The organism is Pigmentiphaga sp. YJ18, from assembly GCF_038066655.1.
Taxonomy (GTDB): Bacteria; Pseudomonadota; Gammaproteobacteria; order Burkholderiales; family Burkholderiaceae_B; genus Pigmentiphaga.
The window spans coordinates 724572-779948 of the sequence record NZ_JBBUKU010000002.1 but is presented as its reverse complement, the minus strand read 5'-3'; the positions used below and the strand labels follow the sequence as shown (position 1 = coordinate 779948).

Below are 55377 nucleotides of genomic sequence, written 5' to 3'. Positions count from 1 at the left end.
CGCTGGTGATCGCGCACGCCTGCTACGGCCACAATTCCTTCTTCAAGGGCAACTACCTGTTCAAGCAGTGGACCGAGGCCGACGGCGTGCTGGACTACCTGGTGTTCGCCCGCAAGTACGTCATGGACTGCGAGGAAAAGTACGGCATCGGCCCGGTCGAGGCCACGCTGGACTCCTGCCACGCGCTGATGGCCCATGGCGTGGACCGCTACCGCCGCCCGCATCCGATTTCCTATCGCGAGGAAATGCAGCGCCAGGCCGAACGCGAGGAGTACGCGCGCCAGCAATACAACGATCTGTGGCGCACGGTGCCCACGCGCGACCATGTCGAGCGCGAGGGCAAGCCTTCGGTGTTCCCGCCGGAGCCGGAAGAGAACATCCTGTATTTCATCGAGAAATATTCGCCTTCGCTGGAGCCATGGCAGAAGGAACTGGTGCGGATCGTCCGCAAGCTGTCCCAGTACTTCTATCCGCAGACCCAGACCAAGGTCATGAACGAAGGATGGGCGACCTTCTGGCACTACACGCTGCTGAACCGCATGCACGAGAAGGGGCTGGTCAACGACGGCTTCATGATCGAGTTCCTGCAAAGCCACACCAACGTGGTGGCCCAGCGGGGCTTCGACCAGCGCGGCTATGGCGGCATCAATCCGTATGCGCTGGGCTTCGCGATGATGCAGGACATCCGCCGCATCTGCGAGAACCCCACGCCCGAGGACAGGAAGTGGTTCCCCGACATCGTCGGCAGCGATTGGCTGAAGACGCTGGACTTCGCGATGCGCAACTTCAAGGACGAGTCCTTCATCGCGCAGTTCCTGTCGCCGCGCCTGATCCGCGAGTTCCGCTTCTTCGCGATCGCCGACCACGAGTCCAATCCCAAGCTGGAAGTCGAGGCCATCCACGACGACGACGGCTACCGGCGCGTGCGCCGGCTGCTGGCGGACCAGCACAACCGCGACATGCAGGTGCCGGACATCCAGGTCGTGCGCTACAACCGGGATTCCGACCGGTCCCTGGTCCTGCGACACGTGACGATGCGGGGAAGGCCCTTGCAGGCCGAGGATGCCGACCAGGTGATGAAGCACCTGGCCCGGCTATGGGGATTCAAGGTCCGCCTGGAAGAGGTCGACGCGGAAGGCAGCGTAAAAACCTTCCGCGAGCGGTCGGGGTAGAGCCCCCCCCTACGCCCTTCGGGCGCCCCCCCGGGGGCGATGCGGGTGGACCGGCGGAGCCGGATCCACCGCATCCTGGGGTACCAACGGGCTGGAGAGGAACTGGCGTTCTTGCCTCTTGTCAGCGCAAACGAGAACGGCCTCGCATCTGATGCAAGGCCGTTCTTGTATTCGCGGTCGTTCCAGACCCAGGGCACAGCGGATCCGGCTTTGCCGGTCCGCCAGTGCCGCCCCCTGGGGGGCGCCCGAAGGGCGTAGGGGGGCTCTACCTCTACCCCTACGGTTTGAAGAAGGGGGTGGGTACCATCAGGTGGTTTTCTTGCGAGACCAGGTTGCCCATCTCCACGCTTTTCTTCAGGTAGACCTGCCAGTCCGGATCCTTTTGCAGCGCGGCGCGGCGCGCCATGCGGTCGGCGGCGTCCTGGTAGGCCCAGATATGGGTGAAGCTGTTGACGTTGCCGGTCTCGGTCTGCAGGTACAGCACCGGGTCGCCCAGGTGCTTGCGCTGCGCCTCGAAACCCAGTTCCTGGTACAGCTCGAGCTGTTTCTTGATCGTGCCGGGCCGGCACGTGTAGGTGCGAACGTCGTACAGCATGGAGCCCCCGCGGTCAGAACGAATCGGTGGAAGTGAACAGGCCCACGCGCAGGCCTTCGGCGGTGTAGATCTCGCGGCCGTCGACGCTCATGGTGCCATCGGCGATGCCCAGTACCAGCGTGCGGTTGATGGTGCGCTTGATGTCGATGGTGTAGGTGACCTTCTTGGCCGTGGGCAGCACCTGCCCGACGAACTTGACCTCGCCCGATCCCAGCGCGCGGCCCCGGCCGGGGTTGCCCTGCCAGCCCAGGAAGAAACCCACCAGCTGCCACATGGCGTCCAGGCCCAGGCAGCCCGGCATGACCGGATCGCCCTCGAAGTGGCAAGCGAAGAACCACAGGTCGGGGTGGATGTCCAGCTCGGCGATCACCTGGCCCTTGCCGTACTTGCCGCCCTGGTCCGAGATGTGCGTGATGCGGTCCATCATCAGCATGTTGGGGGCCGGCAACTGCGCATTGCCTTTCCCGAACAATTCGCCGCGCGCGCAGCGCAGCAGGTCTTCACGGGAGAAGGCGTTCTGTTCAAGCATTAGGAAGTCCTCGTTGGAAACCGGGATTATATCGTCGCCTCGCGGTCAGCTTCGCCCGGGCGCGGCGCCCAGCAGCCGCTTGAGCCCCAGCCATTGCTGGGCCAGGAAGCCCCGGCCGTAGTCGCGGCCCCCCCGCTCGGGAAGCTGGTCGCTGATGCCGGTCGGTCCGTAGTTGCCATCGAAGCGCGCGGTGCGCAGCAGGATGTCCCAGATCGGGAACAGGACGCCGAAGTTATAGTTGGCTTCGGGCCGGCCAGGCACGGACGGCGGTTCGATCGCGTGGTGGTGCCGGTGGAATTTCGGCCCTACCACCAGGTATTGGCCGATGCGGCCGAAGCCCGTCCGCAGGTTGGCGTGCGAGAGGCTTTCCACCAGCCGGGTGATGATCACGACCATCACGAACTGTCCCGGCGGCACGCCCACCAGGTGCGAGACCAGCACGACCACCGCGTCGCGCAGCAGATCGCTGAGCAGGTGGTTGCGGTTGTCGGACCACATCGTCATCTGGCGCTGGCTGTGATGGACCGCGTGCAGCGCCCACAGCCACTGGTAGCGATGCTCGGCGCGGTGGAAGGCGTAGTCGACGAAATCGAAGATCAGCAGGTACAGGATCAGGCTGACCCAGGCACGGTCGGTCACCCCGGGCCAGATCTCGTCGAGATGGAAGGGCGAGAACCCCAGCACATGCAACTGCCCGAACAGATGATCGGCCAGCGGCTGGGTGGTGAAGAACAGCACCAGCCGGAACAGGCCCAGCGAATGGATGGCGGTGTAGAGGACGTCCAGCCGCACCGAGGTCCGGTCCACGATCTTCTCGACCGGGCGCCAGCGTTGCAGGGGGCCGAACACGGCCAGCATGATGATCAGTTGCAGCACGCCGAGCAGCAGCCACATGGTGCCGTCGTAGGCGTCCTCGAGGATGCTGCCGAGACCCAGGTGGAACAGCAGGGGCTGGACGAGGGTCTCGAACAGCCACTGCTGCATGCCGGAAAAAAGATCGCTAAGGATTTCCATGGACGTGATGCGTGGCCAGCCAGGCCCGGTATTGCGGATGGTCGGCCAGCGTGGCGAAGCAATAACCCTTTTGCTTGAGCCCGGTGATGAGCGGTTCCAGCACGGCCGGCGCCCAGGGGTCCTGACGGGACCAGATGCCCAGGTGCGCCATCAAGATATCGCCCGGACGGATGTTGCGCAAGGCGCGCGCCAGCAGCGCGGCGTTGGGGTATTTGTCGCTGGGTAGTTCGTCGCCCAGGAAGCCGGCATCGGCCCAGCCCACGTGCCGGTAGCCGCAGCGGTTCTCGGCCGCCTGGAGCAGCGCGGGCGAGGTCTTGCCGCCGGGCGCGCGGAACAGCGGCAGCATGGTCTGCCCGGTCATTTCCTTGAACCGCGCGGCGCTGCGGTCCAGCTCGGCGCAATAGGCCTCGGCGCTCATGGCCTGGACCCGTCCGGCCTGCGGGCCGAAGGCGGGCTTGGCGCGGAAAGCGCCATCCGGCCGGTCGGCCAGCCAGTACACATGGTCGTAGGTGTGCGAACCGAAGACGTGTCCGCGCGCGGCCATGGCCTTCCACCAGGGCGCCCAATGGTCGTCCAGGCTGGTGCCGCCGTCGCGGGTCTTTTCGTTGGCCAGGAAGAAGCTTGCCTTGACCTGCTGGCGGTCCAGCACCTCGGCCACCAGCGGGGCAACGCCCATGTGGCCGGTGTCGAAGGTGAGGTAGACCGGGCGGGTGCACTCCGCCGCCTGTGCGCCGGCCGTGGCCAGCAGCAGGGCGGCCGCGCCCGCGCGTGCCAGGCTACTGGCGCGGGGCATGGGACAGGGTCCAGACGCCGTGGGGCGAGCGGCCCACCTTGGTCTGGTGCACGACCTTGCGGGTGGCCGTGTCGATGACGGTGAGCTTCTTGGCCCAGCGCGAGGTGACCAGCAGGGTCTTGCCGTCGGCCAGCACTTCCATGCAGTCCGGGCCGCCGGGAGCGGGATAGGCGTCGACCACCGCCAGGGTTTGCAGGTCGATGCGGCTGATGGTGTTGGCCACGCGGTTGCTGACGAACAGATGCCGCCCGTCGCCCTGGGCCCTGAAGGCATGGGCGCCGGCGGCCGTGGGGATGCGCTTGACGAGCTGGGCGGGCGAGGCCGTCAGGTCATAGACCTCGACGTAGCTGTCGCCGGTCAGGGCGACCAGCAGGTAGCGGTCGTCGTGGGTGATGTAGACGTCGGCGGGCGTCTTGCCCACCGGGATGGTCCATAGCGGCGTCTGCGTCGCCAGGTCGATGGCGATCAACTGGTCGCTGTCCTGCAGCGACACGTACAGGCGGCGGCTCTTGCTGTCTATCGTCAGGTGGCTGGGCGTGCGGCCGGCGGAGATGCGCTTGACCAGCTTGGGGTCGGCCGAGCCGGCCTGGCCGTTCCACTGGTAGATGTCGATGTGGTCCAGCCGGTTCGCCGCGGTCACGAACCACTTCATGTCGGGCGAGAAACGCAGCTGATAGGGATCGACGATGCCGGTCAGCGTGCGCTGGACGTCGCCCGTGGCGGGGTCGAAGAAAGTAAGCGAATCGCTGCCGGCATTGGCCACCAGCAGCGATTTTTCATCCGGCGTCAGGTACAGGTGATGAGGTTCCTTGCCGGTGGGAACGCGTCGCAGTTCCGCGTAGGTCGAAGGGTCGAGGATGCTGACCGAGGCGTCCAGCGAATTCAGGACGATGACGGGGGGTGGCGCCGCCGAGGCGGCAAACACCGCGCACAGGCCGAGAGCGCCGGCCAGGCGGGCAAAAAGCTGAGATTTCAAGGTCGGATCCCGCAGGGTCTACAACGCCGCCGGACGCCGATGCGGGCCCGCGGGCAGCCCGCGGCCGGGGGACGGCCGCCAGAGTTCGCATAGTCTAGGCGGCCGGGCTTGCCGTTGCTGTCGTTTTTGGGTGAATGTTGGTTTGCCGCGACAGCCCGGCGCGCGGGCTGTCGGCGGTCAGGATAGCGGGCACTGCCGGTGATAGGCGTCGGGCTGCTTGTGGAAGGGCGTGGCCAGGGTCTTGAGGGTCATGCGTCCCTGTTCGTCCTTGACCGCCTGCAGCACGTGCATGTCCTGCAGCGGGAAGTGATTGTTGTTGAAGCGGAACTCGCCCCGCACCGAGCGGAAGTCCGCCTGCTTCAAGGCCGCCATGAAGGCCGGCTTGTCGGCCACGCGTCCCTGGACCCTGGCGATGGCGGCATCCAGCAGCAGCGCCGCGTCATAGCTCTGGGCCGCGTAGTTCGAGGGGATGCGCTTGTAGCGCTGCTCGAAGGCCTGGACGAAACGGCGGCTCGAGGCATTGTCGAAATCGGGCGCCCAGAAGCCGCCGCTGATCATGCCTTGCGCCGACTCGCCCAGCACCGGCAGCGAGATGGCGTCGATGGTGAAGGTCGACAGCAGCGGCGTCTTCTGCAGGCCCGACTGGGCGTATTGCTTGGCGAAGCTGACGCCCAGGCCGCCGGGGAAGAACGCGAACACCGCATCAGGCTGGCGGGCGGCGGCCTGCGCCAGTTCGGTCGAGAAGTCGAGTTGCTGCAACGAGGTGTAGACCTCGTCGGCCAGCGGGGCCTTGTAGTAGCGCTTGAAGCCGGCCACCGTGTCCTTGCCGGCCTGGTAGTTGGGAGCCAGGACGACGACGCGCTTGTAGCCCTTGTCGGCGGCGTACTGGCCGACCGCCTCGGACGCCTGGTCGCCTTGCCAGGACGTGATGAACTGATAGGGCGAGCACCGCGGCCCGGCGATCTGCGAAGGACCCGCGTTCGACCCGATCACGAAGACTTCGCGGTCGGTCAGGTATTTGTGCACGGCCAGCATGATGTTCGAGAACGAGATGCCGGTGACGATGGACACCTTCTCGCGTTCCACCAGGCGCCGCGCGGCCTGGTTGGCCACGTCGGGCTTGAGCTGGGTGTCCTCGCGCAGGATCTCGACCGGATGGCCGCCCAGCTTGCCGCCGTTGCGTTCGACCAGCAGCATGAAGCCGTCGAGCTGGTCCTGGCCCACGGCGGCCTGCGGGCCGGTCAGTTCTCCCATGAAGCCGATCTTGATCGGCGCCTGGGCGAGGGCGGCGCCACAGGCGGTGATCAGGGCGGCCGCGGCCGCCACGCTGCGCAAGCGGTGGTGCATGATGTCTGTCTCCTGGAAGTGGGGCAGGGCGGGCCTGCCGGGACGGCGGCCGCGATACGTTGCCGCGGCCGGCCGGAAAACGGCTCAGCGCGCCTGGTCGGCCGCGGCTTCGGACTTGCGCAGGCGTTCGAGCGTATGGCGCATGCGCACCGGCCCGAGGTCCACGTTCAGCAGCACGGGCTTCATGTCCCAGAAATCGTTGTCGCCCAGGGCTTCCTGCTGCGCGTCGATGATGGGCTTGTCCTGGTCCTCGAACGCGATGCGGCGCATTTCCGCCAGCCGGGCGTTGGTCTCGGGATCCAGTTCGGGGCCGGGCGGGCGCGCGGCGGCGAAGTGATAGTGGGTGGTGCGGGCGGTCTCGGGCGTCAGGATGTGGATGCCGTAGTACCAGGCGCCGCGTTCGCGCGATTCCCCCGGCGCCTGGACGCCGGTGTCCAGCAGGAAGCAGCCGGGCGGGTCCCAGCGCATGTTGGTCCACATGTCCACCGGCCGGCCGTCGCGGCGGAACAGCATGTCGAACACGCCGGGCACCGAGACGTTGGGCATCCAGCGATTGCACTGCAGGCGGTCGCCGTCCTGCACGACTTCCTGCTTGGCATGGACCTGCTCGGGGCTGCCCAGCAGCCCTTCGTGCAGGAAGCTGATGTGGCTCAGGTCGAGCAGGTTCTCGCCCATCAGTTCGTAGTTGGCGTTGATGTGCAACTGGCCGCGGCTGGTGCGATAGCCCGAGCCTTCGTCCAGCATGCCGTAGTCGGGGATCAGCGCGGGATCGGCGGCGGCGTCCCCCATCCAGATCCACAGCATGCCGTGGCGGTCGTGCGCCGTGTAGGCCTGTACGCGGGCCGCGGCGGGGATCCTGCCATCGCCGTGCGGATTCCTGACGCAGGCGCCGCTGCTGTCGAATTGCAGGCCGTGGTAGCCGCATTCGACCACGTCGTCCCTGAGCTTGCCCATGCTGAGCGGGATGAAGCGGTGGGGGCAGCGGTCGCGCAGCGCCACCGGCGTGCCGTCCGCGCGGCGGTAGAACACGACCCGCTCGTCCAGCAGGGTGCGGGTGAACAGTTCACCGACCTTGACCTCGTCGCTCCAACAGGCGACGTACCAGGCGTTCTTCACGAAGGACATGGGGATCTCCTTTTTCGTTGTCTTGAATGGCTGTCTGGGACGATTTATACAAACAGAGTGTTCGGTTTGTAAGTTACGGAAAACCCTAAGGCCGTCGCTTGCCCGGCAGGGAAGGCTAAGATGCGGCCTTGGCCGTATTGAGGAAACCCGGGAGCGATGCCACCTACCCGCCCAGAGACGATGTCCCCCCCGCCCGAGACCGGGCCGGCGCGCGCCCGCCCGCGGCGCACGCAGGCCAACCGCAGCCGCGACGCGCGCGAGCGCCTGCTGGCGGCGACGATAGAGGTGCTGATGCGTTCGGGCTACAACGGCCTGACCACCAAGGAAGTGGCGCGCTGCGCCGGCATGTCCAACGGCGCCTTGATGCACCACTACGCGACCAAGGCAGAACTGGTGGTGGGCGCGACGGCCGAGATCTACGAGGAATCCATCCGCCGCGGCCAGCGCGAGGCGCATACGCCCGAGGCGATCGAGCGGCCCATCGAGGGCTTCATCAAGGACTGCTGGAGCGTCTACTTCGACTGGCCCTTCATCGCCGCGATCGAGGTCATCATGGTGGCCCGCACCGATCCGGACCTGATGAGCAAGATCCTGCCCGTCATGGAGCGCTACCGGTCCTCGACCAACACCCTGTGGCTGGAGGTGTTCGAGAAGGCGGGTTTTTCTGGCGAGCAGGCGCAACTGGCGCTGAACCTGTCCTTGAACCTGGTGCGCGGCATGGCCCTGAACAACCTCTGGCAGCACGACGCGGCGCACTACGAGCGCTACATCCAGGACTGGGTGCGCATGGTCTACCAGCAGCTTCCCAGGGCCGGCGCGGCTTGAGCTTTGGGGGCCTAGGGTTGTCCCTAGGGCCAGCCTGGGCTAAAATCGAAAGATTCCAATCTTTCTTGAGGCAAGTCGTGGATAACGACGGCAGTAGTTCAGCCGTTTCGGCAAACGCCGCTTAGCAGGTCCGCAGATTTGTCTGCCGCGTCCTGCCAAGCCAGGGTGCGGTCGTCCCTTCACCGGGACTCCCCCATTTTTTCTGCCTGAAGGCAGTTCTCCCCGCGTATGCCGGGCGGCATGGTCCGTCTTCCTGTCTGCCAGGAGGTCAACATGCGTTTCGCCCATATCCTGAGCGCATGGGGCGGCAAGGCCGCGCGCGCCCCCCGCAAGCCGCTCCAGTCCTATCGCCTGACGGTGTTCAGCGCCAGCCCGCGGCTGGACCGGTTGCGCCAGCACCTGCACGCCGAGTTGTCGGCCCGGGACCTGCGCATCTCGCAGATGCGCGTGGCCAGCGCCGAGCCCGGCGGCGACATCCACCGGATGTCCGTCACGCTGCAGTGCGCGCCGCACCTGCGCGGCGCCCTGAACTCGGTGGCGCTGGGCCTGGGGCGCCATCCCGACATCCAGCGCGTGCATTACGAGCAGCTGCAATAAAAGCGTCGGCAACGCCGCGCTATCCTGCGGACGGCGCCCGGCGCCGTCCCAATCGATCGACGACAAGAACAACGAGGTTCCATGAAGGCAATCGCCAACATCCAGACGCTGGATCTGCTCGACACGCTCGTCAGCCTGACGAGCGCGTTCATCCTGGGCGCCCTGGTCGGGCTGGAGCGGCAGTACCGGCAGCGCACGGCGGGCCTGCGGACCAACGTGCTGGTGGCGCTGGGCGCCGCCATCTTCGTCGACATGGCCATGCGCATCGCGGGTTCGGATGGCGCGGCGCGGGTCGCGTCCTACGTGGTCTCGGGCGTCGGCTTCCTGGGGGCCGGGGTCATCATGCGGGAAGAGGGCAACGTGCGCGGCCTGAACACCGCCGCCACGCTGTGGGGATCGGCCGCGATCGGCGCCTGCGCGGGCGCGGACCTCATCGCCGAGGCCGTGCTGGCCACGATCTTCGTGCTGGCCGCCAACACGCTGCTGCGGCCGGTGGTCAACACCTTCAATCGCCAGCCCGTGGATGTGCTGTCGTCCGAGGTGACGAGCATCATCCACGTGATCACCGGCACGGCCCATCGCGGCGCCGCGCTGATGGCGCTGGAAGCCGAGCTGGAAGAGGCGAACTATCCGCTGGCGGACCTGGAGGTCGTGCCCTTCGGCGACGAGGAAATCGAGATCAAGGCCACGCTCATGGCCACCTCCATCCACGGCAGCGACCTGGACCGCGTTACTGGGAAGCTGGGCCGCAATCCCGCCATCGCCCAGGTCTTCTGGGCGCCCAGTATTTCCGACTGAGGCCGCTCAGCGGCCGCGCTTGAGTTCCAGGCTGGTCACGAGTTCTGCGCGGGCGGCCGCATAGTGAATCGCGTCCAGGCGGTCGTGCATGCGTTCGCTGGCCGCGGCGCGTGCCTGTTCGGCCCGGACGTCGTCCAGGCCGGTGGTGCGCACGGCGGTGTCGGCCAGGACCGTGATGCCGCGAGGCATGACTTCGGCCAGGCCGCCCGACACATAGACGTATTCGTCGCCTTCGGCCCGCCGGATGGTGATCATGCCTTCCTTGAGCAGCGTCAGCAGGGGGATGTGGCCGGGCAGTATTCCCAGCGATCCGTCCTTGCCCGGGAGCTGCACGTAGCTGCCTTCGCCCGAGAAGATCGTGGCCTCCGCATTGACGATGTCGATCTGCATGATGTCCTTTGGGCCGGGCGAGCGTCCGCTGCTCGCCTTTTGGGCCATTTGTTTCAAAGCCTGCTGCCGCGCGGCGCGGGCTGCGCTCCCTTCATGCTATCCCCAAGCTTGTCCACAGAAGTGGTGGATAAGCCGACAAACCTTTTTTCACGGCTTGGCATTCACTTTTTTATATCTTAAGATATGTCGTAAGATATGTTTTTAGATATTCTAACGCCCTGAAAAGGCGGGAGGCCACCATGCAACGCAACGACATTTCTTCCGGCGGGCGCGGCGTGGGCATGCGCATGGGGCGCAAGCTCGCCGCCGAGGACCTGCAACTCGTGCTTCTGGCGCTGCTGGAAGCGCAGCCCAGCCATGGCTACGAACTGATCAAGCAATTGGCCGAACGTTCGTCGGGGTTCTACAACCCCAGTTCGGGCATGGTGTATCCCGCGCTGGCCTACCTGGAAGACGTGGGCCATGCCGTCGTTTCCGTGGAAGGCACGAAAAAGCGCTATCGGCTGACAGACGAAGGCAGCGCCCACCTGGCGCGCCACCGCGGGCAGGCCGAGCGCATCCTGGCCGACCTGGCCAAGGTGGGTGCCCGTATGGCGCAGGTGCGCCGCGTGTTCGAAGGCGAAGACGGCCTGGACACCATTGCGCCGGGCACGCCCGAGGACCTCATGCTGGCGCGCTATGGCCTGAAGCAGGCGCTGCACCAGGCAGGCCCCTGTGAGGGCGGCGAGGCCATCCGCATCGCCGCCATCCTGAGACGCGCCACCGCCGAGATCCTGGGCAAGTAGGCGCTCCTCCCAACCTCATTCTGGAAAGATCCATCATGGAAAAAACCGAACGCGCGGTGCGCCGCGTCCGCCACGAACTGAAGTTCCGCCTGCTGCGCGTGCGCGCGGTGCGCAAGGTCACGCCTCGCCTGCTGCGGGTGACGCTGGAGGGCGGCGACCTGGCCGGCTTCTCCAGCGCCGCGCACGACGACCACGTCAAGCTGTTCTTCCCGGCGCCGGGCCAGGAGCGGCCGGTGGTGCCCACGCCCGGCCCCAACGGCATGGTGTTCCCCGAGGACCAGCCGCGTCCGGCGGCGCGCGACTATACGCCGCGCCGCTACGACGCCGAGGCGGGCGAACTCGACATCGAGTTCGCGCTGCATGGCGATGGCCCCGCCGCCGAGTGGGCGCTGCGCGCCGAAGCCGGACAGTATCTGGGCGTGGGCGGCCCGCGCGGCTCCTTCGTGATGGAAGGGGACTTCGACGGCTATCTGCTGGTGGGCGACGAAACCGCGCTGCCGGCCATTGCCCGCCGCCTGGAAGAACTGCCCGCGGGCGCTCGCGCCGTGGTCGTGGCCGAGGTGGCCGACGCGGCCGAGGAACAGTCGTTCGACACGCGGGCCGACGTGGAGGTCCGCTGGGTCCATCGCGACGGCGTGGCGCCCGGCCGTCCGGAACTGCTGGCGCAGGCGGTGGCCGCGCTGGGCAGGCCGCAGGGCGACTGGTATGCCTGGGTCGCGGCCGAATCGGGCGTGGCCAAGCGCGTGCGCCAGGTCCTGGTCGAGAACTGGCAACTGCCCAAGGAGTGGATCAAGGCGGCCGGCTACTGGAAGCTGGGCGCCGCGGCCACCCACGACAAGCACGAGGATTGAAGGCATGAGCGCACACCGCTCCGTGGCCGTCGTGGCCACGACCGTGAAAGAGCTGCCGTGCTGGCGCCTGATCTCAAGGCATGGCGAGGCGCTGGTGGCGCGCCAGGGCGCGCAGGTCCTGTACTACGCGCCCAACGGGCAGCCGCCGGTGGTATGGCTGAGCGACCAGGCCGAGTTCCGCAAGGGCTCGTCGCTGCGCGGCGGGATCCCCGTCTGCTGGCCGTGGTTCGGCCAGTTCGACCGCAACCCTGAAGCGGTTCGGGCCATGCTGGCGGCTGGCGCCGATGCGCCGGCCCATGGCTTCGCGCGGGCGCTGGACTGGCAGGAGGGCGGCGCGCGGGTCGATGGCGACGCCGCGTGTCTGCGATTGCAACTGGACCTGCCCGCCGGCCATGGCGGCTGGAGCCACGCGGCCGCCGTGACGCTGGATATCCGCCTGGACGATGCGCTCACGCTAACCCTGTCCACCCGCAACGCGGGCACGGACACGCTGGTGCTGAGCCAGGCGCTGCATACCTATTTCGCCGTGAGCGACGCGCGCGACGTGACGATCGAGGGCCTGGACGGCGCGGCCTATGTCGATACGCTAAGGGACTGGACGTCGCAGGTTCAGGACGGCCCGTTGTCCATCCAGGGGGAAACCGACCGCATCTACACCGGCCTGTCCGCGCCGGTGCAGATCCGCGATCCCGGCTGGCGTCGAACCATCGCGATCGAGGCAACGGGCTCGCGATCGGCCGTGGTGTGGAACCCCTGGGTGGACAAGTCGCTGCGCCTGTCGCAGTTCCGTCCCGATGCATGGCGCGACATGCTGTGCATCGAGACCGCCCGGGTCTGGGACGATGTGCTGGAACTGGCGCCCGGCGCCGCCGCGGACATGCGCGTGACGATGCGCGCGATGCGCTGGGACGCCTAGCGCGGCCGTCAGTCGACCGTCGCGCCGGACTTCTTCACCACGGCCTCCCACTTGGGGATTTCGGTCCTGACCAGATCGGCGAATTCGGCCGGCGTGCTGGAGGTGGCTTCTATCCCCATGCCCGCCAGCCGGCGCCGCGCGGACTCGTCCGCCATGCCTCGGACGACGGCGCCGTGCAGTCTATCCACCACGGCCGCCGGCGTCCCCCGCGGGGCCAGCAGCCCGAGCCAGTTCGAGACGTCGTAGCCGGGCAGGCCGGCTTCGGCGATCGCCGGCACGTCCGGCAGCGCGCTCATGCGCTTGAGGCTGGTGACGCCCAGCGCGCGCACCTTGCCGCTGCGTATGTGCTCGGCATATACCGCGTACGAGTCGAAGGTCATGGACACGCGTCCCGCCAGCACGTCGTTCAACAGCGGCGCGCTGCCCTTGTAAGGGACGTGCAGCAGCCGCACGTCCGCCATCGCAGAGAACAGCGCGCCCGACAGATGGCTGGAACTGCCGTTGCCGGCCGAGCCGTAGGTCAGCGCGCCGGGCTGCGCCTTCGCCAGCGCGATCAGTTCTTCCACGGTCTTTGCTGGCACCGAGGGATGGACGACCAGCACGCGCGGCGTGGTGTGGGTCAGGCTGACGTACTCGAAGTCCTTGATGGGGTCGTAGCGCAGCTTGGGGTACAGCGAGGGATTGATGGCTTGCGTGCCCATGGTGGCGAAGAACAGGGTATAGCCGTCCGGCGTCGCGTGGGCGACCGCCTCGGCGGCCGTCGTGCCGCCCGCGCCGCCCCGGTTCTCGATCACCACCTGCTGGCCCAGTTGTTCCGTCAGTTGCTGGGCCAGCCCGCGCGCCATGATGTCGGCGGCGCCGCCGGCCGGAAAGGGCACGATCAGCCGCAGCGCCCGGTCGGGAAACCCGGCGGCCCCCGCGCCGCCGGCCACGGCCAGCAGAAGCGCCGCCTGTGTCAGCGCCAGGCCGGCGCGTCGTCGATGAAAACCCATGGACATCTCCTCCGTTGTGGTTCTTTTCAGGTGGTCGGCCACACTTTAGGAGGAGGATCCGGACCCGCCTATCGCCGGGCCATCAAAGCTGTTATGCGTCCCGAGCCTAGGCCAGTTGGCGGTGCCGCCCGGCGTACAGGCCGAACACGGCCTGGGCGCAGGCGAAGGCCAGGCAGATCAGCAGGGCGACCGTCCATCCGCCCGTCAGGTCGTGCACCGCGCCAATGGCGGTGGGGCCGCCCGCGGCCAGCAGATAGCCCACGGCCTGGGCCATGCCGGACAGCGCGGCCGCCTGCTGCGCATTGCTCACTCGCAGACTGACGAAAGCCAGTCCCAGGATGATGGAGGCGCCGCCGCCGCAGCCATACAGGATGGCCCACGCCGCGGCCCAGGACGGCGCGACCAGCAGGCCCAGCAGGGCCACGATGGACAGGCTCGAGCAGCCGACCGCCAGCCAGCGCTGGTCGCGCGCGCGGCGCACCAGCGCCAGCAGCGGCAGGCCGACGACGGCCGAGGCGATCTGCAGCATGCCATGGACCGAGCCGGTCGAACCGGGCGGGTAGCCGGCGTCGTGCAGCATGGAGGGCAACCAGCTGGAAACGATGTAATAGACCAGCGAGTTCAGGCCGAGGAAAAGGGTGATCTGCCACGCCAGCGCCGATTTCCAGACCGGCCGGGGGCGGGCGTGGATCGGACCGGCCGGCGCCGTGGCCGGAGCGGGGGCGCGCAGTTGCGGCAGCCAGACGAGGACGCTGGCGACGGCGATCACGATGGGGGCGAACAGGGCCAGTGGCCATCCGGGGCCGGCGGACCAGAGCGCCAGCGGTACGGCGATCATCGAGGCGAGGCCCGAGGCCACGCCCATCGTCAACGCATACGCGGAAGTCAGGCTGGCGATGCGTCCGGGGAAATCGCGCTTGAGCAGGCTGGGCAGCAGCACGTTGCCGAAGGCGATCGCGCCGCCGATCAGCACGGTGCCGGCGAACAGGGCCCAGACCGAGCCCGAGGACCGCAGGCACAGGCCCGCCACCAGGGTCAGCAGCGCCGCCATCAGCGTGCGTTCCAGGCCATGGCGGCGGGCGGCCAGCGCGGCGACGGGAGAGCCGGCGGCAAAGGCCAGCAGGGGCAGGGTGGTCAGCAGGCCGGCCTGGGCGGCCGTCAGGTCCAGGCTGGTTCGGATCATGTCCAGCACGGGCGCCACGCCGGTGACCGGGCCGCGAAGGTTGGAAGCGATCAGCAGAATGCCGGCGATGAGCCAGGCCTGGCGGGGCAGGGAGCTTGAAGCGGAAAGCGGGGCCATGGGCGAAGCAATCGGAAAGGATACCCATGGACTGTAGGCATTTCGCGGGTGTCTGTCTTTGGATAAAATGACAATAAATTGCCAAAACCAGCCAAGCATTCGCCATGCCCGCCTTCGAAGCCGCCTTCGCCGAATTCGATCCGGACGCCACGGTCGCCCCGGTAGTGGCCGTGCACCTGACGGCCCGGCAGCGCCGCAGCGAACAACCGGTACACCGGCATCGCAAGGGCCAGTTGATCCTGGCGCTGCGGGGTTCGGTCACCTGCCATGTGCCCACCGGGCTGTGGATGGTGCCGCCGCAATGCGCGGTGTGGATCCCACCGGGCATGGCGCACAGCAATCGGGTGTCGCAGCACGGCCAGGTCTGTCTGCTGTTCGTCGAGCCGGACACGGCCCCGTTGCCCGAGGTGTGTTGCACGCTGTCGATCTCGCCGCTGCTGCGCGAACTGATCCTGTACCTGGCGGCCGAATCCACCGACTATCCCCCGGACGGGCCGACCCACCGCCTGGTGGGCGTGCTGCTGGAACAGCTGGAACGCATGCCCACCGAGCATCTGCACCTGCCCGTGCCCGCTCACAGCCGCCTGCGCCGCATCGCCGACGCGCTGGCCTCCGATCCCGCCAACCGCAGCACCGTGGCCGAATGGGCGCAGCTGGTGGCGATGAGCGAGCGCAGCCTGGCCCGGCTGATCAAGGCCGAAACGGGCATGAGTTTCGGCCGCTGGCGCCAGCAGCTGCACGTCATCGTCGCGCTGCAGCGCCTGTCCGCCGGCATGACGGTGCAGCGCGTGGCGATGGACCTGGGCTACGAATCGGTCAGCGCCTTCATCACCATGTTCAGGAAGGCCATGGGCAAGCCGCCCGGCCGCTATCTGGCGGAGCGCAACCGGGGCGAAGGGTAGGGCGGCGCGGTATCATCGCCGGCTGATCGATCGCAGGCCACGCCCTTGGACATCTCGCTGCTCTGGATTCCCGCCACGCTCCTCGCCGCCGCCGCCCAAACGGCGCGCAACACCATGCAGCACCGGCTGACGGAAACGCTGGGCACGCTGGGCGCGGCCCAGGTCCGCTTCCTGTACGGCCTGCCGTTCGCACTGATCTTCCTGGCGCTGGTGCTGGCGGTGGGGGGCGATCCGCTGCCGCGGGTCGATGCCCGCTTCCTGCTGTATTCGGCGGCGGCCGCCGCGGCGCAGATTCTGGCGACCGTGCTGATGCTGGCCACCATGCAGTTGCGCAATTTCGCGCTCAGCACGGTCTACGTGAAGACCGAACCGGTGCTGGTGGCCATCTTCGCCGTGGTGGTGCTGGGCGATCCGCTGTCGCTCATGGGCGCCTGCGCCGTGCTGGTGGCGACGGCGGGCGTGGTGGCCATGTCCTGGAAGCCCGGCGCGGGAGCAGGCAGCAACTGGCGGCCGGCGCTGCTGGGCATCGCCTCGGGCGCCTTCTTCGCCTTGTCCGCGGTGGCCTTTCGCGGCGCCATCGTGTCGCTGGACAGCGGATCGTTCGCCACGCGCGCCAGCGTGACGCTGGTGGTGGGCCTGATCATGCAGACGGGAGCGCTGGTGCTGTGGCAGGGGCTGTTCCGGCGCGACGTGCTGCGCGGCGTGCTGGCGCAATGGCGCGCATCGCTGCCGGCGGGCTTCATGGGCGCCTTCGCGTCCCAGTGCTGGTACATCGGCTTCGCGCTGACCTCGGCGGCCAACGTCCGCACGCTGGGCCTGGTGGAGGTCCTGTTCGCGCAATTCGCCTCGCGGCGGATCTTCGCCCAGCATGCCAGCGGCCGCGAACGCGGCGGCATGGTGCTGGTCGTGCTGGGACTGGTGTTGCTGCTGTACGGCACGCGAGGCGGATCCTAGCGCCAGCGGCCAGGTCCGCCCGCATCGAAGCCTCAGGCCGCGGCGGCCAGTTCCTCGGCCAGCAGGCCGGCCTGTTCCAGCGCCTGGTTGACGGCCGTTTCGCGCGCCTCGCCGCCCAGCGCGATACCTTCGGCGCGCAGCACGCTCACGTCGGTCACGCCGAAGAAGCCGAGCACCGCGCGCAGGTAGGACTCCTGGTGATCCAGCAGGGTCTCGACCGGCGTGCCGGCGTACTTGCCGCCGCGAGAAGAAACGATCACGACCTTCTTGTCGCCGGCCAGTCCCTCGGGGCCGTTGGCGGTGTAGCGGAAGGTCTTGCCGGCTTGCGCGACGCGGTCGATCCAGGCCTTCAACTGGGAAGGAATCGAAAAGTTGTACATCGGGGCGCCGATCACGACGACGTCGGCGGCCAGGAATTCGGCCAGCAGTTCGTCGGTGTAGGCGACCTCCTTGCGGAATCCCTCGTCATCCGGAAACACGGCGCCGGGCTGGGGGCGCAGCGACTGCAGCAGGGCGCCGTCCAGGTGGGCCGGCGGCTGGGCCACCAGGTCGCGGAGCTTGACCGTCGATCGCGGTTCGTTCTGGCGCAGGGCCTTCACGACGGCGGCGGTCAATTCGCGGGAAACGGAGGCGGCGCCGGTGGAGCTCGAGTCGATGTGCAGGATTTTCATGAGGATTCCTAGTATGCGTCGAATTCTTAGGGTTAATGCGGATGACTTCCGCCACCTCGACAAGATATAGCGTCAATAATTCTTTTTAAACTGGCACTACTGGGAATAACTTTTCCATATTTAGAATAATGCTACGTCCTGGGGGGACCATGCAGGACCTCAACGACATGTACCTGTTCGCCAAGGTGGTCGAACACGGCGGCTATACCGCCACCGCCCAGGCCCTGGGCATTCCCGTCTCGCGCATCAGCCGCCGCATCGCCGCGCTGGAGGACGAGCTGGGCGTGCGGCTGCTACACCGCACCACGCGCAAGATCTCGGTGACCGAAATCGGGCAGACCTATTACCAGCACTGCGCGGCGCTGGCCGCGGAGGCCTCCGCCGCCCGTGAAGCCGTGGACCGGACGACGTCGCAGCCGCAGGGGCTGATTCGCTTCAGCTGCCCCGTTACGTTGTTGCATAGCGACATCGGGGCCATCGTGGCGGACTACCTGGCGCAATATCCGCAGGTGCGCGTGCAGATCGATGCCACGTCCCGGCGCGTGGACGTGGTGGAAGAGGGTTTCGACCTCGCGCTGCGGGTGCGCACGCCGCCGCTGGAGGACTCCGAGCTGGTCGTGCGTCCGCTGGCCACCAGCCGCCTGGTGCTGGTGGCCACGCCGGATTTCTTTGCGCGCCATGGCGAGCCGCAGGAAATCCAGGACCTGGGCCGGCTGCCCACGCTCAGCATGATGCAGGCGGCGGAACGGCACGTCTGGCGCTTCGTCGGGCCGGATGGCGCCGAGATATCGGTGGCGCACGTGCCGCGCCTGTCGGTCGACGATCTGAACACCCTGCGCAGCACGGCGCTTCAGGGATTGGGCATCGCGTGCCTGCCGTGGCCGCTGGTGGCGGCCGACGTCGAGGCAGGCCTGCTGCGCGTCACGTTGGCCCAGTATTCTCCGCCGGAGGGAATCGTGCAGGCGGTGTTCCCGTCGCGGCGGGGCCTGGTGCCGGCGGTGCGAGGTTTCCTGGATGCGCTGGTGGCGGCGTACGACCGGCAGTCGCCCGCGCCGGGCTAGGGCGCTTCCCAGGGGAAAGCACTACGGCGGGCAGGGGGCTCATGTACAATCCGAGGGCACTCGGCGGGCCGGAAACGGGCGCGGGACCGGAGCCGGAACCGTCAAGCAACCGGGTGGCTGCCCGGCTTTCCGGACGACACTAGCCCGCAGGGAGGCCGTGCGGGCTTTTTTCATCCCGCGGTAACGCCAACGGGAGATCGCATTGCGTAAGAGGTCTGGGCGATAGATGTTGATACTGATTTCCAACGACGACGGTTATTTCGCGCCCGGACTGGCTGCCCTGGTCGAGGCGCTGCGGCCGCTGGCCGAACTGATCGTGGTCGCGCCCGAGACCAATCGCAGCGGATCGTCGAATTCGCTCACGCTCGATCGCCCCTTGTCGGTACGCACCGCCGCCAACGGCTTCCTGTATGTCAACGGCACGCCGTCCGATTGCGTCCACGTCGCCCTGACCGGACTCCTGGACCGGCGCCCCGACCTGGTGGTGTCCGGCATCAACGACGGGCAGAACATGGGCGAGGACACGCTGTACTCCGGCACGGTCGCCGCGGCTACCGAGGGCTATCTGTTCGGCCTGCCGTCGATCGCCTTTTCCCAGGTGTCCAAGGGCTGGACGCAGCTGGACGCGGCGGCCGCCGCCGCGCGCAGCTTCGTCGAGCGTTTCATCGCCAGCCCGCTGGCGGCGCCCAGCCTGTTGAACGTGAATATTCCGAACCTGCCGCTGTCCGAACTCAAGCCGCCTCGCGTGACCCGGCTCGGCCGGCGTCATCCCTCCGAGCCGGTGGTGCGTTCGTCCACCCCGTACGGCGAGCCGGTCTACTGGATCGGCCCCGCCGGCAAGGCGGCCGACGCCACGCCCGGCACGGACTTTCATGCCTGCGCCGACGGCGCGGTGTCGGTCACGCCGCTGCGGTTCGATCTGACGCACAACGCACAGCTCGAACCCATGCGCGAATGGATTCCCACGGAATGGATAGGCGCAAACCGCTGACCCCGGCGCAGGCGTCGCGGCAAGAGGGGGCCCAGGCCTCCACCGCCGCCCGCCGGCCCGCCGCGCCCTTGCCTCCGGTCACGGCGGCGAACAGCAACACGCGCGTCACCACCGGACGTCCGCAAGCCGTTCGCGCCGGAGCGCCCGCGCGGCCGGTGCGTCCCGACGAGGCCAGGCCCACGAACAGCAACACCCGGGTGGCGCCGGCACGGCTGGTGGTCCCGGCCCCCATCCAGGCCAGGGTCCCGGCGCGCGAAATCAACCACGGCCTCAATTCCGAGCGCATGCGCGCGGCGCTGGTGGCGCGCTTGCGCGCGCAGGGAATCACGGATGAACGCGTGCTCGAAGCCGTGCATGCCATCCCGCGCCATCGCTTCATCGACGAGGCGCTGGCCAGCCGCGCCTACGAGGACGCGGCGCTGCCCATCGGCCATGGGCAGACCATCTCGCAGCCCTGGATCGTCGCGCGCATGATCGCCGCGGCGCGCAACGGGCGCGAACTCGGCAAGGTGCTGGAGGTCGGAACAGGGTGCGGCTACCAGGCCGCCGTGCTGGCGGGCGTGGCGCGCGAGGTGTATTCCATAGAACGCATCAAGGCCTTGCACGAACTGGCCCGCACCCAACTGCGGCCGTTGCGGCTGCCCCATGTGCGCCTCGTCTTCGGCGACGGCATGCTGGGCGTGCCGAGCGCCGCGCCGTTCGACGCCATCGTCGTCGCGGCCGCGGGGCTGAAGATACCCGATGCGCTGCTGGCGCAGTTGGCGGTCGGCGGCCGCCTGGTGGCCCCGGAAGGGGGCGCCAGGCAGCGACTGGTCATGATAGAGCGCACCGGAGCCCAGAGCTGGGTGCGAACCGAACTGGAGGCGGTGCGCTTCGTGCCCCTGCAGTCCGGTGTGTTGTTGTAATGAATAGGAGATCTGGGATGCAGAATTGGCGCAAGCCGAGCCGCGAGGAATCCAATCGACCCCGCCCGGATGCGGGGATGCTCGGACGGACCGCACGGCAGGTGCTGCTCTGGACGGGCTGCGCATTGGTGCTCGCGGCCTGCGGCACGGCCCCCAGGACGGTTCCGGTCGTCGACCGGACCACGCCGGCCAAGCAACCGGGCGGCCCCGCGGCCACCGCGGGCCGTGAATCCTCGCGCCTGATCGATGCCGATACCTACATCGTCAAGCGCGGCGATACGCTGATCCGCATCGCCCTGGACCATGGCGAGGACTGGCGGGACATCGCGCAGTGGAACAGCCTGGAGGATCCCAACCAGATCCGGCCGGGACAGGTCCTGCGCGTGACGCGTCCGGGATCCACCGCGGCCAAGCCGGCCGACAACGGCGTGGCGCAGGTCACGCCGGTACCCGCGCCGTCGCAATCGGCATCGCGGCCGCTGGGTACGCCGGCGCCCGCGCCCACGACACCCCCGGCCACGCCCGAGCCCGTCGCGCCGCCGGCGACTCCTGTCACGCCGCCCGCCGCGCGCAACGACCCGGCCAGCGAGCGGGTGGAGTGGGGCTGGCCCGCCAGCGGCAAGATCATCGAGAACTTCCACGAGACCCGCAACAAGGGCCTGGACATCGCCGGCGCGCCGGGCGATCCGGTGCTGGCCGCGGGCGACGGCAAGGTGGTCTACAGCGGCAGCGGCCTGCGCGGCTATGGGCAGTTGATCATCATCAAGCACAACAACACCTTCCTGTCCGCCTACGCGCACAACCGCGCCATGCTGGTCAAGGAAGGGCAGGCGGTGCGGCGCGGGCAGAAGATCGCCGAACTGGGCAGCACCGACGCCGAGTCGCCGCGCGTGCATTTCGAGATCCGGCGCCAGGGCCGTCCGGTCGACCCCGCCGGCTACCTGCCGCCACGCTGAGGCCCCGCCATGACACCGATGCTGGTCTTCGACCTGGAAACCATTCCCGATGTGGAAGGCCTGCGCGCGCTGAACGGGTGGGGCGAGGACGTCTCCGATGCCGAGGTGGTCGAACGCGCCACCGCCGCCCGGCGCGAAGCCGTGGGGCACGACTTCCTGCCGCTGCACCTGCAGAAGATCGCCGTGGTGGGGTGCGTGTTCCGCGATGACGACGGGTTTCGCGTCAAGTGCATAGGCAAGGCCGACGACCCCGAGGCCACGCTGATCTCCGGCTTCTTCAAGACCATCGATCGCTACACGCCGCAGCTCATCAGCTGGAACGGCTCGGGCTTCGACCTGCCGGTCCTGCACTATCGCGGACTGATCCACGGCATCCAGGCCTCGCGCTACTGGGACATGGGCGAGGACGATCGCGACTTCCGCTACAGCAACTACATCAGCCGCTACCACAACCGGCACTGCGACCTGATGGACCTGCTGGCGAAATACAACGGACGCGCCAACGCGCCGCTGGACGAACTGGCCAAGCTGTGCGGCTTTCCCGGCAAGATGGGCATGGACGGCAGCCAGGTCTGGCCCGCCTGGAGCTCCGGACGCCAGGAGGAAGTGCGCGCGTATTGCGAAACCGATGTCGTCAATACCTGGCTGGTCTTTTGCCGCTTCCGGCTGATGCGGGGCATGCTGTCCCGCGCCCAGTACGACGCCGAAGTGGACCTGGTGCGCAGCACGCTGGAATCCCTGGACCTGCCCCATTGGCGCGAATACCTGGCGAACTGGCCCGCCTCGCGCTAGGCCGGCCACGCGGGAAAACTGATATTCCGAACATGAGTCAAGAAGCAGACATTGCGGCCGCGGACGGCCTGGAAGGGACGGCTGCTGCCGTCGAATTCGACGACGGTTCCGTGGCCATCGAATCGGTGGATCTGGAAGGGCGCGGCATCGCGCGCCGCCAGGGCAAGGTGGTGTTCGTCGACGGCGCGCTGCCCGGCGAACGCGTGATGCTGAAGATAACCAAGCGCAAGCCCTCCTACGAGCTGGCCGAAGTCGAGAGCGTGGTGCAGGCGTCGTCGCAGCGCGTGGCGCCGCGCTGCGCGCATTTCGGCGTCTGCGGCGGTTGTGCCATGCAGCACGTGGATCCGGCCGCGCAGGTGGCGATCAAGCAGCGCGTGCTGGAAGACACGCTCTGGCACATCGGCAAGCTGGTGCCGCAGCGCGTCCTGCCGCCCATCCACGGCCCCGCCTGGGGATACCGCTACCGCGCCCGGTTGTCGGTCCGGGTGGTGGTCAAGAAGGGCGGGGTGCTGGTGGGCTTTCGCGAGCGCAAGAGCAGCTACGTGGCCGACATGCGCGAATGCCACGTCCTGCATCCGCACGTGGCCTCGCTGCTGGTGCCCCTGCGCGAGATGGTCGCGGCCATGCCCGCGCGCGACCGCGTGCCGCAGATCGAAGTCGCCGTGGGCGACAACCAGATCGTGCTGGTGCTGCGCCACCTGATCCCGCTGGTGGACGAGGACCTGGAGGTGCTGCGCGAGTTCGCGGCGCGCCATGGCATTCATTGGTGGCTGCAGCCCAAGGGACCGGATACGGTGCACCCGCTGGAGCCCGAGGACATCGACGGACTGGCCTATACGCTGCCGGAGTTCGGGCTGCGCATGCCGTTCAAGCCGACCGACTTCACCCAGGTCAACCACGCGATCAACCGGATGCTGGTGTCGCGCGCCATCGCGCTGCTCGACCCGCAGCCCGAGGACCGGGTAGCCGACCTGTTCTGCGGGCTGGGCAATTTCACCCTGGCGCTGGCGACCCGCTGCCGCGAGGTCGTGGGCGTGGAGGGCAGCCAGGCCCTGACCGACCGGGCGCTGGAAGCCGCCCGCAGGCATGGCGTGGATGCGCACACGGCGTTCTCGACCCTGAACCTGTTCGAAGTGGACGAGACCTGGCTGCGCAGCCTGGGCCGCTTCGACCGCATGCTGATCGACCCCCCGCGCGAAGGCGCCCTGGCCGTGGCCAAGGCCCTGACGACATTAGGGACCGACCGCCCCCGGCGCATCGTCTACGTCTCCTGTAACCCCGCCACGCTGGCCCGCGACGCCGCCATCCTCGTCCACGAGGGCGGCTATACCCTGAGAGCGGCGGGCGTGGTCAACATGTTCCCCCATACGGCCCATGTGGAGTCCATAGCCGTGTTGGAATAGCCCCCCCTACGCCCTTCGGGCGCCCCCCCAGGGGGCGGCACTGGCGGACCGGCAAAGCCGGATCCGCGGTGCCCTGAGTCTGGGGTACCTGGGATATGAAAACGGCCTTGCTTGAGAGCAAGGCCGTTGTTCTTTAGATGCCAGGTAGTATCGCCAGTCCCCGCCAGCCCGTTGGTACCCCAGGATGCGGTGGATCCGGCTTTGCCGGTCCACCCGCATCGCCCCCTTGAGGGGGCGCCCGAAGGGCGTAGGGGGGGTTATTCCCTCTCTCCGCCGAAGATGCCCAGGAGCATCAGCAGGTTCACGAAGACGTTGTAGATGTCCAGGTAGATGGCAAGGGTGGCCGAGACATAGTTGGTCTCGCCGCCGTTGACGACGCGTTGCAGGTCGACCAGCATGAAGGCCGAGAAGATGCCGATGGCCAGGACCGAGATGGTCAGCATCAGCGCCGGCAGCTGCAGGAAGATGTTGGCCAGGGCCGCCACGAGGATCAGGATGGCGCCGACGAACAGCCACTTGCCCAGGCCGGACAGGTCGCGCTTGATCGTGGTGGACAGCAGGGCCATGGTGCCGAACACCACGGCGGTGCCGCCGAAGGCCGTCATGATGAGCGTGGAGCCGTTGGCCATGCCCATGACGAAGCCGATCATGCGGGACAGCATCAGTCCCATGAAGAAGGTGAAGACCAGCAGCAGGGCGACGCCCAGTCCGTTGTCCTTGTTCTTCTGGATGGCGAACATCAGGCCGAAGGCGCCGATCAGGAACACCATGGTGGTCAGGCCGGGGCTGCCGCCCATGACCTGGGCCAGGCCGGTGCCGACGCCGATCGCCGCGCCCAGCACGGTGGGGATCAGCGACAGCGCCAGCAGCCAGTAGGTGTTGCGCAACACGCGATTGCGCGCGACCTCGCCGGGCGCAGCCCCGGTCCGGTTGAAGGGAGAAGTGCGTAGATCGTTCATGGTCGAGCGACTCCTTGTGGTCTTTTTGCTCTGTTTCGCCCCGCGAGGGCATGGTGTGTCTGACACCAAGTATGCCGCAGGGTTCCGCCTGGTTCCAGTAGGGCCGGCACGGTGCGTCCGGGGTGGGCAGGGGTAGCGGTCCTGTCAAGGAGCCGTGATACAATTTAACGTTTAAGTTCCCCTCAAAGTATTTGTTTTTATTGGAGTTTTTGATGGCTATCGAGCGCACCCTTTCGATCATCAAGCCGGACGCCGTTTCCAAGAACGTCATCGGCCAGATCGTTTCCCGTTTCGAGGCTGCCGGCCTCAAGGTCATCGCCGCGCGCATGATGCAGCTCTCGCGCAGCGACGCCGAGCGCTTCTACGCCGTGCACGCCGCGCGCCCGTTCTTCAAGGACCTGGTCGACTTCATGGTCTCCGGTCCCGTGTTCGTGCAGGTCCTGGAAGGCGAGAGCGCCATCCAGAAGAACCGCGACCTGATGGGCGCGACCGATCCCAAGAAGGCCGAGAAGGGCACGATCCGCGCCGATTTCGCCGACAGCATCGACGCCAACGCCGTGCACGGCTCGGACGCCGTCGAGACCGCCAAGGTCGAAGTCGCCTTCTTTTTCCCCGAACTGAACATCCACAGCCGCTGAGCCTGGATGTCCGTTTTTCCCAGGAGGCCGGGATGAATCCGATCTCGCCGCTCGCCGAAGCCGCCCAGGCCGAGGCTACACGTTCCGAATCCCCGCGCATCAACCTGCTGGGGCTGGACGGGGCCGAGCTCGCCTCGCTGGTGGAAAACTGGGGGGACAAGCCGTTTCGCGCCAAGCAGCTTCAGCGCTGGCTGCACCAGCGCGGCGTGGACGATTTCGAGCAGATGTCGGATCTGGCCAAGTCCTTCCGCGAGAAGCTCGCGCGGCAGTGCGAGATACGGCTGCCCGAGGTCGTCACCGCCCACAAGTCGGCCGACGGCACGCGCAAGTGGCTGCTCGACGTCGGCAACGGCAACGCGATCGAAACCGTCTTCATTCCCGAGGACGACCGCGGCACGCTGTGCATCTCGACGCAGGCGGGCTGCACCGTGGCCTGCCGGTTCTGCTCCACCGGCCACCAGGGCTTCAACCGCAACCTGGGGGTGGACGAGATCATCGGCCAGCTGTGGCTGGCGCGCCGCACGGTCGAGGCCGACCGCGAGGGCGCGCGGCTGTCGGGCGGCATGCCCGCGCCGCTGGGTACCCAGGACGACCGGGTCATCAGCAACGTCGTCATGATGGGCATGGGCGAGCCCCTGCTCAACTACGACAACACGGTCTCGGCGCTGCGCCTGATGCTGGACGACAATGCCTATGGCCTGTCGCGCCGCCGGGTCACGGTGTCGACCTCGGGCGTGGTGCCCATGATGGACCGCCTCGCGCGCGACTGTCCGGTCGCGCTGGCGGTGTCGCTGCACGCGCCCAACGACGCGCTGCGCGACGACCTGGTGCCGCTGAACCGCAAGTATCCGCTGCGCGAACTGATCGCGGCGTGCCAGCGCTACCTGGAGTTCGCCCCGCGCGACTTCATCACGTTCGAATACGTCATGCTCGACGGCATCAACGATGGCGACGAGCATGCCAAGCAATTGATAGACATTGCGCGGCAGGTGTCGTGCAAGTTCAACCTCATTCCGTTCAATCCCTTCCCGCAGTCCGGGCTCAAGCGTTCGCCCATGGCCCGGGTCCGGCTGTTCGCGCAGCGCCTGATGGACGCCGGCATCGTCACCACCGTGCGCAAGACGCGCGGCGACGACATCGACGCGGCCTGCGGGCAGTTGGCCGGCGAGGTCAAGGATCGTACCCGCCTGAAGGAACGCCTGGCGGGCGAGACCCGGTTTGGCCGTATCGTGGAGGTGCGCGAATGATGCAACCGCGGTGCCGGGCCGGCCGTTGCGGCAGGGCCGGACAAGGAGTCGTCGATGTCTGAACCCCACGAAACCGGTGCCGCCGGCAGGCAGGAGGGCCCGGCGCCCGCTGCCGGCTCGCCGTCTTCGTCGTCGGTCGGCCGGGAACTGGCGCGCCTGCGCGAGGCACGCGGCTGGTCGCAGGAATACGTGTCCGACCGCCTGAAGTTCGCCGTGCGCCAGATCCGCGCGCTCGAGAACGAACAGTGGAACGAGCTGCCGCAGGGCATGCCGCTGCGCGGCTTCGTGCGCAACTACGCGCGGTTGCTGGACCAGGATCCGGCGCCGATGCTGCAGGCGCTGTCGCCCCAGTTGCAGGTGGCCGATCCGGTATCGCTGGAACAGGCCTCGTCGCTGTCCAGCCCGCTGGCGCATTCGTCGGGTCGGACCTGGCCGGTGGCCGCCAGCCGCAGGCGGCTGGCCCCCTGGCTGGTCGGCGGCGTGATGGCGGTGCTGGCGCTGGTGCTGCTGGGCTACGCGCTCAGCCAGCAAGGCAAGCTGTCGTTCGGGCAGGCTTCCACGGCCAGCCTGGATACGCCCGCGGCCGGCACGACCTCGGGTCAGACCGAGGCGCCGCTGGCCCCGGCCGAGCCGCCGCCCGCCGTGCCGCAGGAAGTCGTGCCCGCGGCGGCTGTGCCCGTCGCGCCCGAACCAGCGCCGGCGCCCGAGCCGCCGGCGGCGGCCCCTGCCCCGGCGCCCGGCCTGTCGATGACGATGCGGCAGGCAAGCTGGGTCGAAGTGCGGCGCGCCGACGGCACCGTGGCCGTGTCGCGGATCATCGCCGCTGGCGAGCCCTACGAGCTGGATGTGGCGGGAGCGCCGTACCGTGTCGTGATCGGCAACGTCAACGGGGTAGACTTGACCTGGCGCGGCACGCCCGTCGACCTCGCGCCGTATCGCCGGGACAACGTCGCCCGGCTCACCCTCCAGTAGCCGCATCATGAATCCTAGCCCGTCCACGATCGCCAACGCTTCCGAGGCGGAGCCGTTTCCCGCCGGCCCGGCGGTCCGCCGGCCCACGCGCCAGGTGCGCATCGCCTGGGGCGGCAAGTCGGTCGCCGTCGGCGGCGAGGCCCCGGTCATGGTGCAGTCCATGACCAACACGGACACGGCCGACGCCATCGCCACCGCGATCCAGGTCAAGGAGCTGGCCCTGGCCGGCTCCGAGGTCGTGCGGATCACCGTGAATACCGCCGAGGCCGCCCGCGAGGTGCCCGCGATACGCGAGCAACTCGACCGCATGGGCGTGGACGCCCCGCTGGTGGGTGATTTCCACTACAACGGCCACAAGCTGCTGAGCCAGTATCCGGAGTGCGCGCAGGCGCTGTCCAAGTACCGCATCAACCCCGGCAACATGGGGGCGGGGAAGAAGCGCGACGACAACTTCGCGCAGATGATCGAGGTGGCCTGCCGCCACGAGAAGCCGGTGCGCATAGGCGTGAACTGGGGCAGCCTGGACCAGGACCTGCTGGCCCGCATGATGGACGAGAACGGCCGGCGGGCCCGGCCCTGGGACGCCCAGTCCGTGATGCGCGACGCGCTGGTGGTGTCCGCGATCGACAATGCCCGGCGTGCCGAGGAATTGGGTCTGCCGGGCGACCGCATCATCCTGTCGTGCAAGGTCAGCAACGCCCAGGACCTGATCGCGGTCTACCGCGACATCTCCCGCCGCTGCGACTACCCGCTGCACCTGGGGTTGACCGAGGCGGGCATGGGCAGCAAGGGCATCGTGGCCTCGACCGCGGCAATGGGCATCCTGCTGCAGGAAGGCATAGGCGACACGATCCGCGTGTCCCTCACGCCCGAGCCCAACGGCGACCGCGCCCGCGAGGTCGTGGTGGCCCAGGAGATCCTGCAAAGCCTGGGCCTGCGCGCGTTCGCGCCGGTGGTCGTCGCCTGTCCGGGCTGCGGCCGTACCAGCAGCACGGTGTTCCAGGAACTGGCGGCCGACATCCAGAGCTACCTGCGCGCGCAGATGCCCGTCTGGCGCCTGAAGTACCCCGGTGCCGAGAGCCTGCACGTCGCGGTCATGGGCTGCGTGGTCAACGGCCCGGGCGAAAGCAAGTTCGCGGACATCGGCATCAGCCTGCCCGGCACGGGCGAGCAGCCGGTCGCACCGGTCTTCATCGACGGCCAGCGCTCGGTCACGCTCAAGGGCGAACACATCGCCCGTGAATTCCAGGCATTGGTGGAAAGCTACGTCGAGAACCGCTACAGCAAGAGATAACCTTATACACCCCTAGCAGCCCCTGGACGCCACTCCAGGGCACCGCGGATCCGGCTCCGCCGGTCCGCCAGTGCCGCCCCCTGGGGGGGCGCGCGAAGCGCGTAGGGGGGGGACCCCATATGAGTGATAGTTTCAAGAAAGTGACCGCGATCCGCGGCATGAACGACATCCTGCCAGCCGATTCGGGCCAGTGGGAGCGGCTGGAGTCGCTGGTGCGCGAATGGCTGCGCAGCTACGGCTACCGCAACCTGCGCACGCCGGTGCTGGAACAGACGCGGCTTTTCACGCGCGGGATCGGCGAAGTCACCGACATCGTCGAGAAAGAGATGTACAGCTTCACCGATTCGCTGAACGGCGAGTCGCTGACGATGCGTCCTGAGTTCACCGCCGGCATGGTGCGCGCCACCATCGAGCACAACCTGACCTACGACCGGCCCCAGCGCGTGTTCGCGATCGGACCGGTGTTCCGCCATGAGCGTCCGCAGCGCGGCCGCTACCGCCAGTTCCACCAGATCGACGTGGAAGCCCTGGGTTTTGCCGGGCCGGACGTCGACGTCGAGCTGATCCTCATGCTGGCGCGGCTCTGGAAGATCCTGGGCTTGGCGGACATCCGGCTGGAGATCAATTCGCTGGGCTCGGCCGAGGAACGGCTGGCGCACCGCCAGGCCCTGATCACCTACCTGGAGGGGTTCAAGGACCAGTTGGACGAGGACGGCCAGCGCCGTCTCTACACGAATCCGCTGCGCGTCCTGGACACCAAGAATCCCGCGCTGCAGGAGATGGCCGACAACGCGCCGCGCCTGCTGGACTACCTGGGCGAGGCCTCGCTGGCCCATTTCGACGGCGTGCGCCAGCGGCTCGAGGATGCCGGCATCGCCTACCGGGTGAACCCCCGCTTGGTGCGGGGCCTTGATTACTACAACCTGACCGTGTTCGAGTGGGTGACGGACCGCCTGGGCGCGCAGGGTACCGTGTGCGGCGGCGGCCGCTACGACGGGCTGGTCTCGCTGCTGGGCGGCAAGCCGACGCCGGCCGTGGGCTTTGCCATCGGCGTCGAGCGCCTGCTGGACCTGTGGTCCCAGGCGCAGCCCGCGGAACCGCAGCCCGAGTGCGACGTCTATGTGTTGCACCAGGGCGAGCCCGCGGCGCGCGCGGCGATGCAGCTGGCCGAGGACCTGCGCGATGCGGGCCTGGACGTCGTCCTGCACTGCGGCGGCGGCAGCTTCAAGTCGCAGATGAAGCGCGCTGACGGCAGCGGGGCGGAATACGCCGTCATCCTGGGAGAGGACGAGCTGGCCGAAGGCGCGGCCAGCGTCAAGGCGCTGCGGGCCGAGGGCGCGGCCCAGCGGCGCGTCGCCATGGCCGAGCTGCCGGCTTTCCTGGTGGAAGAACTGGTCCGGACGGGCGGTCCTGAATAGCCGTGCGCCCGGGCCTGAATACGAATCGACGCCGAATCCGTTAATCTTGCGGCTCTCGGAGTCCGCGCGGGCCGCCGGCCGGCCCGCCACAACTCTTGCGATCACCACATCAACCGGGGCATAAATGGCCTACGACATCGAAGAACAGGAACAACTGGAATCCCTCAAGGCATGGTGGGCGAAGTACGGAAACTTCATCCTTGCCGTGGCGACCATCGTGCTGCTGGCCGCGGCGGCCTGGAACGGCTGGCAGTGGTACCAGCGCAACCAGGCAGCGAACGCGCTGGCCCAGTTCGAAGCGCTGGAGAAGGCGGCCGAGGCCGGTGACCTGAGCCGTGTCAAGGACACCGCCGGCACCATCCTGGAACAATATTCCCGCACGGGCTACGCCCCGCGCGCCGCGCTGCTGGCCGCCCATGCCTATGAAAAGGCCGGCGATGCCCGCTCGGCCCGCGCCCAACTGCAGTGGGTGGCCGATCGCAGCGGCGACGAGGCCCTGGCCGCCGTGGCCCGCCTGCGGCTGGCGGGCCTGCTGCTGGACGAGAAGAGCTACGACGAGGCGCTGGGTGTCCTGGCGCCGCAGCCGCCCGCGCCCTTCGTGGCCCTGTACGCCGACCGCCGGGGCGACGTGCTGGCCGGGCAGGGCAAGCGGGACGAGGCGCGCAAGGCCTACGAAGAGGCGCTGGCCAAGCTTGACGCGTCGACCGACCTGCGCTCGTCCATCCAACTGAAACTCGATGCCCTGGGAGGCGCTTGATGACGTTGCATAACGGCTTTACCGGCGAGCGCCAGGGCTGGCGCCGCCTGCGTCGCGCCGCCGCGGTGGCGGCCGTGCTCGCGCTTGGCGGATGTTCCCTGTTCTCGAGCGAGAAACCGCGCTATCCGCCGGCTCCGCTCACGAATTTCAACGCCACGCTGCCGGTCAGCAGTGGCTGGTCGGTGTCGGTGGGCAGCAAGGGCGGCGTGGGCTTCGTACCCGTGGTCGTCGGCGATGCCGTCTACGCCGCCACCGGCAACGGCTCGGTCGGCAAGTACGCGCTGGCCACCGGCGCCGAGATCTGGCGCTCGTCGGCCAAGGCCGACCTGTCGGCGGGCGTGGGCAGCGATGGCCGCGTGACGGCGGTCGCGACGCCGCGCGGCGAAGTGATCGCCTTCGACGATACCGGCGCCATCAAGTGGCGCGCCCAGGCCTCCAGCGAGATCACGGTTCCGCCCCTGGTGGGCGAGGGCCTGGTGGTGGTGCGCAGCGGCGACTATCGCATCCAGGCATACGACGCCGAGAGCGGCAAGCGCCGCTGGAGCGTCCAGCGCCCGGGGCCGGCCCTTGCCTTGCGCGCGCCGGGCGAAATGCTGCTGTCCGGCGGCTATATCTTCACCGGCCTGCCGGGCGGCAAGCTGATCGCGATCGCCACCAACACCGGCGCGGTGCGCTGGGAAGGCACGGTCGCCAATCCCAGCGGCTCCAGCGAGCTCGAACGCGTGGCCGACGTGGTCGGCGCGCCCGTCATTTCGGGCCGCCATCTGTGCGCCGTCACCTACCAGGGCCGCATCAACTGCTTCGACGTGGGATCGGGCAACTCGACCTGGTCGCGCGAGTTCTCCAGCGTGACGGGCCTGGGCGCCGACGTGCGCTTCGCCTATGCGGCGAACGATCGCAGCGTGGTCTTCGGCTTTGACCTGGACAGCGGGGCGAACATCTGGAAGCAGGACGTCCTGCAAAACCGCGGCCTGACCGCGCCGGCCTCGGTGGGCCGCGCCATCGCCCTGGGCGACTACCAGGGCTACGTGCATTTCCTGCAGCGCGAGGACGGCTCCCTGCTGGCGCGTATCGCCACCGACGGCAGCGCCATCCTTTCCCAGCCCGTGGCGACCGACCGCGGGGTGCTGGTACAGAGTTCCAAGGGCAATCTGACCCTGATCAATGTCGGTCAATGAGCAAGGCTTTTCGACGATGAAACCCGCTGTCTTCAAACCGGTGGTCGTCCTGGTGGGACGGCCCAACGTGGGCAAATCCACGTTGTTCAACCGGCTGACCCGCTCGCGCGACGCGCTCGTGGCCGATTTTCCCGGGCTCACGCGCGATCGCCACTATGGCGAGGGCAGGGTGGGGGATCATCCCTTCATCGTCGTGGACACCGGCGGTTTCGAGCCGGTGGCCAAGAACGGCATCATGGCCGAGATGGCCAGGCAGACCGTGCAGGCGGTGGACGAAGCCGACGCCATCGTGTTCCTGACCGACGGCCGCGTGGGCCTGACCGGCCATGACCGCGAGATCGCCGAACGGCTGCGCCGTTCCGGGCGCAAGGTGCTGCTGGCGGTCAACAAGGTCGAAGGCATGTCGCGCGCCGCCGCCGCGGCCGAGTTCTACGAACTGGGGCTGGGCGAACCGCACGCGATCTCGTCCGCCCACGGCGACGGCGTGGTGGACATGATCGAAGAGGCGCTGCAAGGCCTGGTCGAGACCGCTCCCGAGGTGGACGAGGACGAAGCCGTCGAGGCCGCCGCAAGCACGGACGAGGGCGCCTTCTCGCCCGTCGACGCGGTCGACCACCGCATCAAGCTCGCCATCGTCGGTCGTCCGAACGTCGGCAAGTCCACGCTGGTGAACACGCTGCTGGGCGAGGAACGGGTCATCGCCTTCGACCAGCCGGGCACCACCCGCGACGCCATCGAGATCGACTTCGAACGGGGCGGGCGCCGCTACACCCTGATCGACACCGCCGGACTGCGCAAGCGCGGCAAGGTGTTCGAGGCGATCGAGAAATTCTCGGTCATCAAGACGCTGCAGGCAATCGAGGCCAGCAATGTCGTGCTGCTGATGCTGGACGCCAGCGCGGAAATCTCCGAACAGGACGCCCACATCGCCGGCTTCGTGCTGGAGACCGGGCGCGCGCTGGTGGTGGCGATCAACAAATGGGACCGCGCCGACAGCGAGCGCCGCGACGAGATCAAGCGCGAATTCGAACGCAAGCTGCGCTTCCTGTCGTTCGCCAAGATGCATACGGTCTCGGCGCTGCGCGGCGCGGGCATCGGGCCGCTGCTCAAATCCATCGAGGGGGCCCATGCGGCGGCCTTCGCCAAGCTTGCCACGCCCAAGCTGACCCGCGCGCTGCAAGCCGCGGTCGAGCAGCAGCAGCCTCCGCGCAAGGGCATTTTCCGGCCCAAGCTGCGCTATGCCCACCAGGGCGGCCAGAACCCACCCCTGATCGTGGTCCACGGCAGCGCGCTGGACGAGATTCCCGATTCGTATCGCAGGTTCCTCGAAACCCGGTTCCGGGAAACTTTCCGGCTCGAAGGCACTCCATTGAGAATCGAGTTCAGAAACTCGAGGAATCCTTATCTCGACAAGGCGGGGTAACCGAGTATCTTCCGGGACATGCTCTTGTGGGAATGCAACCGCGTCCCCACATAGGATATTGGGGAAAAAAGGCGGTCTCTCTCAGTTTTGAGATTCGCTAGTTTCCCTGGGGAAAACCCGGTACAGTAACAGAGTTGGCATCCGCCAAGAAAAACACATCCAGGAGCCCACTAATGAGCAATAAAGGGCAATTGCTACAAGACCCCTTCCTTAACGTGCTGCGTAAAGAGCACGTACCTGTCTCCATTTACCTCGTCAACGGCATCAAGCTGCAAGGCCAGATCGAATCCTTCGATCAATACGTGGTCCTGCTGCGCAACACCGTGACGCAAATGGTCTACAAACACGCCATTTCGACCGTCGTCCCCTCGCGTCCGGTCAACTTCCAGGTTGAAGCAGCTGCAGACTAATCCTACGCCTACCGGGCAGAACCACGGGCCGCTGATGCGCGCGCTGATCGTCAGCGTGGACTTTGGCGAGCCCGAGTTCCAGGCCCAGACCGACGAATTCATCATGCTGGCCCAAGGGGCTGGCGCGCAGATCGTCGATACCATGATTGCCCGACGGGCGCGTCCGGATGCGGCGCTCTTCGTGGGGTCGGGCAAGGTGGAAGAAATCGGACTGGCGGCCGAGGCCGGCCAGGCCGAGATCATCCTGTTCAACCACAACCTGACGCCTGCCCAGCAGCGCAACCTCGAACGCGCCCTGAAGATACGGGTGGTGGACCGGGTCGCGCTCATCCTGGACATCTTCGCGCTGCGTGCCCAGAGCCACGAGGGCAAGCTCCAGGTCGAGCTGGCGCAGTTGCAGCACCTGGCCACGCGCCTGACCCGGATGTGGTCCCACCTGGAGCGCCAGCGCGGCGGCATAGGCATGCGGGGTCCGGGCGAATCGCAACTGGAAATGGACCGCCGCATGATCGGCGACAAGGTCCGCTACCTGCGCGAGCGGCTGGACAAGCTCGAACGCCAGCGCCAGACCCAGCGCCGCTCGCGCGCGCGGGGCGGGGCGCTGTCGGTTTCGCTGGTGGGCTATACCAACGCCGGGAAGTCCACGTTGTTCAACGCGCTGACCCGCGCCGAGGTCTATGCGGCCGACCAGCTCTTCGCCACGCTGGACACCACGACCCGGCGCATCTGGATCGAAGGGGCCGGCTCGGTCGTCGTGTCCGACACGGTGGGGTTCATCCGCGAGTTGCCGCACACGCTCATCGCCGCGTTCAAGGCCACGCTCGAGGAAACCGTCCACGCCGACCTGCTGCTGCACGTCGTGGATGCGTCCAGCCCCCAGCGCGACGAACAGATCGCCGAGGTCGACAAGGTCCTGGAAGAGATCGGGGCGGCGGACATCCCCCGCATCCTGGTCTATAACAAGATCGACCGCAGCAGCCACGAGGCGGGAGTCGAGCGCGACGAGCATGGTACGATCTCGCGAGTGTTCGTTAGCGCGATCGAGCGTACTGGCCTGGATGCACTGCGGGGTGCCATTGTCGAGGCCGGACGGGCAGATCCCGTGGTCCCAGGTAATAATAGTAGCGACCCACGCTTTCGTACGCTGTCTTCGTCCGTCGGCCCTACGGCTGACGCCCGATCCTAGGCGACGGGTTCGACCCGTCCGCTTTGCTTACTACAAAGATGCGTCTGCCTGCGATAACTCGAATATTCAATCTCAACGACTCGAACTGGGGCCGCGGAAGCGGCGGTGGCTCCGGCAACGAGCCTCCCCGGCGTCCGCAGAACGACGGACGGGACAACAATAACGGCGGACCGCCCGATCTCGACGAGTTATGGCGCGATTTCAACCGCCGGCTGAGCGGATTGTTCGGCCGCAAGCCTTCCGGGCCTCCCGGCGGCAACAATAACGGCGGCGGCCGTTTCTCGCCATCCTCGCGGGGCACGGGCGTCGGCCTGCTGGTGGTCGTGGTCGTGGTGGCGCTGCTGTGGCTGGCCTCGGGCTTCTTCATCGTCCAGGAAGGGCAGGTCGCGGTCATCACGCAGTTCGGCAAGTACAAGGAAACCACGCGGGCCGGTTTCCAGTGGCGCATGCCGTACCCCATCCAGAGCCACGAGACCGTCAATCTCTCGCAACTGCGCACCATCGAGGTGGGCTTTCGCAATACCTCGCGCAGCAAGGTGTTGCAGGAGTCCCTGATGCTGACCGATGACGAGAACATCGTCGACATGCAGTTCGTGGTCCAGTACCGCTTGAAGGAAACGGGCGCGCGCGACTACCTCTTCAATAACCGGGGCCCGGACGAAGCCGTCAAGCAGGCCGCCGAGACCGCCATGCGCGAGATCGTCGGCAAGAAGAAGATGGACTTCGTACTGTACGAAGGGCGTACCGAAGTCGCCACGGAAGTGGCCGCGCTGATGCAGCAGATCATGGATCTGTACCGCACCGGCGTGCTGATCAGCACGGTGGCGATCCAGAATGCCCAGCCACCCGAGCAGGTGCAGGCCGCGTTCGACGATGCCGTCAAGGCCGGCCAGGACCGCGAGCGTCAGATCAACGAAGGCCAGGCCTACGCCAACGACGTGGTTCCCCGTGCGTCGGGCGCCGCCTCGCGCCTGGTCCAGGAAGCCGAGGCCTACCGCCAGCGCATCGTCGAAAACGCCGAGGGTGATGCCGCGCGCTTCTCGCAGGTGCTGGCCGAATACAAGAAGGCGCCGCAGGTCACGCGTGACCGCCTTTATCTCGAAACCATGCAGCAGGTCTTCACCAACACCTCGAAGGTGCTGGTCGATACGCGCAACGGCAGCAACCTGCTGTACCTGCCGCTGGACAAGCTGATGCAGCAAGTGTCGCAGGACTCCGCGGCCGGGACGCGCTCGCCGTCCGCCGCGGGCGGTTCCTCGTCCGTCAACGTGCCGCCGCCGCTGGCCGGCAGCGTGCTGCCGGAAGCCGGACGCGATGCCCTGCGCTCGCGGGACCGCAACAGATAATTGAGAAGGAATAGCATGGATCGTTTGATTCCTGCGGTAATCGGTCTGCTCGTGGGGGTGGCCGTATTGTCGTCATGCGTGTTCGTGGTCAACGAACGCAACTATGCCGTCGTCTTCGCCCTGGGTGAAATCAAGGAAGTCATCGACGAACCCGGCCTGTATTTCAAGCTGCCGCCGCCGTTCCAGAACGTGCAGCAGTTCGACAAGCGCATCCTGACCATCGACTCCGCCGACAGCGAGCGGGTGCAGACCTCGGAAAAGAAGAACCTGCTGATCGACGCGTTCGTGAAGTGGCGCATTTCGAATCCGCGCACCTACTATGTGACCTTTGGCGGCAACGAACGCGCGGCGCAGGAACGCCTGCTGGCCTTGATCCGCGATGCCCTGAACGCCTCGATCAACCGCCGCACCGTGAACGACGTCACCTCCAAGGAGCGTGACAAGATCATGCAGGAGATCCGCACCAACACCGAGGCCGCGGCCAAGCTGCTGGGCGTGGAGATCGTCGACGTGCGCCTGAAGCGCGTGGACTTCGTGCCCGAGATTTCCGAGTCGGTCTACCGCCGGATGGAAGCCGAACGCAAGCGCGTGGCCAACGAGCAGCGCTCCATCGGCGCCGCCGAAGGCGAGAAGATCCGCGCCGACGCCGACCGCCAGCGCGAGGTCATCCTGGCCGAAGCCTATCGCAAGGCCCAGGAAGCCAAAGGCGAGGGCGACGCCAAGGCCTCGGCCGTCTATGCGCAGGCCTTCGGCCAGGACCGCGACTTCTATCGCTTCTACAAGAGCCTGGAAGCCTACCGCAGCTCGTTCGGCTCCAAGTCCGACATGCTGGTGGTGGACCCGAGCTCGGAGTTCTTCCGCTTCATGAAATCGCCAGCGGCGAATTGACCCCCCTACGCCCTCCGGGCGCCCCCCCGGGGGGCGGCACTGGCGGAGCCGGATCCGCTGTTCCCTGGGTCTGGAGACGCTCAGGAAAGAAAAACGGCCTTGCTTGCGTGCAAGGCCGTTTTCATTTTCAACCGAACCGGATGCTAGGCAATATCGCCAGTCCCCGCCAGCCCTTTGGTACCCCAGGATGCGGTGGATCCGGCTTTGCCGGTCCACCCGCATCGCCCCCTTGAGGGGGCGCCCGAAGGGCGCGGGGGTGGGCTTCCCTTCCGGTCCGCCAGTGCCGCCCCCTGGGGGGCGCGCGTCAGCGCGTAGGGGGGGGCCCCCTACTCAGGGGTGATGCCGGCGGCTTTGACGACGGCGCGCCATTGGGGGATTTCGGTGCGGATGCGGTCGGCCATTTCCTTGGGAGTGCTGGGCAGGAGCTCCACGCCCAGGTCGACGAATTTGTCGTGCGTGGCGGGTTGCTTCAGGATACGGACGACTTCGCTGTTGAGCTTTGCGACGACGGGGGCCGGCATGCCGGCAGGGCCGGACAGGGCGAACCAGACGTTGGCGCTGAAGCCCGGCAGCGTTTCGTTGATCGTGGGCAGGTCGGGCATGATCTCGGTGCGCTTTTCACCCGAGGTGGCCAGCGCCGTGAGCTTGCCGGCGCGCACGTGGGGCAGGGACGAGGCGCCGCCTTCGAACATCATGTCGACCTGGCCGGCGATCAGGTCCGTGCTGGCGTTGGAACTGCCCTTGTAGGGCACGTGCAGGATGTCCACGCCGGCCTGTTTCTTGAACATTTCCGCCAGCAGGTGGTGCGAGCTGCCCGAGCCCAGCGAGGCGTAGGTGAGCTTGCCGGGCGAGGCCTTGGCGGCCGCGATCAGGTCGGCCACGGTGCGCATGGGCAGGGCCTTGTTCACCACCAGGTAGGTGGGCGTGTCGAACAGCATCGAGATGGGGGTGAAGTCCCGCTGCGAGTCGTAGGGCAGTTGCTTGCGCAGGACCGGATTGAACACCATGGCGCTTTGCGTGGCGATCAGCAGCGTATAGCCGTCCGGCGGCGCCTTGGCCACGGCTTCGGCGGCGATGGTCTGGCTGGCGCCGGGGCGGTTCTCCACGATCACGGGCTGGCCGACGGACGCCGACAATTGCTGGGCGATGTAGCGGGCGAAGGTATCGCCCAGCCCGCCGGCCGAGTGGGGGGAAACGATCCGGATCGGCTTGGTCGGAAAGTCGGTCGCGGCATCCTGGGCGGATGCCGGCTGCCAGGCGATCAGCCCCGTGGCGGCAAGCGCCGCGAGCAGGGTACGGCGATGGGATTCCAGGCCGGCGGGATGCCGGCTCAGCGGTTGGGTCATGGCATGTCTCCTGTGCGGGGCTGGTCGGCCGTGCCGCCACCTCGTCGTTTGCCGTGGGAAATCAGCGGAAGTGGTAGCGGCCTTCTTCGTCCCGGGCCAAGGGGCGCTTGCCGGCCGTATCCTCCAGCCAGCGCACGATCTCCCGGCCGTCGTTGCTGCCGGTCGCGGCCATCAGTTCCTCGAAGTACTTGGGGCCGTCCTCCAGCGCCGCTTCGATCGAGGCGAAGCGGGCGCCCTCGTAGCGCGGCGCGGCGGGAACCCGGTAATCCAGGGGGCGTTGCGCACCCGGGGCGAGCAGGGGCAGGGTCAGGTCGAAGCCCGCCTTGGCGCCCGTGCGGGCGCCGTTGAGCGACGGATCCAGCGGCATGGCGCGCATGCCGGTCTGGATCACCAGGTCGCGATCCGCCTGGAATCGCGTGCCCAGGGCCCAGTCCATCTGCGCGTCCGAGAAAATGTCGATGTCCGGGTCGACCACGAACACGTGCTTGACGTTCGAGAGCGAGCCGAACACCGCGGCGATGGCGTTGCGGGCTTCGCCCGGCACGCGCTGCTGCAAGGCGATGCGCACGTTGAACATGCCGCCGTTGGCCGGCGCGGCGAAGACGCCGCGGACTTCGCGCACCGCGGTCTCGAGCGCGCGCCAGATCATCACTTCGGTGCGCAGCGCGTTCAACTGCGCGGTATCGGTCCACGCCATGTTGGGGCCGCTGATGGTGGCGGTCTGGAACACGGCGTCGCGCCGGCGCGTGATGGCGGTCACGTGGAACAGCGGGTTCTTCTTGACCACGCCGTAATAGCCCAGGAACTCGCCATAGGGGCCTTCGGGCTCGACGTGGCCGGCTTCGTCCAGATAGCCTTCGATGATGAATTCCGCGTCGGCCGGCACCATCAGGTCGTTGGTCACGCACTTGACCACGGGCAGCGGCGCGCCCCGCAGGCTCGAGAGCAGACCCAGTTCGTCGCCGGGGATGCGCATGGTGGCGGCGATGTGGTCGATGGGGTTCGAGCCCACCGCGAAGGCGATCGGCATGCGCTGGCCGCGGCCGGCCTGTTTCAGGTACAGGGCGCGCAGGTCCGACGGCGCGACCAGGTCTATCCCGGCGGTGCGGCGGCCGCGCAGCATGAGGCGGCGCACGCCCACGTTGGTCCAGCCGGTGTCCGGGTCGCGGGTGAAGTCGATGGAGGCGGAAATATAGGGCGCACCGTCCAGGCCATGCTGCAGGTGGACGGGCAGCTGGGTCAGGTCGCACTCGTCGCCTTGCAGGACGACCTGCTGGACGGGGGCCTGGGACGCGGGGATTTCGACGAATTCGGGCCGGTTGCGCAGCCGGCGGGTCACTTCGGCGGGCAGGTCGGCCGGCGTAGTGGAGAAGGCCAGGGCAAGCCGTTCACGGCTGCCGGCGGCGTTGCCGCACAGGGGGATGTCCGAGTCGCCCGGGCGTTCGATCAGAACCGCCTTGGGGCTTTGTTCCAGGATGGCGGCAATGTCGCGCAGCGCCGCTTCGGGCTGGCGCAGAAAGGCGCCCTCGTCCAGGGATTCCAGGAAACGCCTGAGACGGAAGGCGTCCAGGTCGGGCAGGGCGGGGGAAGGCGAAGGCACGGCGGTCTCCGATTGCGGGTCCGGGAAAAAGAACCTGTGGGCCGCCGCTGTCGCGGCGCTGCCCATCGGTCCAGGCTGCCGCGTTATTTAAATGCACCCTACCCAGGGAAGTAAGCAAAACATTTGGATGACGTGATAGAAGAACGCGAACAATGCGTCGGCCGCGCGCCACGCAAGCTTGATTTTGTCGTGATTCGAGCGGACAATAGCGTGTAAGCCAAGAGGTACGTCCGAATTAGTCACTGCACCAAATTGGTGCGAATCGGACAACCCCAGCTTGGAAGAAGCGGTTGATGGGCTTGCACGTGTGCATACCCGCAGCCGCTTTTTTTTCGTCCATCGTTTTCATTGAATCGTTTGCGAGATCCCCGCATGGGCAAATGGCTGTTGCCCGAAAGCCTGGCAGATATCCTGCCGGCCGAGGCCCGGCGCATAGAAGAATTGCGCCGCTTGTTGCTGGACCTGTATCGCACCTATGGCTATGAGCTCGTCATGCCGCCGTTGGTGGAGTACCTCGACTCGCTGCTGTCGGCCAGCGGAGGCGACATGGACCTGCACACCTTCAAACTGGTGGACCAGATGTCGGGCCGTTCGCTCGGCATCCGGGCCGACATGACGCCCCAGGTGACGCGCATCGACGCGCACCTGCTCAATCGGGCAGGCACCACCCGCCTGTGCTATTGCGGAAGCGTGCTGCACACCTTGCCGCGCGGCCTCTGGGCCACGCGCGAGCCGCTGCAGATCGGCGCCGAGCTGTATGGCCACGCCGGTCCCGAGGCCGACATCGAAGTCCTGCAACTGGCGCTGGAAAGCGTCCGGCGCGCGGGGGTGGCCGATTACCGGGTCGACCTCAGCCACCTGGACGTAGTGCGCGCGCTGCTGGAAACCGACCCGGCCGCCGCCGCCCGCGCCGACGAGATCTTCAACCTGCTGCGCGAGAAGGACGTTCCCGGGCTGGCGGCGCTCGGCCCCGCGCTGGCGCCGGCCACCGCCCAGGCGCTGCAGGTGCTGCCGACGCTGTACGGCGAACTGGACGTGCTGGAGAAGGCCCGCGCGGCGCTGCCGGCGCTGCCCCGGATCAGCCAGGCGCTGGACATGCTGGCCGCGCTGGCCAAGGCGCTGCCGGGCGTGGACATCGGCATCGACCTGGCCGACGTGCGCAGCTTCAACTATCACACCGGCGTGGTCTTCGCCGTCTACTGCGGCGGCTGGCCCAACGCGGTGGTGCGCGGCGGCCGCTACGACGACGTCGGCAGGGTATTCGGACGGGCACGCCCGGCCACCGGTTTCAGCCTGGACCTGCGCGAACTGGCGGGGCTGCTCGCGCCCGCCACCGCGAGTTCCGCAGTCCGCGCCCCGTGGGGTCTCGAGCCCGATCTGGCGGAGGCCGTGCGCGCGCTGCGCGCCGCCGGCCAGATCGTGGTCCAGATACTGCCCGGACATGAACACGATCAGCAGGAATTCATCTGCGATCACGAGCTGGTGCTGCGCAATGGCGCCTGGCGGGTCGAATCCCTGGCCAGCGCCGAGGCCGCCCGGCCATCCCCATCCACCGCAATCTGACGCCCGTCGCGGGCGGAATTTAGAGAAGCAGAAGCAACATGGCTAACAACGTCGTGGTTATCGGCACCCAGTGGGGTGACGAAGGCAAAGGCAAGATCGTCGACTGGCTGGCGGAGTCCGCCCAAGGGGTGGTGCGCTTCCAGGGCGGCCACAATGCGGGCCATACCCTGTGGATCGCCGGCAAGAAGACCATCCTGCGCCTGATCCCCTCGGGCATCATGCACCCCGGCATGACCTGCTACATCGGCAACGGCGTGGTGCTGTCGCCCGAAGCGCTGCTGCGCGAGATCGAGGAACTCGAGGCCGCCGGCGTCGAGGTGCGCGCCCGCCTTCGCGTGTCCGAGGCCTGCCCGCTGATCCTGCCGTACCACGTCGCCGTCGACCAGGCGCGCGAGGCCCGCAAGGGCGCCGGCAAGATCGGCACGACCGGCCGCGGCATCGGCCCCGCCTACGAGGACAAGGTCGCGCGTCGCGCCATCCGCGTCCAGGACCTGTACGACCCGGCCTCCTTCGACGCCAAGCTGGAAGAGGCCCTGGACTATCACAACTTCGTGCTGACCCAGTACCTGGGCGCCCAGGCCGTGGATGCCGCGCAGGTGCGCGACCAGGCCATGGCGCTGGCGCCGGTGCTCAAGCCCATGGTGGCCGACGTGGCCAACGCGCTGTACGAAGCCTCGGCGGGTGGCCAGAAGCTGCTGTTCGAAGGCGCGCAGGGCGCGCTGCTGGACGTGGACCACGGCACCTATCCCTACGTCACCAGCAGCAACTGCGTGGCCGGCGCGGCCTCGGCGGGCTCGGGCGTCGGACCGCAGAAGCTCGAGTACGTGCTGGGCATCACCAAGGCCTATGCCACCCGCGTCGGGTCGGGCCCGTTCCCGACCGAGCTGGACGACGACATCGGCGCCCGCCTGGCCTCGGTAGGCAAGGAATTCGGCTCGGTCACCGGCCGGCCGCGCCGCTGCGGCTGGTTCGACGGCGCCGCGCTCAAGCGCTCGATCCGCCTGAACGGCATCTCCGGCCTGTGCATCACCAAGCTGGACGTGCTGGACGGCCTGGAAACCATCAAGCTGGGCGTGGGCTATCGCGTCAACGGCGAATTCCGCGACGTCCTGCCCTACGGGGCGGCGGCCGTGGCCAGCAGCGAGCCCGTCCTGGAGGAAATGCCGGGCTGGAGCGAGTCCACCGTGGGCGTGACCGAATACGATAAACTTCCGGTCAATGCCCGTCGCTACCTGGAGCGGATGGCCGAAGTCTGCGGCGTGCCGATCGACCTGGTGTCGACCGGTCCGGACCGCACCGAAACCGTCGTGCTGCGGCATCCCTTCAAGGCCTGATCGGCTCCTTACTCATCCTGGCGCCCCGGTTGATCCGGGGCTTTTTTGCAGTATCCGGACACCATGCAGCAAGATACCGACAAAGATCTCTGGATCAGCTGGGACCGCTACAACCAACTCATCGAGCAACTGGGCCTGCAGGTCCACCAGTCGGGCTGGAAGTTCGACCAGATCGTCTGCCTGGCCCGCGGCGGAATGCGCGTGGGCGACGTGCTGTCGCGCATCTACGACGTGCCGCTGGGCATCCTGGCCACCAGCAGCTACCGCGAGGCGGCGGGCACCGAGCAGGGGCGGCTGGACATCGCGCAGTTCATCACGATCACGCGCGGCACGCTGGAAGGCAAGGTGCTGCTGGTGGACGACATGGTCGACACCGGCGTGACCTTCGACCGCGTGCACCAGCACCTGCTGCAGCAGTTCTCGGCGATCACGGAAATGCGCACGGCCGTGCTGTGGTTCAAGGGGCACTCCAAGGTGGTGCCGGACTACTACGTGCAGAAACTGCCGACGAATCCGTGGATACACCAGCCCTTCGAGGACTACGACAGCATCCGGCCGTATCAGCTCGAGGCCTGGGTGCGCAAGGGCAAGAGCGACTGATCGCCGCCGGCGTTCCACGAAAGCCCGGTCGGGAGCCATCCCGGCCGGGCTTTCTTGTTTCAGGCCGCGGCGATTGATCTGACTCAAGGTGTGTGCAATAAACCCGGCGTAGCATGAACGACTGCAGGCCGCCTACGACGTCCGGTCGACAGGAGCAACCATGTATCAGAAGCTACTCGTTCCCATCGACGGCAGCGCCACGTCCCGCCTGGCCCTGGAGGAAGCCGTGATGCTGGCGCGCCTGAGCGGCGCCAGGATAGAACTCCTGCACGTCGTGGACGAACTCGAACATATCTGGGGCCGGCCCAGCCCTGCGGTCTACATCAGGGAGGTGCGCCCCATGTTCCTGAAGGCGGGCCAGGACCTGCTGGACGAGACCCGGGCCGAGATCGAGTCGCAGGGCATCGAAGTGGACACCGTACTGCTGGAAAGCCGCGGCACCCGGGCCTCGGAATTGATCGCCGCCCAGGCGGCCAAGGACGGCGTGGACGCCATCGTCATGGGAACCCATGGCCGGCGGGGCGTCGACCGCGTGCTGATAGGCAGCGATGCCGAGCAGGTGGTGCGACTTTCGGCGGTGCCGGTGATGCTGGTCAGGCAGGCCCGGCCATCGATCGCGGCGGGCTAGGCTCCGCGGCCGTATCCGCGCAGGCCTCCAGCTCGGCCAGCCACCGCCACAGCGTCGAACGGCTGACGCCCAGCAGGCGGGCCGCCTCGGCGCGCCGGCCTCCCGCCTGGTCCAGCGCAGCGCGTACGCGCTGTGCCAGCGGCCGTTCCACGGTCGGGCCGGCTCCCGAGGCGAACAATTCCGGACAGTCATGGGCCAGTGCATCGAGCGGGATGTCGCGCGCATCGGCATACTGCGCCAGCGTGACCGCGATCCGCTCCGCCAGGTTCTCCAGCTCGCGGACGTTGCCGGGCCAGTGGTAGCGGCGCAGCGCGTCCATCCACGGCGCCAGCGCGACGGCGGCGTCCAGGGATGAACCCAGGCGCTTCAGGCAGCGGTCGGCCATGGGCAGGATGAGGACGGGAATGTCTTCCCGGCGTTCGCGCAGCGCGGGCAGGGCCAGCCGCAGGATGTTGAGGCGGTAGTACAGGTCGCGCCGGAACCGGCCCTGTTCGATCAGCGCTTCCAGCGGTTGATGCGTGGCGGCGACCACGCGCACGTCGATGGGCAGCGGCGCGGTCGCGCCCAGGCGCATGACTTCCCGTTCCTGCAGCACGCGCAGCAGCCTTGTCTGGAGCGGCATGGGCATGTCGCCGATCTCGTCCAGGAACAGGGTGCCGGTATGGGCCGCCTCGAACAGGCCGCACTTGCCGCCGCGCCGCGAACCGGTGAAGGCGCCTTCCTCGTAGCCGAACAGTTCGCTTTCCAGCAGCGACTCCGGAAAGGACGCGCAGTTGACGGCGACGAAGGGGCGCCCGGCCCGCCGGCTTTCGTTGTGGATGGCCTGGGCGAACAGTTCCTTGCCGACGCCGCTTTCGCCGGTGATCAACACGCCCAGGTCCGTGCGGGCGTAGCGGTGGGCGCTGGCGACGGCCGTGCGCATGGCCTGGCTGCCGCCGGCCAGGCTGGAGAAAGTGTGGCGGGCCGTGTGCTGCTGGCGCCGCTGCAGGATGCGCAGGCTGGCGTCGGCCGCCTGGATGGCGCTGGCGTCGTGCAGCGTCAGCGCCGCCCCCACGATGTCCCCATGTTCCCGTATCAGGGTGCGGTCGACCACCCAGTCGCGCTGCCCGAAGCGCAGCGCGATGGCCCGTTCCTGGCGGCCGCTGGCCAGCGTGGCACGCAGGGACAGCGCCGGCTCGAGTTCGCCCAGCGGCCGTCCCCGCAGCAGCGCGTCGGGCTTGCCGAGCAATTGCCGCATGGGCGGGTTGATGGCGATGATGCGGTCTTCGCGGTCGACCGCGACCACCGCTTCCTGCAGGTTGTGCAGCACGCTGTGCAACTGTTCGTAGCGGCCGGCCTCCAGGCGCGCGACCCTGGCCAGTTCCAGGGCATCGTCGAAGCCCTTGCGGATGCTGGCCAGGGAATAGGCCAGCAGGCCCCGCAGCCCGGCCTGCTCGGCCAGTTCCACCACCAGGCTGGAGCCGACGATGACCTGGTATCCCTCCCGGCGCAGCGTCTCGAAGCGAAGCCGGGCGTCGTCCGGCGTACGGTAGGCGTGCTGGCTGATGCCGATGTTGAGCAGATCCTTGACGTCGTCCAGCTCGGGTATGGTCTGGCCGTACATCACCACGCCGACGCGGTCGGCGATCCGGCGTGCCTGGATCAGCGCCTGCAGCAGGTCGAAGCCGCCCAGGTGGATGGTGGCCACCGGCGCCTGCAGGCCGGCCCGCAGGATGGCTGCGTTCGAGCCGGCGCTGACGAAGGCGTCGGCCATGCCGCGCTCGACCCGGTCCTGCGCCAGGGCCAGGGCGTCGCCGAAGGTGGCGTCGACGACCTCGATCCGCGCCCGCTGCGCATATTCGGCAACGACCGGCATGGCCAGTTCGCGAATGTGCCGGTAGCTGACGAAACACAGGCGCGGCAGGCCCGGGGGAGGCGAGGAAAGGGGAAGCATGATCGTGTCTTGGTAAGACGTCCTGTCTGTTCCATGATTGTTCCATGAAACGTCCGGACAAAGTCGCCAGACCGGGAAAACGCCGATGAATCAAGGCCTTGCCGCGGAGTTCGCAGGTGGCACGGGGATTGCACCGTCCCGGCATCGTCTTCAAGGAGATAGCGGATTGGCCCTCGAACACATTACCGTGCTGGACTTGACCCACATGCTTTCCGGGCCCTACGGCACCATGCTGCTGGCCGACCTGGGCGCGCGCACCATCAAGGTCGAACCTCCGGGGAAGGGCGAAGGCACGCGCCGGCTGCTCGAGAACGATCCGCAGCATTCGCGCGACGGCATGGGCGCCTACTACGTCACCCTCAACCGGAACAAGGAAAGCGTCTGCGTCGACCTGAAGCAGCCGGCGGGCCGCGAGGTCTTCCTGGACCTGGTGCGGCGCGCCGACGTGGTGTTCGACAACTTCAGCGTGGGAGTGACCGAAAGGCTGGGCATCGACCATGCGTCGCTGGCCAAGGTCAACCCGCGCATCGTCACCTGCTCGGTGACGGGATTCGGGCAGACCGGGCCGGCCACGCAGCGGCCCGCGTTCGACCAGGTGGTGCAGGCCATGGGGGGCGGCATGTCGATCACCGGCACGCCGGCCACGGGGCCGATACGCAGCGGCATCCCCATTGGCGACCTGGGCGGCGGCACCTTCGGCGCGATAGGCGTGCTGGCGGCCCTGGTCGAGCGCGAGCAGACGGGCAGGGGACAGCACGTCGACATCGCCATGCTGGACGTGCAGGTCTCGCTGCTGAACTACATGGCCACGATGTACTTCATGTCCGGCCAGGTTCCCGAAGGCATAGGCAACGGCCACTTCGTGCACGTGCCCTACAACTGCTATCCGACCGCGGATGGCCACATCATCATCGCCTGCATCGGCGACGCCTTCTTCGAGCGCTTCGTGGACTTCATCGACGTGCCCGAACTGCGGCGGCCCGAGTATCTCCAGCAGCCGGTGCGCTTCGCCGACAAGGCGCGCATCGACGAGATCATCTCGGAGGAGCTGCGCAAGCAGCCCACCGCCCACTGGCTCGCGCGGCTGGAGGCCGCCCGCATTCCCTGCGGCCCGGTCAACGACTTCGCGCAGGCGCTGGCCGACCCCCAGGTCGTGGCGCGGAACATGGTGGCCGAGGTGCCGCTGCCCGACGGAACGTCGCTGCGCATGCCGGGCAATCCGGTCAAGCTCTCGGGCGCGGCACCGGCATCTTTCGGCGCGCCGCCGCGGCTGGGCGCCCAGACCGACGCCGTGCTGGGCGACTGGCTGGGCTATGCGCCGGACCGGCTGGCCAGCCTGCGCGGGCAGGGCGCGATAGGCTGACGACAAGATCAAACCAAGGAGGAGACAACATGGCGATACGATGGTCATCCGCGCTTTGCGCACCCGTGCTGGCCGCGCTGTGCCTGGCGGCCGGCGGCGTCCGCGCCCAGGACTACCCCAGCAAGCCGATCCGGCTGATCGTGCCCTTCGCGCCCGGGGGCGTGACCGACACCGGCGCCCGCATCGTGGCCGAGCACCTGAGCCACCGCCTGGGCCAGCAGGTGATGGTCGAGAACAAGCCCGGCGCCTCGGGCAACATCGGCACCCAGCTCGCGGCCACGGCCGCGCCCGATGGCTACACGCTGGTGGTCGGCTTCGACGGCACGCTGGTCATCAACCCGCACGTCTATGCCAAGGTGCCGTTCGACACCTTGCGCGACCTGGCTCCCGTCAGCAAGATCGGCGATGCCGCGCTGGTCATCGTGACCCATCCTTCGCTGCCGGCAACCGATTTCGCGTCGCTGGTCGCCTATTCCAAGCGCAACCCGGCCGGCGTCTCGTACGGCAGCGCGGGCACCGGCAGCACGCCGCACCTGGCAGGCGAGTTATTGAAGGTGCGCACCGGCGCCAATTTCGTCCATATTCCCTACAAGGGGGGCGGCCAGGCCATGGCCGACGTGGTCGGCGGGACGCTGCCCATGCTCTACACGGCGGTGGCGGGGGCGTATCCCTTCATCCAGCGCGGCCAGATGCGCGCCGTGGCGGTGTCCAGCGCGCAGCGCCTGGCGTCGCTGCCGGACGTGCCCACGGTGGCCGAGACGGTGCCGGGCTTCGAGGTGACGTCGTGGATAGGCATCCTGGCGCCGGCGGGCACGCCGGCCGCGATCGTCGACCGCCTGCAGCGGGAGATCCGCGCCGTGGTGTTCCAGCCCGAGGTCAAGGAACGCCTGGCGGGGCTGGGCATCGTCGCGTCGGGCAATACGCCGGCGGAATTCCGCGGCCAGATCGAGGCCGATCTGCGCAAGTACGCCGACGTGGTGAAAGCGGCCAACATCCGCATCGATTGAGGCGCTGATGCCGGCAGGCAACAAAAAACCCCGCCAACTGGAGTTGCGGGGTTTTGCTTATCAGTGGTGCCCAGGAGAGGACTCGAACCTCCACGCCGTTAAGCGCTAGTACCTGAAACTAGTGCGTCTACCAATTCCGCCACCTGGGCACTGCTGCACAACTAAAATAACCCTTTGAGCGGGTATTCCAACTATCTGGAAGGCTTGCGCCTGCCAAAGAACTGGTGCCCAGAAGAGGACTCGAACCTCCACGCCGCTAAGCGCTAGTACCTGAAACTAGTGCGTCTACCAATTCCGCCATCTGGGCATTGTCGCAACTACCTAACATTTGCTGCGGTAAACTCAAGTTATTCCTTGCGTGTACCGTTGCATGCGGGGCAGTAGCAACAGAAGCTGCGCATTATAAAGAGAACCTGACACTTTGACAACTCGATCCCATAACAACCTTCCCTCCACGCCCGCGGACTTCGATCCCGACGTGCCCACTCGCGAGCAAATCCTGGGATTGCTGCGAGAGGCGAATGCCCCCATCGCTCCGGCGGAACTGGCACGTCGACTGGGTGTGGACCCGGGCAGCGTGGGGTTCGAGCGCCGGCTCGCGGCCATGGAGCGCGATGGCCAGTTGATGCAAAACCGCAAGGGCGCGCTGTTGTTGTCGACCAAGCTCGACTTCATCGCGGGCCGCGTGCAGGGGCATCGCGACGGCTTCGGCTTTCTGATCCGCGACGACGGCCAGAACGACCTGTTCCTGCCGCCCAAGGAAATGCTGAAAGTCCTCCACGGCGACCGCGTGCTGGTGCGGCCGGCCGGCAGCGACTACCGCGGCAAGCCCGAGGGCACCATCGTCGAGGTCCTGGAGCGGCGCACCAACAAACTGGTGGGGCGCTTCCTGAACGAACGCGGCCTGGCGCTGGTCGTGCCCGAGGACCAGCGGATCAAGCACGACATCCTCGTGCCGCCCGGCGAAACCGGCCAGGCGCAGCACGGCCAGGTCGTCACGGTCGAGATCATCGAGCAACCGACCCGGCATACGCAGCCGCTGGGCCGCGTGGTCGAGATCCTGGGCGAGATCGACGATCCCGGAATGGAAATCGAGATCGCCGTCCGCAAGTTCGACGTCCCGCACGAATTCTCGGCCAAGGCGCTGGCGCGCGCCGAGCGCCTGCCTTCCGAGGTGGTCAAGGGCGACCTGGCCGGCCGCTACGACCTGCGCGACGTGCCGCTGATCACCATCGACGGCGAGGACGCGCGCGATTTCGACGACGCGGTCTATTGCGAGCGGGTGGAGCTGGGCACGGGAACGCGCAAGCGGGCAGGGTGGCGGCTGATCGTCGCCATCGCCGACGTGGCGCACTACGTGACGCCTGGCGATGCGCTGGACGCCGACGCGCTGGAGCGCAGCACCAGCGTGTACTTCCCGCGCAAGGTCATCCCCATGCTGCCGGAGAAGCTCTCCAACGGCCTGTGCTCGCTGAATCCCAACGTCGATCGGCTGGTGCTGGTGTGCGACATGGTGATCCCCGCCACGGGCGCCAAGGGCGGCACGGTCCAGGCCTACCAGTTCTACAACGCCGTCATGCACTCGCACGCGCGCACCACCTATACCGAGGTGTGGGCAGCGCTGCAGCAGCCCGACGGCCCGGCCGCCCGCAAACATGCGAACGTGCTGCCGCAGATCCAGGACCTGTATGCGCTGTACCAGTTGCTGGCGCAGGCCCGCGAGAAGCGGGGCGCGATCGATTTCGACACGGTCGAGACCAAGATCGTCTGCAACGAACTGGGCCGCATCCAGAGCATCGTTCCCTACGTGCGTAACGACGCCCACAAGCTGATCGAAGAATGCATGCTGGCCGCCAATACCTGCGCCGCGGACTTCATGGAGCGCAGCAAGCATCCGGGCCTGTTCCGTATCCACGAAGGGCCCACCCCGGAAAAACTCCAGGCTCTGCGCGATTTCCTGAAAACGCTCGGCCTGTCGCTGGGCGGCGGCGACAAGCCGGCCGCGGCCGATTATTCGGCGCTGCTGGCCAGCGCCAAGAACCGGCCGGATGCGCCGCTGTTGCAGACCATGGCGCTGCGGTCCATGCAGCAGGCCATGTACAGCCCGGACAACGCCGGCCACTTCGGCCTGGCCTACCCGGCCTATGCCCACTTCACCTCGCCCATCCGGCGCTATCCCGACCTGCTTACCCACCGCGTGATCAAGGCGCTGCTGCATGGCAAGCGCTACGTGCCCAACGCGCTGGAAGACATGCCGGTCATGCCGGGCACGGCCAAGGAACAGGAGCACGCGCTGTGGGAAAAACTGGGCCTGTTCTGCTCGGCCAATGAACGCCGTGCCGACGATGCCTCGCGCGACGTCGAGGCCTGGCTCAAGTGCTGGTACATGCGCGAGCACGTGGGCGACGTCTTCAGCGGCACGGTCACCGGCGTCGCGCCTTTCGGCGTGTTCGTCACGCTGGACGAACTCCACGTGGAAGGGCTGGTGCACGTGTCCGAGCTGGGCGCGGAGTACTTCCAGTTCAACGACGGCCTGCACGAGCTGCGCGGCGAACGCACGGGCATGCGCTATCGCCTGACCGACAAGGTGCAGGTACAGGTGGCACGCGTCGACCTCGAGGCCCGCCGCATCGAATTCAAGCTGGTCAAGGGCGTGACCTACGAAGGGCTGCGCAAGGCCATCAAGCGTGACAGCGCCCCCGCGCCCGAACGCAAGCCGGCCAAGCCCAAGGCCGTGCTGCTGACCGACATGTCCAAGATGCCCAAGGGCAAGAAGGCCGCGCCCAAGAAGCATACGGCCCCGGAGAAGCCCACCAGCGCGCGCAGCGGCAAACGCGCGGCGGCCAAACACGGTCGCGGCAAGCGGCACTGAATCTCTGGTCTAATAACGGCATTGCGGCGCTGCCTGGGGCAGCGCCGCGTCGTTTTTGCCGCCGCGCAGCGGCAAGCATTCATGTTGGGGTGAAAGATGGCAGCTAGCCAGGTTTTGGTCGGATTCCACGCGGTGGCCGCACGGCTGCGCCATGCACCGGGGTCGATCAAGGATATCTACGTCGAAGAAGCGCGCCGCGACCGGCGCATGCTGACGCTGGTCGAACAGGCCCAGGCCGCCGGATGCAAGGTGCATCCCGTGGCGCAGACGCGCCTGGACGGGCTGGCCAAGGGACAGCGCCACCAGGGCGTGGTCGCGCTGGCGGAGTCGCTCGAATTGGCGATGGATGTCGACGAGGTCCTGGACGATGCCGAGGGCCCGGCCTTTCTGCTGGTGCTGGATGGCGTCACCGATCCGCACAACCTGGGGGCTTGCCTGAGAACCGCGGACGGGGCCGGCGTCCATGCCGTGGTCGCTCCCCGCGACCGGGCCGTGGGCCTGAACACGACGGTCCAGCGCGTGGCCTGCGGCGCCGCCGACAGCGTTCCCTACCTGACCGTGACCAATCTGGCACGGACGCTGCGCAGCCTGAAAGAGCGCGGCGTCTGGGTGGTCGGTACCGACGACGAAGCCACCGAGACCATGTACGACGTGGACGCTCGCCAGCCCATTGCCTGGGTCATGGGGGCCGAAGGCGAGGGCATGCGCCGCCTGACCCGCGAGACCTGCGATCAACTGGTCCGGATTCCCATGCAAGGGTCCGTGGAAAGCCTGAACGTCAGCGTGGCGTCGGCCGTCTGCATGTACGAGACGCTCAGGCAACGGGGAGCGAAGTAGGCTTCGGCTCTAGAACAATTTCTCGGATGCCTCGATCCTCCGGCACGGGCCGCTGGAATGGGGCCCGCTCAACTTGCCGCTGATCCTGTCCAGGCGGTAGCGCGTCGGTTCTGGTTTATATACTCCATTGATATAGAACCGGAATTCCCAGGCGATTCCGCTATCGGACCATTCGGTGATGCTGTATTCCCAGCGCAGGTTTTCTCCGTTCTTGACATCGGTTCGCTCGGTCTTCCTGCCTAGTTGCAGGACCTGGCCATCGTAGGTCAATTTCTTTTCCTGGACGTTGACTTCCAGGGATGACGTCCATTTCAACGCCGCATCGTTGGCCGCGGTTTGTTCGCATTTCAGCAGGATCATGCTTTGCGCCGCCAGCCCGGGAGAAAAAGCGGATGCGGTCAGGACCAGGCTCAGGCTCAGGAGATGGTGTTTTTTCATTTTGTCAGGGCGGAATTCAAAACTTGGTGTCCGGGACATAGCTTCCCACGCTGCATACGCCGCTGAAGTTGTTAGCCATCTCCGTGGTTTCAATGCTTATTCGGCCGGTTTTTCTATTGATTTCCCCTCCGGTGTACATTCTTCTGTTGCTGATCAGCCTGCTGTGGAAAACGATTCTTTCGGACAGGACTTCGTAGTCTTGAGAGTAGTCGCCGGGGGTTCCATAGCCATTGTCTTTCCGTATGTCATAAACCAATTCATTGGATCGGTTCCTGATCTCGAACCTTCCGCCGATGTTTATGAATATATGGGTCTTGAAGCCATCGCTTCTTTCCCCCACGCATTTCAGCTGAAGTGGATCTGAATCGCTAAAGGCATAAGCCGGCCAGCATGCCGCCCATGCGATCAGACCGGCCATTGCCGCCGTTGCTCGGCCCCTGATTTGCCCGCGTGTCTTCATGGCTGGCCTCTGGCGGCTATTTGAACGAAATGCGGGCGGTGACCGTGCATTCGTGGGTGTCGACAGGACCTGTGGGAGGGGGCATGCCTGTTTCCATCGCGTATTGAGCCTGCAATGCCGGCTGCCACGGCTTGGTCTTGGTGGAGGAGCAGTCGCAGGCGCCCAGGCTGATGTCCTTGAAGTTGCTCTTGCGCTGGGCGAACTCCGAGGCGCGGGACTTGGCCCGAGCACAGGCCGCCGCGCGAGAGCTGTAGCTGATCGCGGCGGACTGTTCCTCGACGGCGCGGGGGCCGTCCGAACCCGAGCCCGAACCCGAGCCTCCGATCGATCCGCTTTGCGCGATCGCGCTGGCGCACCAGACCGATGCGGCCGCAGCCGTGGCAAGTACCGCGAGGGCGTGAATGACGTGGGATTTCGCTTGCATGATGGCCTCTTCCGGGGTTGGCGCAGCGAGTGGAATGGAGCAACCAGCCTAGCAATGAGTACGAAAAAATACATACTCCAAACGGGGGGTTATGGCTGGGTTACAACACCTTCCGAACGGGTGCCGTCGTGCCTGCAAGACGTAAAAAAGCCCACGAGATTTTGAAATTCGTGGGCAATGGAGCATCGGGGCGAGGGCACCGCGGCAGTCGGTTCTGCCGCGAGTACCGTGGAGAGACTCAGGCGTTCCAGCCGCGAGAAAACAGCAGTGCCAGCGCGGACGGATAGCCGCGGCTGCTGCCAGCGCCGCGACGCTGCTTGAAAGGCCATGGGCTGCGATTCGCCGGGGCCGGCTTGGCGTGCGGTCCATGTTGTCCGGTACGCGGGGTGGCGGGTCGTTGCGCCGGCAGCGTATCCGCGTCGGTGCCATGCGTGTCCGTTTCCTCGGCGGAGCGCGTGTGCGTTCCCGCCACGGCAAGTCCGGCCGCACGCTTGAACCCCGGTTTGAACCCCGCGCGCGCCGTTTGCTGGCCGATGTCCAGCGTGACCGCGCCTTCGCTGCCTTCGGCAATGGGGGCGATGCGCTGGAGCCGGATCTGGCCGGGCTGGCTCATGTCCGCCAGCAGCCGCAATTGGGATGCCGAGGTCGTGGCGGGCGTGCTGCAGGTATGGAACAGGAAGGCGGGGCACCCGGACAGCCGCGCGGCCATGTACAGCCGGCGGACGGTACTTTCGGATTGCGCAGCCGCATGATCAGGGGGCAGGATGGCGACCAGCGCGGCGAACTCGCCCGCCCGCACGCCGGACTCCAGTTGGTCCAGGCCATCCAGGGGATGGTCGGTGCGCACGAGCTTGACGCATTCCAGCGAGACGCCGTGCTGGATCAGTGCGGGCGCGTAGGACAAATAGGGCGGCACCAGCAGTGCCACGGTGCGGCCGGCCTTGGTGAGCCGGCTCAGCAGCGGGCCGAGCAGGTTCAATTCACCATGCCCGACGCGCGGGACCAGGATTTCGGTCAGTGCGCCGACGGGCCATCCGGCCTGGGGCAGGGTGGCGTCGAGCGCGGGGAATCCGCTGGAAAGACTGGAGCTGGGCGTGCTGTGTTTCATGATGGTCGTCCGTCTAGGTCTTCAATGCACCAGGCCGGCCCGGATCAGGCCGACCGCGATGCCCTCGAGCGCGAAATCGTCGCGCTCGCGATCGACTTCGATGGGTTGGAAGTCGGGATTGGCCGGCAGCAGGCTCAGGCCGGTTTCGGTGTAGCGCAGTTCCTTGACGGTGACGTCGTCGCCCAGGCGGGCCACGATGATCTGCCCGTCGCGGGCCTGGGCGGCTTTCTTGACCGCCAGCAGGTCGCCGTCGAGGATGCCGGCGTCGCGCATGCTGTTGCCGCGTACCTTGAGCAGGTAGTCGGGCCGTTGCGAGAACAGGGCCTCGTCGACGCCGATTTCCTTGTCGATATGTTCGGTGGCCAGGATGGGGCTGCCGGCCGCGACCCGGCCCACCAGCGGCAGGACGAGCTGCGCCAGCACGGGATGCGTGAGCTGGAGCGGCGGTTCGGCCACGACCGGATCTTTCAGCCGTATCCCGCGGGACGTGCCCGCAGACAATTCGAGC

General features: G+C 67.4%; 55 protein-coding genes and 2 tRNA genes (1 of these 57 cut by a window edge). 35 read left to right on the top strand and 22 right to left on the bottom strand.

All coding sequences use genetic code 11. From position 1 onward, the window contains the following. On the top strand, window positions 1-1172 hold the 3' portion of the coding sequence (locus tag WKR98_RS17470; protein ID WP_341434202.1) for a SpoVR family protein. Its footprint begins 364 nt before the window's first position; the window shows 1172 of its 1536 coding nt (coding positions 365-1536); its start codon lies beyond the left edge, outside the window; its stop codon occupies window positions 1170-1172. A 277-nt stretch (window positions 1173-1449) separates the two neighbouring features. On the opposite strand, the gene WKR98_RS17465 is transcribed toward WKR98_RS17470, so the two are convergent. The 7 genes from WKR98_RS17465 to WKR98_RS17435 all read right to left on the bottom strand — a co-directional run bounded on the left by WKR98_RS17465 (window position 1450) and on the right by WKR98_RS17435 (window position 7551). After that, window positions 1450-1767, bottom strand: a complete 318-nt coding sequence (locus WKR98_RS17465; protein ID WP_124689441.1) for an NIPSNAP family protein — start codon at window positions 1765-1767, stop codon at window positions 1450-1452. Between the two features lie 13 nt (window positions 1768-1780). Further along, window positions 1781-2296: a 3-hydroxyacyl-[acyl-carrier-protein] dehydratase FabA gene (gene fabA, locus WKR98_RS17460; RefSeq protein WP_087840236.1), complete on the bottom strand. Its 516-nt coding sequence runs from the start codon at window positions 2294-2296 to the stop codon at window positions 1781-1783. A 45-nt stretch (window positions 2297-2341) separates the two neighbouring features. Next, window positions 2342-3310: a sterol desaturase family protein gene (locus tag WKR98_RS17455; protein ID WP_124689442.1), complete on the bottom strand. Its 969-nt coding sequence runs from the start codon at window positions 3308-3310 to the stop codon at window positions 2342-2344. Next, window positions 3297-4103 carry a polysaccharide deacetylase family protein gene (locus tag WKR98_RS17450; protein WP_124689443.1) on the bottom strand — a complete coding sequence of 269 codons (807 nt, stop codon included), beginning with the start codon at window positions 4101-4103 and terminating at the stop codon, window positions 3297-3299. Before WKR98_RS17450 ends, WKR98_RS17455 begins: the two co-directional genes overlap by 14 nt. Then, window positions 4087-5079 (bottom strand): YVTN family beta-propeller repeat protein, encoded by a 993-nt coding sequence (locus WKR98_RS17445; protein WP_370282990.1) that lies wholly within the window; start codon window positions 5077-5079, stop codon window positions 4087-4089. Before WKR98_RS17445 ends, WKR98_RS17450 begins: the two co-directional genes overlap by 17 nt. A gap of 177 nt (window positions 5080-5256) precedes the next feature. Beyond that, complete coding sequence (locus WKR98_RS17440) at window positions 5257-6426, bottom strand: ABC transporter substrate-binding protein (RefSeq protein ID WP_341434201.1); 1170 nt, start codon at window positions 6424-6426, stop codon at window positions 5257-5259. An 84-nt stretch (window positions 6427-6510) separates the two neighbouring features. Further along, window positions 6511-7551, bottom strand: coding sequence for an aromatic ring-hydroxylating dioxygenase subunit alpha (locus WKR98_RS17435; protein ID WP_341434200.1), 1041 nt, complete (start codon window positions 7549-7551; stop codon window positions 6511-6513). Window positions 7552-7731: 180 nt separating this feature from the next. On the opposite strand from WKR98_RS17435, the gene WKR98_RS17430 reads away from it, so the two are divergent. From WKR98_RS17430 to WKR98_RS17420, 3 genes are all read left to right on the top strand, one after another. Next, window positions 7732-8376 carry a TetR/AcrR family transcriptional regulator gene (locus WKR98_RS17430; protein WP_238160390.1) on the top strand — a complete coding sequence of 215 codons (645 nt, stop codon included), beginning with the start codon at window positions 7732-7734 and terminating at the stop codon, window positions 8374-8376. A 273-nt stretch (window positions 8377-8649) separates the two neighbouring features. Further along, window positions 8650-8973 carry a hypothetical protein gene (locus tag WKR98_RS17425; protein WP_124689447.1) on the top strand — a complete coding sequence of 108 codons (324 nt, stop codon included), beginning with the start codon at window positions 8650-8652 and terminating at the stop codon, window positions 8971-8973. 81 nt (window positions 8974-9054) lie between these two features. After that, on the top strand, window positions 9055-9771 hold the full coding sequence (locus WKR98_RS17420) for an MgtC/SapB family protein (RefSeq protein ID WP_341434199.1): 717 nt from the start codon (window positions 9055-9057) through the stop codon (window positions 9769-9771). Between the two features lie 6 nt (window positions 9772-9777). Here WKR98_RS17420 and atpC read toward each other — a convergent pair whose 3' ends face one another. Continuing rightward, the gene (atpC, locus tag WKR98_RS17415; RefSeq protein ID WP_161567818.1) at window positions 9778-10161 is read right to left on the bottom strand and encodes an ATP synthase F1 subunit epsilon; all 384 of its coding nucleotides are present in this window, start codon (window positions 10159-10161) and stop codon (window positions 9778-9780) included. Window positions 10162-10400: 239 nt separating this feature from the next. Between atpC and WKR98_RS17410 the strand changes: the two genes are divergently transcribed. Genes WKR98_RS17410 through WKR98_RS17400 form a run of 3 tightly spaced genes read left to right on the top strand, consistent with a single transcriptional unit; the run spans window position 10401 to window position 12713 of the window. Further along, on the top strand, window positions 10401-10946 hold the full coding sequence (locus WKR98_RS17410; protein WP_124689450.1) for a PadR family transcriptional regulator: 546 nt from the start codon (window positions 10401-10403) through the stop codon (window positions 10944-10946). Window positions 10947-10981: 35 nt separating this feature from the next. Continuing rightward, window positions 10982-11797, top strand: a complete 816-nt coding sequence (locus WKR98_RS17405; protein WP_341434198.1) for a siderophore-interacting protein — start codon at window positions 10982-10984, stop codon at window positions 11795-11797. 4 nt (window positions 11798-11801) lie between these two features. After that, window positions 11802-12713, top strand: coding sequence for a D-hexose-6-phosphate mutarotase (locus tag WKR98_RS17400; RefSeq protein ID WP_341434197.1), 912 nt, complete (start codon window positions 11802-11804; stop codon window positions 12711-12713). Window positions 12714-12721: 8 nt separating this feature from the next. Here the strand turns inward: WKR98_RS17400 and WKR98_RS17395 are convergent, their stop codons facing one another. Continuing rightward, entirely contained in the window at window positions 12722-13705 is a 984-nt protein-coding gene (locus WKR98_RS17395) for a Bug family tripartite tricarboxylate transporter substrate binding protein (RefSeq protein ID WP_124689453.1), read from the bottom strand. A 106-nt stretch (window positions 13706-13811) separates the two neighbouring features. Further along, entirely contained in the window at window positions 13812-15005 is a 1194-nt protein-coding gene (locus WKR98_RS17390; RefSeq protein ID WP_341434196.1) for an MFS transporter, read from the bottom strand. A gap of 104 nt (window positions 15006-15109) precedes the next feature. Here WKR98_RS17390 and WKR98_RS17385 point away from each other — a divergent pair, with 104 nt between their 5' ends. Then, a complete protein-coding gene (locus tag WKR98_RS17385; RefSeq protein WP_124689455.1) occupies window positions 15110-15907 on the top strand; it encodes an AraC family transcriptional regulator in 798 nt (265 codons plus the stop codon). A gap of 45 nt (window positions 15908-15952) precedes the next feature. Next, entirely contained in the window at window positions 15953-16861 is a 909-nt protein-coding gene (locus WKR98_RS17380; protein WP_341434195.1) for an EamA family transporter, read from the top strand. 32 nt (window positions 16862-16893) lie between these two features. Here WKR98_RS17380 and WKR98_RS17375 read toward each other — a convergent pair whose 3' ends face one another. Continuing rightward, entirely contained in the window at window positions 16894-17532 is a 639-nt protein-coding gene (locus WKR98_RS17375) for an FMN-dependent NADH-azoreductase (RefSeq protein ID WP_341434194.1), read from the bottom strand. A 149-nt stretch (window positions 17533-17681) separates the two neighbouring features. Between WKR98_RS17375 and WKR98_RS17370 the strand changes: the two genes are divergently transcribed. The 6 genes from WKR98_RS17370 to rlmD all read left to right on the top strand — a co-directional run bounded on the left by WKR98_RS17370 (window position 17682) and on the right by rlmD (window position 23640). Beyond that, the gene (locus WKR98_RS17370; protein WP_341434193.1) at window positions 17682-18593 is read left to right on the top strand and encodes a LysR substrate-binding domain-containing protein; all 912 of its coding nucleotides are present in this window, start codon (window positions 17682-17684) and stop codon (window positions 18591-18593) included. A 226-nt stretch (window positions 18594-18819) separates the two neighbouring features. Next, window positions 18820-19584: a 5'/3'-nucleotidase SurE gene (gene surE, locus WKR98_RS17365; protein WP_124689458.1), complete on the top strand. Its 765-nt coding sequence runs from the start codon at window positions 18820-18822 to the stop codon at window positions 19582-19584. 197 nt (window positions 19585-19781) lie between these two features. Further along, window positions 19782-20489: a protein-L-isoaspartate(D-aspartate) O-methyltransferase gene (locus tag WKR98_RS17360; protein ID WP_370283035.1), complete on the top strand. Its 708-nt coding sequence runs from the start codon at window positions 19782-19784 to the stop codon at window positions 20487-20489. A 77-nt stretch (window positions 20490-20566) separates the two neighbouring features. Continuing rightward, on the top strand, window positions 20567-21445 hold the full coding sequence (locus WKR98_RS17355; protein ID WP_124689460.1) for a peptidoglycan DD-metalloendopeptidase family protein: 879 nt from the start codon (window positions 20567-20569) through the stop codon (window positions 21443-21445). A gap of 9 nt (window positions 21446-21454) precedes the next feature. After that, window positions 21455-22237 (top strand): 3'-5' exonuclease, encoded by a 783-nt coding sequence (locus WKR98_RS17350; RefSeq protein ID WP_341434192.1) that lies wholly within the window; start codon window positions 21455-21457, stop codon window positions 22235-22237. A 32-nt stretch (window positions 22238-22269) separates the two neighbouring features. Beyond that, complete coding sequence (gene rlmD, locus WKR98_RS17345; RefSeq protein WP_341434191.1) at window positions 22270-23640, top strand: 23S rRNA (uracil(1939)-C(5))-methyltransferase RlmD; 1371 nt, start codon at window positions 22270-22272, stop codon at window positions 23638-23640. A 257-nt stretch (window positions 23641-23897) separates the two neighbouring features. On the opposite strand, the gene WKR98_RS17340 is transcribed toward rlmD, so the two are convergent. Beyond that, a complete protein-coding gene (locus WKR98_RS17340) occupies window positions 23898-24599 on the bottom strand; it encodes a Bax inhibitor-1/YccA family protein (protein ID WP_124689463.1) in 702 nt (233 codons plus the stop codon). 212 nt (window positions 24600-24811) lie between these two features. Between WKR98_RS17340 and ndk the strand changes: the two genes are divergently transcribed. The 12 genes from ndk (at window position 24812) to hflC (ending at window position 37356) form a co-directional block, all read left to right on the top strand. Beyond that, on the top strand, window positions 24812-25237 hold the full coding sequence (gene ndk, locus WKR98_RS17335) for a nucleoside-diphosphate kinase (protein WP_124689464.1): 426 nt from the start codon (window positions 24812-24814) through the stop codon (window positions 25235-25237). A 32-nt stretch (window positions 25238-25269) separates the two neighbouring features. Then, complete coding sequence (gene rlmN / locus WKR98_RS17330; RefSeq protein WP_341434190.1) at window positions 25270-26484, top strand: 23S rRNA (adenine(2503)-C(2))-methyltransferase RlmN; 1215 nt, start codon at window positions 25270-25272, stop codon at window positions 26482-26484. Window positions 26485-26538: 54 nt separating this feature from the next. Continuing rightward, a complete protein-coding gene (locus WKR98_RS17325) occupies window positions 26539-27456 on the top strand; it encodes a helix-turn-helix domain-containing protein (RefSeq protein WP_341434189.1) in 918 nt (305 codons plus the stop codon). A 7-nt stretch (window positions 27457-27463) separates the two neighbouring features. Then, window positions 27464-28750, top strand: coding sequence for a flavodoxin-dependent (E)-4-hydroxy-3-methylbut-2-enyl-diphosphate synthase (gene ispG / locus WKR98_RS17320; RefSeq protein ID WP_341434188.1), 1287 nt, complete (start codon window positions 27464-27466; stop codon window positions 28748-28750). 119 nt (window positions 28751-28869) lie between these two features. Continuing rightward, complete coding sequence (gene hisS, locus WKR98_RS17315; protein WP_124689468.1) at window positions 28870-30168, top strand: histidine--tRNA ligase; 1299 nt, start codon at window positions 28870-28872, stop codon at window positions 30166-30168. A gap of 124 nt (window positions 30169-30292) precedes the next feature. Further along, window positions 30293-30925: a YfgM family protein gene (locus WKR98_RS17310; protein ID WP_124689469.1), complete on the top strand. Its 633-nt coding sequence runs from the start codon at window positions 30293-30295 to the stop codon at window positions 30923-30925. After that, window positions 30925-32103 carry an outer membrane protein assembly factor BamB gene (gene bamB / locus WKR98_RS17305; RefSeq protein ID WP_341434187.1) on the top strand — a complete coding sequence of 393 codons (1179 nt, stop codon included), beginning with the start codon at window positions 30925-30927 and terminating at the stop codon, window positions 32101-32103. The genes WKR98_RS17310 and bamB overlap by 1 nt, the downstream gene beginning before the upstream one ends. A 16-nt stretch (window positions 32104-32119) precedes the next feature. Then, window positions 32120-33526, top strand: a complete 1407-nt coding sequence (der, locus tag WKR98_RS17300; protein WP_341434186.1) for a ribosome biogenesis GTPase Der — start codon at window positions 32120-32122, stop codon at window positions 33524-33526. Window positions 33527-33699: 173 nt separating this feature from the next. Next, window positions 33700-33936, top strand: coding sequence for an RNA chaperone Hfq (gene hfq / locus WKR98_RS17295; protein WP_087780232.1), 237 nt, complete (start codon window positions 33700-33702; stop codon window positions 33934-33936). 34 nt (window positions 33937-33970) lie between these two features. Next, window positions 33971-35122, top strand: coding sequence for a GTPase HflX (gene hflX / locus WKR98_RS17290; RefSeq protein WP_124689472.1), 1152 nt, complete (start codon window positions 33971-33973; stop codon window positions 35120-35122). Window positions 35123-35166: 44 nt separating this feature from the next. Continuing rightward, a complete protein-coding gene (gene hflK / locus WKR98_RS17285; protein WP_124692337.1) occupies window positions 35167-36468 on the top strand; it encodes an FtsH protease activity modulator HflK in 1302 nt (433 codons plus the stop codon). Window positions 36469-36483: 15 nt separating this feature from the next. Beyond that, window positions 36484-37356 carry a protease modulator HflC gene (hflC, locus tag WKR98_RS17280; protein WP_124689473.1) on the top strand — a complete coding sequence of 291 codons (873 nt, stop codon included), beginning with the start codon at window positions 36484-36486 and terminating at the stop codon, window positions 37354-37356. 326 nt (window positions 37357-37682) lie between these two features. On the opposite strand, the gene WKR98_RS17275 is transcribed toward hflC, so the two are convergent. Beyond that, on the bottom strand, window positions 37683-38702 hold the full coding sequence (locus WKR98_RS17275; RefSeq protein ID WP_124689474.1) for a Bug family tripartite tricarboxylate transporter substrate binding protein: 1020 nt from the start codon (window positions 38700-38702) through the stop codon (window positions 37683-37685). A gap of 61 nt (window positions 38703-38763) precedes the next feature. Further along, on the bottom strand, window positions 38764-40302 hold the full coding sequence (locus WKR98_RS17270; protein ID WP_238160391.1) for a UbiD family decarboxylase: 1539 nt from the start codon (window positions 40300-40302) through the stop codon (window positions 38764-38766). Between the two features lie 372 nt (window positions 40303-40674). Here WKR98_RS17270 and WKR98_RS17265 point away from each other — a divergent pair, with 372 nt between their 5' ends. The 4 genes from WKR98_RS17265 (at window position 40675) to WKR98_RS17250 (ending at window position 44427) form a co-directional block, all read left to right on the top strand. Next, window positions 40675-41865 (top strand): ATP phosphoribosyltransferase regulatory subunit, encoded by a 1191-nt coding sequence (locus WKR98_RS17265; protein WP_124689476.1) that lies wholly within the window; start codon window positions 40675-40677, stop codon window positions 41863-41865. A 38-nt stretch (window positions 41866-41903) separates the two neighbouring features. Further along, a complete protein-coding gene (locus WKR98_RS17260; RefSeq protein ID WP_124689477.1) occupies window positions 41904-43199 on the top strand; it encodes an adenylosuccinate synthase in 1296 nt (431 codons plus the stop codon). 63 nt (window positions 43200-43262) lie between these two features. Then, the gene (locus WKR98_RS17255) at window positions 43263-43799 is read left to right on the top strand and encodes a phosphoribosyltransferase (protein ID WP_124689478.1); all 537 of its coding nucleotides are present in this window, start codon (window positions 43263-43265) and stop codon (window positions 43797-43799) included. Window positions 43800-43959: 160 nt separating this feature from the next. Next, a complete protein-coding gene (locus tag WKR98_RS17250) occupies window positions 43960-44427 on the top strand; it encodes a universal stress protein (RefSeq protein ID WP_124689479.1) in 468 nt (155 codons plus the stop codon). Here the strand turns inward: WKR98_RS17250 and prpR are convergent. Next, window positions 44393-46360 (bottom strand): propionate catabolism operon regulatory protein PrpR, encoded by a 1968-nt coding sequence (gene prpR / locus WKR98_RS17245; protein ID WP_341434185.1) that lies wholly within the window; start codon window positions 46358-46360, stop codon window positions 44393-44395. The two genes, WKR98_RS17250 and prpR, sit on opposite strands and share 35 nt — an antisense overlap. A gap of 166 nt (window positions 46361-46526) precedes the next feature. Between prpR and WKR98_RS17240 the strand changes: the two genes are divergently transcribed. Together WKR98_RS17240 and WKR98_RS17235 are read left to right on the top strand one after the other, a co-directional pair. Continuing rightward, complete coding sequence (locus WKR98_RS17240; protein ID WP_124689481.1) at window positions 46527-47723, top strand: CaiB/BaiF CoA transferase family protein; 1197 nt, start codon at window positions 46527-46529, stop codon at window positions 47721-47723. A 29-nt stretch (window positions 47724-47752) separates the two neighbouring features. Then, a complete protein-coding gene (locus tag WKR98_RS17235) occupies window positions 47753-48730 on the top strand; it encodes a Bug family tripartite tricarboxylate transporter substrate binding protein (RefSeq protein WP_124689482.1) in 978 nt (325 codons plus the stop codon). 64 nt (window positions 48731-48794) lie between these two features. Here the strand turns inward: WKR98_RS17235 and WKR98_RS17230 are convergent. Then, a tRNA-Leu gene (locus WKR98_RS17230) sits at window positions 48795-48879 on the bottom strand. A 73-nt stretch (window positions 48880-48952) separates the two neighbouring features. Next, window positions 48953-49037: transfer RNA gene (locus WKR98_RS17225), tRNA-Leu, on the bottom strand. Between the two features lie 114 nt (window positions 49038-49151). Between WKR98_RS17225 and rnr the strand changes: the two genes are divergently transcribed. Both rnr and rlmB read left to right on the top strand, forming a co-directional pair. After that, window positions 49152-51602: a ribonuclease R gene (rnr, locus tag WKR98_RS17220; protein WP_341434184.1), complete on the top strand. Its 2451-nt coding sequence runs from the start codon at window positions 49152-49154 to the stop codon at window positions 51600-51602. Window positions 51603-51698: 96 nt separating this feature from the next. Beyond that, the gene (gene rlmB / locus WKR98_RS17215; RefSeq protein ID WP_124689484.1) at window positions 51699-52439 is read left to right on the top strand and encodes a 23S rRNA (guanosine(2251)-2'-O)-methyltransferase RlmB; all 741 of its coding nucleotides are present in this window, start codon (window positions 51699-51701) and stop codon (window positions 52437-52439) included. Window positions 52440-52448: 9 nt separating this feature from the next. On the opposite strand, the gene WKR98_RS17210 is transcribed toward rlmB, so the two are convergent. From WKR98_RS17210 to lexA, 5 genes are all read right to left on the bottom strand, one after another. Then, window positions 52449-52877 carry a hypothetical protein gene (locus tag WKR98_RS17210; protein WP_341434183.1) on the bottom strand — a complete coding sequence of 143 codons (429 nt, stop codon included), beginning with the start codon at window positions 52875-52877 and terminating at the stop codon, window positions 52449-52451. 16 nt (window positions 52878-52893) lie between these two features. Continuing rightward, entirely contained in the window at window positions 52894-53337 is a 444-nt protein-coding gene (locus tag WKR98_RS17205) for a hypothetical protein (RefSeq protein WP_341434182.1), read from the bottom strand. A 16-nt stretch (window positions 53338-53353) separates the two neighbouring features. Then, entirely contained in the window at window positions 53354-53761 is a 408-nt protein-coding gene (locus WKR98_RS17200) for a hypothetical protein (protein WP_124689487.1), read from the bottom strand. A gap of 238 nt (window positions 53762-53999) precedes the next feature. Then, complete coding sequence (locus WKR98_RS17195) at window positions 54000-54869, bottom strand: hypothetical protein (RefSeq protein WP_124689488.1); 870 nt, start codon at window positions 54867-54869, stop codon at window positions 54000-54002. A 21-nt stretch (window positions 54870-54890) separates the two neighbouring features. Continuing rightward, a partial coding sequence (gene lexA, locus WKR98_RS17190; RefSeq protein ID WP_341434181.1) for a transcriptional repressor LexA occupies window positions 54891-55377 on the bottom strand: 487 nt, incomplete at its 5' end.

What these genes read in the sequence shown, in the direction of transcription:
- WKR98_RS17465 (WP_124689441.1), bottom strand. Translation starts at nt 1,767, where the DNA reads ATGCTGTACGACGTTCGCACCTACACGTGCCGGCCCGGCACGATCAAG.
- fabA (WP_087840236.1), bottom strand. Translation starts at nt 2,296, where the DNA reads ATGCTTGAACAGAACGCCTTCTCCCGTGAAGACCTGCTGCGCTGCGCG.
- WKR98_RS17455 (WP_124689442.1), bottom strand. Translation starts at nt 3,310, where the DNA reads ATGGAAATCCTTAGCGATCTTTTTTCCGGCATGCAGCAGTGGCTGTTC.
- WKR98_RS17450 (WP_124689443.1), bottom strand. Translation starts at nt 4,103, where the DNA reads ATGCCCCGCGCCAGTAGCCTGGCACGCGCGGGCGCGGCCGCCCTGCTG.
- WKR98_RS17440 (WP_341434201.1), bottom strand. Translation starts at nt 6,426, where the DNA reads ATGCACCACCGCTTGCGCAGCGTGGCGGCCGCGGCCGCCCTGATCACC.
- WKR98_RS17435 (WP_341434200.1), bottom strand. Translation starts at nt 7,551, where the DNA reads ATGTCCTTCGTGAAGAACGCCTGGTACGTCGCCTGTTGGAGCGACGAG.
- WKR98_RS17430 (WP_238160390.1), top strand. Translation starts at nt 7,732, where the DNA reads ATGTCCCCCCCGCCCGAGACCGGGCCGGCGCGCGCCCGCCCGCGGCGC.
- WKR98_RS17425 (WP_124689447.1), top strand. Translation starts at nt 8,650, where the DNA reads ATGCGTTTCGCCCATATCCTGAGCGCATGGGGCGGCAAGGCCGCGCGC.
- WKR98_RS17420 (WP_341434199.1), top strand. Translation starts at nt 9,055, where the DNA reads ATGAAGGCAATCGCCAACATCCAGACGCTGGATCTGCTCGACACGCTC.
- atpC (WP_161567818.1), bottom strand. Translation starts at nt 10,161, where the DNA reads ATGCAGATCGACATCGTCAATGCGGAGGCCACGATCTTCTCGGGCGAA.
- WKR98_RS17410 (WP_124689450.1), top strand. Translation starts at nt 10,401, where the DNA reads ATGCAACGCAACGACATTTCTTCCGGCGGGCGCGGCGTGGGCATGCGC.
- WKR98_RS17405 (WP_341434198.1), top strand. Translation starts at nt 10,982, where the DNA reads ATGGAAAAAACCGAACGCGCGGTGCGCCGCGTCCGCCACGAACTGAAG.
- WKR98_RS17400 (WP_341434197.1), top strand. Translation starts at nt 11,802, where the DNA reads ATGAGCGCACACCGCTCCGTGGCCGTCGTGGCCACGACCGTGAAAGAG.
- WKR98_RS17395 (WP_124689453.1), bottom strand. Translation starts at nt 13,705, where the DNA reads ATGGGTTTTCATCGACGACGCGCCGGCCTGGCGCTGACACAGGCGGCG.
- WKR98_RS17390 (WP_341434196.1), bottom strand. Translation starts at nt 15,005, where the DNA reads ATGGCCCCGCTTTCCGCTTCAAGCTCCCTGCCCCGCCAGGCCTGGCTC.
- WKR98_RS17385 (WP_124689455.1), top strand. Translation starts at nt 15,110, where the DNA reads ATGCCCGCCTTCGAAGCCGCCTTCGCCGAATTCGATCCGGACGCCACG.
- WKR98_RS17375 (WP_341434194.1), bottom strand. Translation starts at nt 17,532, where the DNA reads ATGAAAATCCTGCACATCGACTCGAGCTCCACCGGCGCCGCCTCCGTT.
- WKR98_RS17370 (WP_341434193.1), top strand. Translation starts at nt 17,682, where the DNA reads ATGCAGGACCTCAACGACATGTACCTGTTCGCCAAGGTGGTCGAACAC.
- surE (WP_124689458.1), top strand. Translation starts at nt 18,820, where the DNA reads ATGTTGATACTGATTTCCAACGACGACGGTTATTTCGCGCCCGGACTG.
- WKR98_RS17355 (WP_124689460.1), top strand. Translation starts at nt 20,567, where the DNA reads ATGCTCGGACGGACCGCACGGCAGGTGCTGCTCTGGACGGGCTGCGCA.
- WKR98_RS17350 (WP_341434192.1), top strand. Translation starts at nt 21,455, where the DNA reads ATGACACCGATGCTGGTCTTCGACCTGGAAACCATTCCCGATGTGGAA.
- rlmD (WP_341434191.1), top strand. Translation starts at nt 22,270, where the DNA reads ATGAGTCAAGAAGCAGACATTGCGGCCGCGGACGGCCTGGAAGGGACG.
- WKR98_RS17340 (WP_124689463.1), bottom strand. Translation starts at nt 24,599, where the DNA reads ATGAACGATCTACGCACTTCTCCCTTCAACCGGACCGGGGCTGCGCCC.
- ndk (WP_124689464.1), top strand. Translation starts at nt 24,812, where the DNA reads ATGGCTATCGAGCGCACCCTTTCGATCATCAAGCCGGACGCCGTTTCC.
- rlmN (WP_341434190.1), top strand. Translation starts at nt 25,270, where the DNA reads ATGAATCCGATCTCGCCGCTCGCCGAAGCCGCCCAGGCCGAGGCTACA.
- WKR98_RS17325 (WP_341434189.1), top strand. Translation starts at nt 26,539, where the DNA reads ATGTCTGAACCCCACGAAACCGGTGCCGCCGGCAGGCAGGAGGGCCCG.
- ispG (WP_341434188.1), top strand. Translation starts at nt 27,464, where the DNA reads ATGAATCCTAGCCCGTCCACGATCGCCAACGCTTCCGAGGCGGAGCCG.
- hisS (WP_124689468.1), top strand. Translation starts at nt 28,870, where the DNA reads ATGAGTGATAGTTTCAAGAAAGTGACCGCGATCCGCGGCATGAACGAC.
- WKR98_RS17310 (WP_124689469.1), top strand. Translation starts at nt 30,293, where the DNA reads ATGGCCTACGACATCGAAGAACAGGAACAACTGGAATCCCTCAAGGCA.
- bamB (WP_341434187.1), top strand. Translation starts at nt 30,925, where the DNA reads ATGACGTTGCATAACGGCTTTACCGGCGAGCGCCAGGGCTGGCGCCGC.
- der (WP_341434186.1), top strand. Translation starts at nt 32,120, where the DNA reads ATGAAACCCGCTGTCTTCAAACCGGTGGTCGTCCTGGTGGGACGGCCC.
- hfq (WP_087780232.1), top strand. Translation starts at nt 33,700, where the DNA reads ATGAGCAATAAAGGGCAATTGCTACAAGACCCCTTCCTTAACGTGCTG.
- hflX (WP_124689472.1), top strand. Translation starts at nt 33,971, where the DNA reads ATGCGCGCGCTGATCGTCAGCGTGGACTTTGGCGAGCCCGAGTTCCAG.
- hflC (WP_124689473.1), top strand. Translation starts at nt 36,484, where the DNA reads ATGGATCGTTTGATTCCTGCGGTAATCGGTCTGCTCGTGGGGGTGGCC.
- WKR98_RS17275 (WP_124689474.1), bottom strand. Translation starts at nt 38,702, where the DNA reads ATGACCCAACCGCTGAGCCGGCATCCCGCCGGCCTGGAATCCCATCGC.
- WKR98_RS17265 (WP_124689476.1), top strand. Translation starts at nt 40,675, where the DNA reads ATGGGCAAATGGCTGTTGCCCGAAAGCCTGGCAGATATCCTGCCGGCC.
- WKR98_RS17260 (WP_124689477.1), top strand. Translation starts at nt 41,904, where the DNA reads ATGGCTAACAACGTCGTGGTTATCGGCACCCAGTGGGGTGACGAAGGC.
- WKR98_RS17255 (WP_124689478.1), top strand. Translation starts at nt 43,263, where the DNA reads ATGCAGCAAGATACCGACAAAGATCTCTGGATCAGCTGGGACCGCTAC.
- WKR98_RS17250 (WP_124689479.1), top strand. Translation starts at nt 43,960, where the DNA reads ATGTATCAGAAGCTACTCGTTCCCATCGACGGCAGCGCCACGTCCCGC.
- prpR (WP_341434185.1), bottom strand. Translation starts at nt 46,360, where the DNA reads ATGCTTCCCCTTTCCTCGCCTCCCCCGGGCCTGCCGCGCCTGTGTTTC.
- WKR98_RS17235 (WP_124689482.1), top strand. Translation starts at nt 47,753, where the DNA reads ATGGCGATACGATGGTCATCCGCGCTTTGCGCACCCGTGCTGGCCGCG.
- rlmB (WP_124689484.1), top strand. Translation starts at nt 51,699, where the DNA reads ATGGCAGCTAGCCAGGTTTTGGTCGGATTCCACGCGGTGGCCGCACGG.
- WKR98_RS17210 (WP_341434183.1), bottom strand. Translation starts at nt 52,877, where the DNA reads ATGAAAAAACACCATCTCCTGAGCCTGAGCCTGGTCCTGACCGCATCC.
- WKR98_RS17205 (WP_341434182.1), bottom strand. Translation starts at nt 53,337, where the DNA reads ATGAAGACACGCGGGCAAATCAGGGGCCGAGCAACGGCGGCAATGGCC.
- WKR98_RS17200 (WP_124689487.1), bottom strand. Translation starts at nt 53,761, where the DNA reads ATGCAAGCGAAATCCCACGTCATTCACGCCCTCGCGGTACTTGCCACG.
- WKR98_RS17195 (WP_124689488.1), bottom strand. Translation starts at nt 54,869, where the DNA reads ATGAAACACAGCACGCCCAGCTCCAGTCTTTCCAGCGGATTCCCCGCG.